Here is a 56380-nt window from a genome sequence, read left to right as displayed (position 1 = left end):
AGGAACCCCGGCAGCCACGTATCGAGCTCGTCGCGCATCCGGACCGTCGCCCCGAGCTGGCACAGCACTCCGATCGTGCTGAGCGTCACCCGGTGTATGAGGACATAGGACGGCGGGAGGTTCAGCTGCCTGCCGAGCTGGTGGGCGGGGGAGCGCGGATCCGCTATCCGGGCCGCCTGGTCACGGATCCACCCACGGGTGAAGGTGAACTCCTCCACCTGCGTCGGCTCGATGATCGGAAGCAGATAGTCGAGGACCTCGTCCGGGTCCAGGTCGATCGACTCCTTCACGAAATTCTCTTCGCGCAGCAGTCCGTACACCCCCGCCGCGTCGCCCTCCAGCGCCATCCTCAAGGAGTCGCCGACGGGCCGCGGCAGCCCGCCCGGAAGCCGGTCGACCGTGCCGAAGTCCAGCACCCCCAGCCGCCACGCAAGGACCGGGCCACCGTCCTCCTCCGGATGCTCCGCGTCCTGGACCGGGGGCAGCAGCCGGAAGTTGCCCGGATGCGGGTCGGCATGCAGCAGGCCGGTGCGCGCCGGACCGGAGAAGAGGAAGCGGGCCAGCAACTGACCCGCACGGTCCCGCTGCTCCGCCGTACCCTCCACGATGACCTCGGACAACGGGACCCCGTCGATCCACTCCGTCACCAGCACCTGATCGGCCTGGTGCACCACCTGAGGGATCACCACATCCGGGTCGTCGGCGAACTCGTCCGCGTGCTCCCGCTGCGCCTGCGCCTCCAGCTCGTAGTCCAGCTCCTCCGACACCCGGTCGCGCAGCTCCTTGATCAACGGCTTGATGTCCATCCCCGGGACCAGCGGACCGAGCAGCCGGGCGAAACGGCTGAGCTGGGCGAGGTCGGAGAGCAACGCCTCGCCCGCCCCGGGATACTGCACCTTCACCGCGACCTGGCGGCCGTCGTGCCACACCGCCCGGTGCACCTGCCCGATCGAGGCGGCGGCCGCCGGCGTGTCCTCGAACTCCAGGAAATACTCCTGCCAGTCCTCGCCGATCCGTTCCTCGAGCACGCTGTGCACCGTGCGCGCGGGCAGCGGCGGCGCGGCCTCCTGAAGCTTGGTCAGCGCGGCCCGGTAGGGGCCGGCGATCTCCTCGGGGAGCGCCGACTCGAAGACCGAGAGGGCCTGGCCCAGCTTCATGGCCCCGCCCTTCAGCTCACCCAGGGTCTTGAACAACTGGTCCGCCGTGCGCTGTTGCACCTCACGGGCGACCAGCTCGGCCGACTTTCCGCCGATCCGCTTGCCCAGACCCCAGGTGGCACGGCCGGCGAAGCCGAGCGGAAGCGCGGCCAGCTTGGCCGTACGCGTAACCGCCTTCCGGGGAAGATCAGACATGTGCCCCTCCAGTTCCCAGACTGCCGTGCCGCTCGGGCCACCGGTGTCACTCCGGCGACGGCGGTCACCCCGCCATTGTGTCCTGCGCCGTAACGCCACCGGAGACCCGTTCCCCTCCAGCGCCCCCGGCGGCCCCGCAGGAGCAGTCCGCATGCGGGCCGATCTGCTCGGAACGCCAGTCCAGCAGCGGTAGAGCGGCCTCCCAGCGGGTTCCCGTACAGGCGGGGAGATCCCCGTCCAGGAACGCCAGGGCGTGGGCCGCGGCCAGACCGGCGACCGCCGCCGCGAGCCCCAGATCGCAGGCGGGCACCGCTCCCCGCCGCCCGGAACGCCACTGCGCCAGCATCCGGGGCCACTGCGGATCCCGGTCCGCACGGTGCAGCTCCAGACAGCCCGCGCAACCGGTGCCCCCGGGCAGGACGAGCGGCCCGACCACCCCGGTGGCCTCGATCACGCCCGCATAGAGATGGGGAGTGCCGGACGCGATCCAGGGACCCGCGGTGTCCGCGAACGGTGCGTACACCGCGAGGCCGTCCCGGGGAGCGACGACGATCAGGGACAGGCCGGGCTCTTCGCCGCTCTCCGCCCGGCCGGGCCCGGGCGAGACACGGCGGACGAGCCGACGGGCCGCCACATCGCGCCGTTCCCCCACGGACGCCGGAGGCAGGCCCCCGGGCGCCACGTCCCAGGGCTCGGCCCGGCCCCCGTCGAGCACCTCCACCCGCCCCACCCCCGCACCGGACAGCACGGAGGCGATGGACGCCCCGACCCGGCCCGCACCCCGCACCTGGACCCGCATCGCCCGCCGTGCCCCGATCCGGCGGAGCCCGCCGCCCGGCTCGGGGCGGACGACCGACAGCGAAGCCACGTCGGGGCGCTGGCGGTCCATCACTTCAGCACGGCGGCGCAGCACATCGGCCGGTGGACCGGCCGACCTCGGGTCGTCGAGGAGTCCGGCCTCCGTCAACCGGGCCAGCAGGACGTCCACGTGATGTTCCGACAGGTCCAGGGCGCGCGCTTCCTCGTACAGCAGTGGCAGCCCACGCGTGCCGTCGAGCAGTTCCAGAAAGCTCCCCGTGGCGATGTCCACCGGGCCGAGCGTCACGGCGTGCGCGGGTGTCACACCGAACTGCACGGTGTTCCGTCCGCGCCAGGCGCGACGCAGTGCGGGCTTCAGCATCGGATACATGACTTCTCTCCCCCGAGTAGTGCCACGGGCACGGGTGCGCCCGCGGACCTGCTGATCCACGGAACTTCCGGATCTTTCCCTTCCTCCTGTCCCTTCAGATCCTTCCGCCATTCCGCAGGACCACCGCCAGAATGCGGGCCCGCCGCGAACCCTGCGCGGAGTTGTCCACAGGGTCGGAATGTTCATCGGACAATCCACGGATCGTGGTCGAACCGATCCCGGGGCGGGACATCTTTCCCGGACAGCGGGTAACGTCGTGGCGTGCCCGCTGACCCCTCGTCCGGCCCCGCCGGGAAGACCCCGAAGACGCCCGCGCGCAGCGCCGGAAGCCATCAGCGCGGCGCGGCGGCTCTCCCGGCCCGCGCCGTGGCGACGAGCGCGGTCGAGGTCCGCAGGAGCACCCGGCGCAGAAAGTCGGTCACCGCCTACCGCGAGGGCGACCGCACGATCGTGCTCATCCCCGCCCGGATGTCGCAGGCGGAGGAGCGCCGCTGGGTGGGCTTGATGCTGGACAAGCTCGCCGCCCAGGAGAGCAAGCGCCACCTGGGCGACACCGAGCTCGAGGAGCGAGCCGCCCGGCTCTCCGCCCAGTACTTCGACGGGCGAGCCAGGCCCGCCTCGGTGCGCTGGGTGACCAACCAGAACACCCGCTGGGGCTCGTGCACCCCCGCCGAGGGCAGTATCAGGCTCTCGCACCGACTGCAGGGCATGCCGGAGTTCGTCGTCGACTATGTGCTCCTCCACGAGCTGGCGCATCTGCTCGTCCCCGGACACGGTCCGGACTTCTGGCAGCTGCTGGAGGCGTATCCGCGCACCGAGCGCGCCCGGGGGTTCCTGGAGGGCGTGGTGGCGGCCGAGGGGCTGCCCCGGCTGCCCGCCGCCCGCGAGGAGTGACCGGGGTCATTCGCGTTCGCCGATTCTGTACCGGGTGTGTACCGGCTTGGCCCGATGTCGTTGTTTGCGGTTAGCCTGACGCGACGCATTTACCTTCGGGATGGGGGACGGTCGTTACGCATGGCCAGGGAATTCCAACGCGGCCACAAGGCCAAGATCAGTGACCTCACGGCAGGGACGGATCTGTACGTAGGTGTGCAGATCGCCGCGCCGGGGCTGACTTTCGACATCAGCTGCTTCGGTCTCGACGCCAACGAGCAGCTCTCCGACGACCGGTACTTCATCTTCTTCAATCAGCCGAAATCGCCCGAGGAGTCCATCCAGCTCCTGGGCGCGCAGTCCGGTGACACCGAGTCCTTCCGCGTCACGCTCGACCGCATCCCGGCAGCCATCCAGAAGCTCTCCTTCACCGCGACGCTCGACGGCGCGGGCCAGATGTCCCAGATCGGTCCGGGGTACATCCGGATCGTCGCGGGCGGCGAGGAAGTGGTGCGGTACTCCTTCACCGGATCGGAGTTCACCACCGAGCGCGCGGTGATGCTCGGCGACTTCTATCTGAAGGACGTCTGGCGTTTCGCCGCCGTCGGCCAGGGCTTCGACGGCGGTCTCGAAGCGCTTCTGAAGAACTTCGGCGGCGAGGTCGCCGAGGAAGAGGCGCCGCCCGCCCCGGCGGCAGCCGCCCCGGGCTTCGCCCCGCCGGCCCAGGCCGCCGCGCCCCCGGCCTTCGGCGCACCTCCGGCTCCGGCCGCCCCCCAGGCCCCGCAGCCCGCACCGTCCTTCGGCGGCCCGTCCGCGCCCACGCCGCCGCCCGCGCCACAGCAGCCGGTGCACACGGCGCCGACGATCGCCGCCCCGCTGGCACCCCAGGCGCCGCAGGCCCCCGTGGCTCCGCAGGCGCCCCAGGCCCCGTCCCCGTACGGCCAGCCGCAGCAGCCCCAGCAGCCGCAGTTCGGCCAGGTCCCCGGCCAGGCCGCGCCGCCAGCCGCTCCCTTCGGCCAGCAGGCCCCCGCCCCCTACGGTCAGCCCGCGCCGGCCCCGTACGGTCAGCAGCCCCCCGGCTCCATGCCCCCGGGCGCCCCGCAGGGTGTGCCCCAGGGCGTGCCGGCCACGGGCGCGGGTCTTCAGGCGGCCCTCCAGCCGTACAAGGAGACCGCGACCGGGCAGCGCTGGACCCCGCAGAACCAGCAGCTCATGCGGGTCGACCTGACCATGGGCGGTGCCGGGGTCCTGGCCCGCCAGGGCAGCATGGTGATGTATCAGGGCAAGGTGGACTTCGGCTACAAGAGCGCCGGATTCGTCGGCCGCGCCGTGGGCAACGCCACCGGCCAGGAGATGCAGCTGATGCGCTGTACCGGCCGCGGCCAGGTCTTCCTCGCCGAGGAGGGCGCGCACCTGCACCCGATCGAGCTCCAGGGCGACGGCATCTGCGTCTCCGCCGAGAACGTCCTGGCCTTCGACGAGTCCCTCCAGTACGAGGTGCGCAGGGTCGAGGGACACGGCATCCCCGGCGGCGCGCTGTTCACCATGCTGTTCCAGGGCACCGGCACCGTGGTCGTGAAGACCCACGGCACCCCGGTCGTCCTGCCGGTCACGCCCACCACGTTCGCCGACTGCAACGCGGTCGTCGCCTGGTCGGCCGCCTCCCAGGTCATCGTCTCCAGCCAGGTCCGCCTGCGCCGCAACGCGTACCCCGGACACAGCGGCGAGACCGTGAACCTCCAGTTCCGGGGAGCCCCCGGCAACTTCATCGTCGTCCAGCCCTACGAGGTCTGAGGGAGCCCGTCATGAACCAGCAACTCGCGGGCTTCGCCCCGACCCCCGTCACGGCCCGGATGGAGAACCACGGCAGGACCATGCTCAAGGTCGCCATGGCCTCCGGGCAGGACCTCTTCGCCCGCACCGGCTCGATGGTCGCGTACGAGGGCTTCATCCAGTACGAGCCCAACCCGCCCGCCGCCCGGCAGATCGCCTCCCAGTGGATCACCGGCGAGGGCGCCCCCGTCATGAAGTGCTCCGGCGACGGGCTGCTCTACCTCGCCGACTACGGCGCCGACGTGGTCGTCATCAACCTCAACAACGACTCCATCTCCGTCAACGGCACCAACCTCCTCGCCTTCGACGCCCACCTCACGTGGGGCGTCGAGAAGGTCAAGGGGCTCGCCAAGTTCGCCGGACAAGGCTTGTGGAACGTCGTCGTCCAGGGCACCGGATGGGTCGCCATCACCTCCCGCGGCACCCCGATCGTCGTCGACTGCGGGCGTGGCGAGGACGAGACGTACGTCGACCCGGACGCGCTCGTCGCCTGGTCCCCGAACCTCAAGGTGAAGGGCAAGCGCAGCTTCAAGGCGGGCTCGCTGATCGGACGCGGCAGCGGCGAGGCGTACCAGATGGCCTTCTCCGGCCAGGGCATCGTCGTCGTCCAGCCGAGCGAGGACAGCACGGACCGCCTGCGGGTCCGGAACTGACGGGGAGGGAGAACACATCATGCAGAGTCCGCTTTTCAGCTACACCGAGCAGCAGACCCAGGACCGGTACGCGATCCAGAACCCGCAGCTCCTGCGGGTCGCGCTGACCGGCCACGACGACATCCTCGCCCGCAAGGGCGCGATGGTCGCCTACCAGGGCCTGATGGACTTCGACGGGGAGTACCAGTCGCGGAGCCAGCGCAACGCCCGCGCCCGCACCGGCGAGGGCCTCGACCTGATGCGCGTGTCCGGCCAGGGCACCGTCTACCTCGCCAACCTCGCGCAGTACATCCACGTCGTGGACGTCGACCGTGAGGGGATGACCGTGGACAGCTCCTACGTCCTCGCGCTCGACTCCTCGCTGCACACCGAGGTCATCGCGGTCGACAGCCAGTACGGCATCTCCGGCAGCGGCAAGTACCAGCTCAACATCTCCGGCTCGGGCAAGGTCGCCCTCATGACCTCGGGCCAGCCGCTGATGATGCAGGTCACGCCCGAGAAGTACGTCAACGTCGACGCGGACGCGATCGTCGCCTGGTCCAGCTCCCTGCGGGTGCAGATGCAGGCCCAGACGCACTCCTCCGGCGTCTTCAGGCGTCGTGGCAACACCGGCGAGGGCTGGGAGCTGAGCTTCCTCGGCCAGGGCTTCGCCCTCGTCCAGCCCAGCGAGGTCATGCCTCCGCAGAACGCCCAGATCGGCCAGGGCGCCCGCGCCCAGTTCGGCATGGGCCAGCAGGGCTCCCACGGCCAGAACCAGAACAACGCCTGGAACTGACCGGCACCGGGTCGTGTGCCCGGCGGAACACAGCGGTAAGGGGCGGCCTCCCGGAGGCCGCCCCTTACGCACATCGCCTGCGGTCCGCCGCTACAGCCGGGACCGCGTCGCCTCCAGCAACCGGACGACCGAGGTGTCGGCCACCCCGGGCACGTCCTCGTAGCCGAACCAGCGCAGCTCCAGGGACTCCTCGCTGATCCGCTCCGCCGCCCCGGCCGGGGCCAGCGCGGCGTACTGCACATCGAGGTGCCAGTTGCAGGGGGACGGAATCGGGTGCCGGTCCAGCCGGACCGGTCCGCCGGACAGCAGGGTGAGCCCCGCGATGCCGGACTCCTCCGTCGCCTCCCGGAGCGCCGCCGCCTCCAGGGTGGCGTCCTGCTCCTCGCAGTGGCCGCCCATCTGGAGCCACATCCGCAGCTTCCGGTGCAGGGTCAGCAGAACCTTGCCCCGCTCCGGATCGATCACCAGGGCGCTGGCCGTCAGATGCCCGGCCCCGCACGCCTTCCACATGCCGTCGTCGTGGCGTTCCAGGTGGTCGAGGTAGGCCTGACGCAGCTCCGCCTGGTCACCGTGCGTGCTTTCGAGGTCCTCGGAGGGGCCCTCGGGGGCGTACCCCTTCAGTACGAGAACGGCGTCTTCGTGCAGGCTCACTGCTCGGGGCCGCCCTTGCCGTCTTCCGTGCCCTCATCGCTCTCGGAGGGCTTCTGCGGGCCCTTCGCGGCCTCGCCGAGCATCTTGTCCAGCTCGGAGAAGTCGGCCTGCTCGTGGTGGACGAAGCCGTCCGGGTCGTCCAGGTCGTGGGCGGTCGGCAGCATGTCCGGGTGGGCCCAGAGCGCGTCCCGGCCCTCCAGACCCCGGGCATCCGTGAGCGAGGCCCACAGGCGCGAGGCGTCCCGCAGCCGGCGCGGGCGCAGCTGGAGACCGATGAGCGTGGCGAACGTCTGCTCGGCCGGTCCACCGGAGGCCCGCCGCCTGCGCATCGTCTCGCGCAGCGCGTCGGACGAGGTCAGCCGGGACTTCGCGGCCTCGTGGACCACCGCGTCCACCCAGCCCTCCACCAGCGCGAGAGCCGTCTCCAGCCGGGCCAGGGACGCCTTCTGCTCGGGCGTGTCCTCGGGCTGGAACATGCCCTGCTGAAGGGCGTCCTGCAACTGCTCCGGCTGCGAGGGGTCGAACTGGCCGACGACGTCCTCCAGCTTGCTGGTGTCGACCTTGATGCCGCGCGCATACGCCTCGACGGCACCGAACAGATGCGACCGCAGCCACGGCACATGGGCGAAGAGCCGCTGGTGAGCGGCCTCGCGCAGGGCCAGATACAGCCGGACCTCGTCCTGCGGGACGCTGAGGTCCTTGCCGAACCGCTCCACGTTCAGCGGGAGGAGCGCGGTCTTGCCCGCGGGACCGAGCGGCAGCCCGATGTCGGTGGAACCGACCACCTCACCGGCCAGCGTGCCCACGGCCTGCCCGATCTGCTGGCCGAACATGGCGCCGCCCATCGACCGCATCATGCCGATCAGCGGGCCCGCCATGGCCTGCATCTCCTCGGGCAGCACATCGCCCATCGCCAGGCCCACCCGCTCGGCCACCGGGTCGACGAGCTGCTGCCAGGCCGGCAGCGTGGCCTCGACCCACTCGGCGCGGCTCCACGCCACGGTGGAGACCGAACCGGACGGCATCGACGTCACGCCGTCCAGCCAGAGGTCCGCCAGCCGCAGCGCCTCGTCGACCGACGTGCGCTCGGACGGGCCGACGCTGGCGTCCTTCGTGCCGTCCGGGGTGCCCTGCGACACCGTCTGCCGGGCGATCTGCTTGGCCATGTCCCAGTTCACGGGACCGCCCTCGTAGCTCAGCATCTGGCCGAGCTGCTGGAAGGCCGCACCGAGATCGTTCGGATTCATCGAGCCGAACATTGCGGCGAACGGGTTGTCCGCGCCCGCCCCCGGCCCGAAACCGAACGGGTTTCCCATCCCGCCCGCGCTCTGCCCACCTTCGGTGGGGTCCTTCTTCTTGCCCTCGTCGCCGTTCTCCGGCTCCTCCGGCGGAAGGCCGAATCCGAATGGGGTGTCACTCACGGGTTTCCTCGGCTCGTAGGGCCGCCGGCTCGAACCGACGGCGACTGCCCGACATCACCATCCAGCGTAGACACCACGCCCGCTTCGGGCCTCAGTGCTCCGCCGACTCCCGGCCTGCGGCAGGATGGACGCCACCTGGTACGTACGCGTCATTCGGGTACGTACTGAAGACAACCGCTGGAGACGCCCGGTGAGTTCCCCAGATCCGCAGGTTCGCGCAGCGCGAAACCTGACCGACCCCGCGCCCGAGAGCACACCCGAAGAGAAACGCCCCAGGTCCCCCAGAGGCCGGGGCCCCGTCGTCGCGGTCACCGGCGCCGCCACCGGCATCGGCGAACTGCTGACCGCCCACCTCGCCGCATCCGACGCGATCAAGCAGGTCATCGCGATCGACGAGCGGCGCGGCGAGGTCACCGAGGCGACCTGGCACATCCTGGACGTACGGGACCCGGCGATCGCCGAGAAGCTGCGCGGCGCGGACGTCGTCGTGCACCTGGCCCTCGACCTCGACCTGGAGACCGACCCCGCCGCGCGCACCGCGTACAACGTACGCGGCACCCAGACCGTGCTCACCGCCGCGGCCGCCGTCGGGGTCCACCGGGTCGTGCTGTGCACCTCGGCGATGGTCTACGGGGCACTCGCCGACAACGACGTGCCGCTCTCCGAGGACGCGGAGCTGCGCGCCACCGCCGAGGCCACCGGTGTCGGCGACCTCCTGGAGATCGAACGGCTCGGCCGCCGGGCCCCGCGCGCCCACCCCGGGCTCAACGTCACCGTCGTGCGCCCCACCGTCCTGGTCGGCGGCACCGACACCGCCCTGACCCGCTACTTCGAGTCCCCGCGCCTCCTGGTCGTCGCCGGATCGCGCCCCACCTGGCAGTTCTGCCATGTCGAGGACCTGGTGACGGCGCTGGAGTACGCCGCCCTGGAGAAGATCGACGGCGAGTTCGCGGTCGGCTGCGACGGCTGGCTGGAGCAGGAGGAGGTCGAGGAGCTCAGCGGCGTACGCCGGATGGAGCTGCCCTCCGCCGTCGCGCTCGGGGCCGCCGCCCGGCTCCACCGGATCGGCCTCACCCCGTCCCCGGCGGGCGACCTGGCGTACACGATGCACCCCTGGGTGGTCAGCGTCAGCCGGCTGCACGATGCGGGATGGCGGCCGAAGTGGACGAACGAGGAGGTGCTCGGCGCCCTCCTCGAAGAGGTCGAGGGCCGCCACACGCTCGCCGGACGCCGCCTCGGCCGCAAGGACGCCACCGCCGCCGGAGCCGCCGGAGCCACGGTCGCCCTGCTCGGCGCCGCCGCCGTGGTCCGCCGCGCCCGCAAGGCCCGCCGCCGCATCTGACCGCCCACCGCGCCCGCGGGCCCCTGTAGGAGGCTCCAAACCGGACGGCCGGCCGCCGGTAGAAGAGGCAATTCCGGGATGTCGGAGCCGTACGGCACGATGGGAGCATGGCACCCACCCACGACCACCCCGGCGAGTACGCGGCGGCCGACCCCGTCCGGCTGCTGGCGATCCGGGACACCCCGCTCTCCGTCGACGAGGTCTTCCGCGCCGTCGGCGACGACGCGGCGGGCGGCATCGCGCTCTTCGTCGGCACCGTGCGCAACCACGACGCGGGACAGGACGTCGGCGCGCTCGGCTATTCCTGCCATCCCTCGGCCGAGGACGAGCTGCGCCGAGTGGCGGAGAAGGTCGTCGCCGACTTCCCGGTCCGTGCCCTGGCGGCGGTCCACCGAGTGGGTGAACTGGACGTGGGTGACCTCGCCGTCGTCGTCGCGGTCGCCTGCCCGCACCGCGCCGAGGCCTTCGAGGCCTGCCGCAAGCTCATCGACGACCTCAAGCACGAGGTTCCGATCTGGAAACACCAGCGCTTCTCGGACGGCACGGAGGAGTGGGTCGGAGCCTGCTGAGCGCAAACCGTACCGGGGCGCATCAGCCCCGATTTGCGTAACCGCACCCCCGCCACGAGCGTTGGTCTTCCGGATCGTTAATCTGCTGATCGGGCATCCGGTCGCTCATGGGGTAGGGAGGTCGTGATGGCGGCACTCGCTTGGCTGTTGATTCCACTTATCGCTGCTGTCGGTGGTGCGATATGGGCGAGTTGGGCAGCCCGCAATCGCACGACCGGCGATGTCACCGAACTCGCCGGCTACGCCAGGTTCCGTGACGCGATGGAGAAATCGCACTCCGGTTCCGAGGCTCTCTGAGACCGACGCACGCCGCGTGATCACCTTCCGCCGCGTTCCGGTCGCCTCGTACGGACCGGCCCCGGCGGTGCACTGACAGGCCCTTCCCGTACTGTCGTTCCATGCCACGCCGCACCGCGACGATGCTCGCCTCCGCTCTCGTCCTCATCGCGCTGCTCTGCGCAGGTGTGCTGATCAAAGTGCCGTATTCGGAGATGTCTCCCGGACCGACGGTCAACACGCTCGGCGAGGCGCGCGGCGAGCCCGTCCTGCAGATCTCCGGTCGCAAGACGTACCCGGCGTCCGGCCATCTCAACATGACGACCGTCCGCGTCACCGGCGCGGACTACCGCATGAACATCTTCGAGGCCGTCTACGGCTGGCTGGCCCACGACAGCGTCGTGGTGCCCCACGACACGCTCTACCCGGACGGCAAGACCGAGGAGGAGTCCACCCAGGAGAACGCCGAGGAGTTCAGCCAGTCCCAGGAGAGCGCCAAGGTGGCCGCTCTGAAGGAACTGGACATCCCGGTCTCCACACAGGTCGTGGTCTCCACGGTGGTCAAGGGCAGCCCCTCCGAGGGCAAGCTGCACGCGGGCGACGTGATCAAGGCCGTCGACGGTACGGCGGTCAAGGAGCCCGACGACGTCGCGAAGCTCGTCACCGAACACCGGCCCGGTGAGAACGTGACCTTCACGATCGTCCCGGCGAAGGAGGCCGCGGCGGCCGAGAAGGCGGGCCGCGACCCCGAGGGCGGCGAGAAGGTCACGATCAGGACCGTGAAGGCTCCCCCCGCCGAGGGCGACGGCGAGGAGCAAGGCAAGGACCGGGCGATCGTCGGGATCAGGGCCGGGACGGACCACACGTTCCCGTTCGAGATCGACATCAAGCTCGCGGACGTCGGCGGGCCGAGCGCCGGGCTGATGTTCTCCCTCGGGATCATCGACAAGCTCACCCCGGGCGATCTGACCGGCGGCAAGTTCGTCGCGGGCACCGGCACCATCGACGACGCGGGCACCGTCGGACCGATCGGCGGCATCACGATGAAGCTGGTCGGCGCGCGCAACGCCGGCGCCCGCTACTTCCTCACGCCTAACGACAACTGCGCCTCGGCCGCCGCCGACACACCGGACGGGCTCACCCTCGTACGGGTCAAGACCATCGAGGACGCCGCGAAGTCGCTGGAGCGGATCAAGGCGGGGAAGACCGCCGGCCTGCCGAGCTGCTCGACGGGCTGACCGCCGCACCGCGGGTCCGGCGGACGGGTCCGCGCCGACGACCGTGTCGCCCGGGACCCGTACCGACGGCCCCGGGCGACGGCCGGATCAGGACTCGAACGTCGCCGCGAGCGCCTCGGCGAGGCCGGGCACCAGGCCGGCGCCGGTCAGCACCTCGGTCGGGGAGTCCTTCTCCCGCAGCCGTACGGCGGACTCGCGCGCCCCGTCCCGCAGGACGGCGACGGTCATCCGCACCTCCTGCCGGTCGGGGTGCTTGGCCACCCACGCGCTCAGCTGCTTGTCGCTGAGCTTCTCCGGTACGGACGCCTCGGCGGACGGCGGCAGCATCAGCCGCTCCACCGTCATGGCGCAGCCGACCACGGCGTCGGGCCAGGCGATCGTGGCGAGGAAGTCGTCGAGCGCGGTGCCCGGCGGCAGCTCGTCCTGCTCGATCGGGGTGAGCGCGGCGACCGAGGAATTGGGGTCCTCCAGGCCCAGCTGCGCGGCGAGGCCGGGCTCCTGGGTCCGCAGCCGGTCGGTGTCGACCAGGGCGAACAGCCGGGCGGGCTGGTCCCAGCCGAGGTTGGAGGCGTAGGCGTCGATTTCGAGGACGGCGACGGTCAGCGGACTCGCGGCCATCGGGGGTCCTGCGGGGGAAACGTTGGGCATGGGCAATATCCTGCCTCCTTCCGCCCCGGGAACGGGAACTAGGTAAAGCTTCCGTAAGTTGCATAGGTGGGCTCTAGGATCGCTGGGCCTGTTTCACACGACCGCGAACTTCGAGGTGCGCACGTTGGCTTTCCAGATGCCGGACCGCGGCGGAGGCCCGACCGGGCCACGGATCAGAGTCGGCCGCCCGTCCCGGCGCGCCCGTACCCTGCTCATGACTTTGGGTGTCCTGGCGGTTCTCGCCATGGCCTTCGTCATGTTCGCGGGGTTCTGGACGGACTGGCTCTGGTACAGGTCGGTCGCGTATTCATCCGTCTTCACCACCACCCTGTGGACCAAGATCGGGCTGTTCCTCGTCTTCGGACTGCTGATGGCGATCGCCATCGGCGTGAACGTCTGGCTCGCGCACCGGCTCCGGCCGCCGCTGAGCGCGATGTCGCTGGAGCAGCAGAGCCTGGACCGCTACCGCATGAGCATCGCCCCCTACAAGAAGTGGGTGCTGCTCGCCGTCACGGCGCTCGTCGGACTGATCGCCGGAGCCTCCGCCTCCGGCCAGTGGCGTACGTGGCTGATGTACGTCAACGGCACGTCGTTCGGGCAGAAGGACCCCCAGTTCCAGCTGGACGTCTCCTTCTACGCCTTCGACCTGCCGTGGTACCGCTTCATGCTGGGCTTCGGCTTCGCGGCGACCGTGCTCTCGCTGATCGCCGCCGCGCTGACCCACTATCTGTACGGCGGGCTGCGCATCACCAGCCCCGGCGCCCGGGCCACCGGGGCGGCCACCGGCCACCTCTCGGTCCTGCTCGGCATCTTCGTCTCCCTGAAGGCCGTGGCGTACTGGCTCGACCGGTACGGGCTGGCCGTGAAGTCCAGTGACTTCAAGGCCACCGACAACTGGACGGGTCTGAGGTACGTCGACGCCAACGCCTATCTCCCGGCGAAGACCATCCTGTTCTGCATCGCCGCGATCTGCGCCGTGCTGTTCTTCGCGACGCTGTGGCGCCGCACCTGGCAGCTCCCGGTCATCGGCTTCGGCCTGATGGTGCTCTCGGCGATCCTGATCGGCGGGCTCTACCCGGCGATCGTGCAGAAGTTCCAGGTCCAGCCGAACGAGCAGGCCAAGGAAGCGCCGTTCATCCAGAAGAACATCGATGCCACACGCGACGCGTACGGCATCGATGACGCCAAGGTGGACGACTACGAGGGCCAGGCGGCCACGGAGGACGACGGCAAGCTGCGGGCCGCGGCCAACACCGCCGCCAGCTACCGCATCATGGACCCCAACGTCGTCTCTCCGGCCTTCCAGCAGCTCCAGCAGCGGAGGAACTACTACCAGTTCCCGAAGACGCTCGACGTCGACCGCTACAAGGACGAGGAGGGCAAGGAGCAGGACACGATCATCGGTCTGCGTGAGCTGAACATCCAGGGCCTCCCCAAGCGGAACTGGATCAACGACCACTTCACGTACACCCACGGCTACGGCGCCATCGCTGCCAGCGGCACCACCACCGGCACCAATCCGACGGGGTCCCCGGACTTCACCGAGTCGGGTCTGCCCTCCACCGGTGAGTTCGGGAAGTACGAACAGCGGATCTACTACGGCGAGAAGACCGAGCAGTACTCCATCGTCGGCGGGCCCCAGAAGGAGCTCGACTACGAGGAGGACGGCGAGAAGACCACCAGCTACAAGGGCGACAGCGGGGTCAGTCTCTCCAACTCCTTCAACCGTGCCGCGTACGCGGTCGCTTTCAGCGAGCCGCAGATCATGTACTCGGGAGCCATCGGTGACGGCTCGCGGATCCTGTACAACCGCACGCCCAAGGAGCGGGTCGAGGCGGTCGCCCCGTGGCTGACCATCGACGGCGACGCCTATCCGGCGGTCGTCGACGGCCGGATCAAGTGGATCGTCGACGCCTACACCACGACCAACGGCTACCCGTACGCGTCGCGGACGACGCTCGGCGACACCACGGCCGACTCGCTGACCACCAACCAGCGCGCGGTCGTCGCCCAGCAGAACCAGGTCAACTACATCCGCAACTCGGTGAAGGCCACCGTCGACGCGTACGACGGCAAGGTCAAGCTCTACGAGTGGGACACCGAGGACCCGGTCCTCAAGACCTGGCGCAAGGCGTTCCCGGGCACGGTCGAGCCGCGCGGTGACATCCCGCAGGAGCTCATGGACCACCTGCGGTATCCGCAGGACCTCTTCAAGGTCCAGCGCGAGCTGCTGACCCGCTACCACGTCGAGGACCCCGCGCAGTTCTACAGCGGCTCCGACGCGTGGCAGGTGCCGGACGACCCGACGAACAAGGAGCCGGGCTCCGTCCCGCCGTACTACCTGAGCATGAAGATGCCGGGCCAGGACGCGCAGCAGTTCTCGCTGACCACCACGTTCACACCGAGAGGGCGGCCCAACCTGGGGGCCTTCATGGCGGTGAACGCGGACGCGGCCAGCAAGGACTACGGCACGATGCGGCTGCTCCGGGTCACCTCCACGGTGAAGGGCCCGGGCCAGGTACAGAGTGAGCTCAACGGCAACGACGACGTCGCCGAGTTCGTGAGGAACCTCAAGGGCACCGACTCGGACATCGAGTACGGAAACCTGCTGACGGTTCCGCTGGAGGGCGGTTTCCTGTACATCGAGCCGGTCTACACGCGCGGTGGCAACCAGAACTACCCGTTGCTGCGCAAGGTGGCCGCCTCGTACGGTTCGAAGATCGTCTTCGAGAACAACCTCAAGGACGCGCTCAACGCGGTCTTCGGGGTCGAGGACGACGGGTCCACGCCGCCGCCGGACTCCGAGGACCCGCCCCCGGGCGAGACCGACGAACCCCCGGCCACCGGCAGTGCCGCTCTCAAGAAGGCCATCGCGGACGCCCAGAAGGCGTACTCCGACGGCGAGAAGGCGCTCCAGGAGCAGGACTGGCCGGCCTACGGCAAGGCCCAGGAGGCTCTCCAGGACGCCCTGGAACGTGCCGCCGCCGCGCAGCCCAAGGCGGGCAGCGAGGGGGACAAGGCCGACGGAGCCGAGAAGCCGGAGGGCGACGCCAAGCCGGACAGTTCGGCCGAGCAGGCCTCCGACCAGGGCAGCTGAGTAGGGTCCACCCCGCGTCGTGGTAAAGTTTCACCACAACGACGCGGGGTGGAGCAGCTCGGTAGCTCGCTGGGCTCATAACCCAGAGGTCGCAGGTTCAAATCCTGTCCCCGCTACTGAAGACGAAGGCCCGGATCTCATCGAGATCCGGGCCTTCGTCGTGTCCGTTGTGTGTGCGGGCCGTGTCGGTCCCGGTCCGGGGGCGTGAAGTGCGGTTCGCTGGGCACCAGTTGCCTCCAGGCGTGTTTGACTTGTCTCCCTGTGGGCATGTCGACAAAACGCTGTAGTGACCTCACTGGCCGCGATATACCAGGTGTACGCGGGTTACAGGTGGTGCGACGATGGTATTTATGGGGGACAGGGCAACTCTGTTGGAGACAGGGCGGTTTGTGCAGCAGCGCGGCCAAGATGCGGAAAGCGCGGTAGACGCGGCTTTCGCCGCTGCCATCGCCGGGGCGGGCGCACCGGTCCAGCGGACCGGCGCCGCCGACACGAGCGTTGCCGCAGCCCCGTCCGACGAGGACACCACGGACGCGGTCGACGCCGCGGACAGCGCCGAGAGCGAGGCGCGCCACCGCCGTGCCGCCGACGAGGGCGACACCGCGTCCATGAGCGTTCTGGGCGCGCTGCTGCTGCGCCGTGGCGAGCTGGACGGCGCGGAGCGGTATCTGCGCGCCGCCACCGCCGACGGGGACCGGGCCGCCGCGAACAACCTGGGCGTCCTGCTGCACCAGCGCGGCTACCCGGAAGAGGCCGCCGGCTGGTGGCGCATCGCCGCCGTGGCCGGTTCTGCCGCGGCAGCCCACGCGCTCGGCCGGCACTTCCGCGAGCGCGGCGACGAGCCCGGTGCGGAGTACTGGCTGCGCCAGTCCGCCGAGCAGGGGCACGCCCTGGGCGCGTACGCGCTGGCCGACCTTCTGGAGCACCGCAGCGACGTCGGCGCCGAGCGCTGGCTGCGCGCCGCCGCCGAGCAGGGGCATCGCGAGGCCGCCTACCGGCTGGCCCGTGCCCTGGAGCGGAAGGCCGTGGAGGATCCGCACGAGGCCTTCGGCCTGGGCCGGAGCGCCGCTTCCGGCGGAACCGGAACGGGCCTCGGCCTCCCCGGCGCGACGCCCGCGTCCGCACAGAACGCCCCGGCGGCGCCCCCCGCAGGGGCGAAGGGCCCGGCCGAGGGCGACAGTCCCGTGGCGGGCCCGGCCGCCGGCCGGGTCGGCGAGGCCGAGCAGTGGTACCGCCAGGCCGCGGCCCGGGGCCACCGGCGCGCCGCCCTGCACCTCGGCGCGATCCTGGAGCAGCGCGGGGAGCTCAAGGAGGCCGGCCGCTGGTACCTCACCTCCGCCAAGGACGGTGAGCCCCGCGCCGCCTGCGCCCTGGGCTTCCTGCTGCGCGACGCGGGCGACGAGGAGAGCGCCGCCGTGTGGTGGCTGCGCGCTGCCCAGGACGGTGACGGCAACGCCGCCAACGCGCTCGGCGCGCTGCACGCCGCACGCGGTGAGCAGCAGACCGCCGAGCGCTGGTACCGGGCCGCCATGGACGCCGGTGACGTCAACGGGGCGTACAACCTCGGGCTGCTCTGCGCCGCCCAGGACCGCATCCCGCAGGCCGAGCAGTGGTACCGCCGCGCCGCGTACGCCGGACACCGGGAGGCGGCCAACGCGCTCGCCGTGCTCCTCCTCCAGGCGGGCGACCACGCCGGGGCCGAGCCCTGGTTCTCCAAGGCGGCCGAGGCGGGCAGCGTCGACGCGGCCTTCAACCTCGGCATCCTGCACGCCGGGCGCGACGAGGACCGTACGGCGCTGGGCTGGTACGAGCGCGCCGCGGCGGCCGGACACACCGACGCGGCGCTCCAGGTCGCCATGGCCCTGCTGCGCGACGGTGACGACCAGGAGGCCGAGCGGCACCTGCGCTGCGCCGCGGGCGGTGGCAGTGCCGAGGCCGCGTTCCGGCTGGCCGGGGTGCTGGACGCGCGCCAGCCGCCGCCGGGCCCGCCCGCGCTGGGCGAGCCGATGCCGGAGAAGACCGAGTGCGAGGAGTGGTACGAGCGGGCCGCCCAGCAGGGCCACCGCCGCGCCCAGGTCCGGGTCGGCATGCTCGCCGCAGCCCGCGGGGACGTGGAGAGCGCCGCCCACTGGTACCGGGAGGCCGCCGAGGCGGGCAGCCGCAACGGGGCCTTCAACCTCGGGCTGCTGCTGGCCCGCGAGGGCAGCGAGCGCGAGGCCGCCCTGTGGTGGACCCGTGCGGCCGGCGCCGGACACGGCCGCGCCGCGCTGCGCCTGGCGCTCCTCGCCGCCCGCCGGGGCGAACTCACCGAGGGGCAGCGCTGGTGCGCGCGGGCGATGGAGCTGGGCCCGGCCGAGGTGGCCGAGCGGGCCGCACGGCTGCGCGAGGCACTGCACCAGGAGCTCACCGCGTGACGAGCCGGACCGACCGGCGCCCGTCGGTCCGGCCTTTCGGCCGTGTGATGCCGGGTATGCCTGGCGCCGGGGCCCGGTCTCCCGAGGGCCGCGTGAATGAATTTGCCCTGTCCGACCCGCTGACGTAATGTTGCATTCACCGACGCGGGGTGGAGCAGCTCGGTAGCTCGCTGGGCTCATAACCCAGAGGTCGCAGGTTCAAATCCTGTCCCCGCTACTGAAGACGAAGGCCCGGATCTCATCGAGATCCGGGCCTTCGTCATGTGTCCGGACGCGCAAAGCCCGGGCCCGCCGGTCGAAGAGGCGGGCCCGGAAGCGGTCGGCTCAGGCGGTGGCGGCGCAGGTCGGGCAGATGCCGCGGTACGTCACCTCGACGTCGGAGACCGTGAAGCCGTAGCGCTCGTCCGCCGGCAGGTCCGCCAGCGGGTTGCCCGCCGGGTGCACGTCCCGGATCGCGCCGCACCGCGCGCACACCAGGTGGTGGTGGGGGCGGTGCGCGTTCGGGTCGTAGCGCTTGGCCCGGCGGTCGGTGGAGACCTCCAGGACCTCGCCGAGGGACACCATCTCGCCGAGGGTGTTGTAGACGGTGGCGCGCGAGATCTCGGGCAGCCGGGAAACGGCCCTCGCGTGGACCTCGTCCGCCGTCAGGTGTACGTGGTCCCCGTCGAGGACCTCGGCCACGACACGCCGCTGCGCCGTCATGCGCCAGCCGCGTCCACGAAGTCGTTCCAGCAGGTCGCTCATGCAGCCCAGCCTAACAGTGGAGGGACTGAGTCCCGATCGGGTGTGACTTTGGATGCTCGCTTGACTTAGACATTGTCCATTGTAGGATCGGAAACGGCATTGGCCAAGGGACAGGGCTGTACAGAATTTGACCGCTGTGCAGGGATACGACGCAGGAGGCGCACGTGACGCAGGGACCGCTGACGACGGAGGCCGGCGCGCCGGTTGCCGACAACCAGAACAGTGAGACCGCGGGCCCCGGTGGTCCCGTCCTCGTCCAGGACCAGGCGCTCCTGGAGAAGCTCGCCCACTTCAACCGGGAGCGCGTCCCGGAGCGTGTCGTGCACGCCCGCGGCGCCGGCGCGTACGGCACCTTCACGCTGACCCGCGACGTCTCGCAGTGGACCCGGGCGAAGTTCCTCTCCGAGGTCGGCAAGCAGACCGAGACCTTCCTGCGCTTCTCGACCGTCGCGGGCAACCTCGGCTCCGCCGACGCCGTGCGCGACCCGCGCGGTTTCGCGCTGAAGTTCTACACCGAGGAGGGCAACTACGACCTCGTCGGCAACAACACCCCGGTGTTCTTCATCAAGGACGCCATCAAGTTCCCCGACTTCATCCACACCCAGAAGCGCGACCCGTACACCGGCTCGCAGGAGGCGGACAACGTCTGGGACTTCTGGGGTCTGTCTCCCGAGTCGACGCACCAGGTGACCTGGCTCTTCGGCGACCGCGGCATCCCGGCCACGCTGCGCCACATGAACGGGTACGGCTCGCACACCTATCAGTGGAACAACGAGGCCGGCGAGGTCTTCTGGGTCAAGTACCACTTCAAGACCGACCAGGGCATCAAGAACCTCACCCAGGCCGAGGCCAACAGGCTCGCCGGTGAGGACCCCGACAGCCACCAGCGCGATCTGCGCGAGGCGATCGAGCGCGGCGACTTCCCGTCCTGGACGGTGCAGGTCCAGATCATGCCCGCGGCGGACGCGGCGACGTACCGCTTCAACCCGTTCGACCTCACCAAGGTGTGGCCGCACGCGGACTACCCGCCGATCGAGATCGGCAAGCTGGAGCTGAACCGCAATCCGGAGAACGTCTTCGCCGAGGTCGAGCAGTCGATCTTCAGCCCCGCGCACTTCGTGCCGGGCATCGGCCCGTCCCCGGACAAGATGCTCCAGGGCCGCCTCTTCGCGTACGGCGACGCCCACCGCTACCGCGTCGGCATCAACGCCGACCACCTGCCGGTGAACCGCCCGCACGCCACCGAGGCACGGACCAACAGCCGGGACGGCTTCCTCTACGACGGCCGTCACAAGGGCGCCAAGAACTACGAGCCCAACAGCTTCGGCGGCCCCGCCCAGACCGACCGGCCGCTGTGGCAGCCGCTCCCGGTCACCGGCGCCACCGGCAACACCGAGGCGCCCGGCCACGCCGAGGACAACGACTTCGTCCAGGCGGGCGACCTCTACCGGCTCTTCTCCGAGGACGAGAAGGTCCGGCTGGTCGAGAACCTCGCCGGGTTCATCGCCAAGGTCTCGCGCGACGACATCGCCGAGCGCGCGATCGACAACTTCCGCCAGGCGGACGCCGACTTCGGCAAGCGGCTGGAAGCCGCGGTCCAGGCCCTTCGCGGCTGACCGGACGCTTGTCGTCGGCGGGGGGGCGGATCCCCTCGCGGGGATCCGGCCCACCGGTCGTTCCGGCCCCGGCGGGGTCAGCCGGCCGCCGCGGCAGGCTGGCGGCGGCGGGCGGGCGCCCAGCAGCGGATGATGTCGCGGACCGACACGATGCCCACCGGGCCGTCGCCGTCCAGCACGATCAGGTGCCGGAACCCTCCGTGCGTCATGGCTTCCGCGGCCTCCTCCAGCGTCCAGGCCGGGGCGGCGAACACCACGTCGGTGGTGGTGTGGGCGGACGCGGTCTCCCGGTCGGGGTCCATCCCCGATCCGACCGCGTCGAGGATGTCGCGCTCGGTGATGATGCCGAGCCCGCAGGTGTCCGGGTCGTGGACGACAGCTGCCCCGATGCGGCGGGCCGACATCAGCCGGGCCGCCTGGCGGAGCGTGTGGGTGGGGCCGATGGTGAGGACCACCGTGCTCATGGCGTCACGGACGAGCATGAATCGAGCCACCTCCTCGGTGAGCCGACTCTGTGAGTCGATTCACAAGTTCACAAGTAGGGGGACTCTCAGAGTTGCACCCTTGGGGCGGGTCGACAAGGGGTGGGCGGGCGCGCGCCGGGGGAGTGCGCGAGCACGCGCACGACGGCCGGCGCCGCCGGGGCGGCACGGTTCGGCGCCGCTGACCGAGCACGGCTCAGCGGCGCCGGTCCGGCCCGGTTTCAGTAGCGCTGGTTGAGGTAGCCCAGCAGCTCGTCGTGGAGAAGGCCGTTCGAGGCCGCCGCGTTTCCGCCGTCCGGACCGTCCACCCCGTCCAGCGAGGTGTAACGGCCGCCCGCCTCCTGGACGACGATCGCGGGCGCCGCCATGTCCCACAGCGACAGCTCCGGCTCCGCGCAGATGTCCACGGAACCCTCGGCGACCATCATGTACGGCCAGAAGTCCCCGTACCCCCGCGTCCGCCAGCAGGCCCGGGTGAGGTCCAGGAGACCGTCGAGGCGGCTCTGCGCCTCCCAGCCCGCCAGTGAGGAGAACGCGAACGAGGCGTCCGCGATCCGCCCCACCTTCGACACGTGCATCCGGGTCGCGGAGGTGAGGCTGCGGCCGGTGAACGCGCCGGCGCCCTTCGCCGCCCACCAGCGCCGGTTCAGCGCGGGCGCGGAGACCACGCCCACCACCGGCCGGAAGCCCTCCTCGCCCGCCTCCATCAGCGCGATCAGCGTCGCCCACACCGGCACACCGCGCACATAGTTCTTGGTGCCGTCGATCGGGTCGATCACCCAGCGCCGCGGACCGGAGCCCTCGACCCCGTACTCCTCGCCCAGGATCGCGTCCCGTGGGCGGGCCCGATGCAGATGGCCCCGGATCAGCTCCTCGGCGGCCTTGTCGGCCTCGCTCACCGGCGTCATGTCCGGCTTGGTCTCCACCTTCAGGTCGAGAGCCTTGAACCGGTCCATCGTCGCGGCGTCGGCGGCGTCCGCCAGTACGTGGGCGAGGCGCAGATCATCGTGGTAGTCGGGCATGCCGCCACAGTATCCAGCGCCGCCGGACGCGGGCTACAGCGCCCCTGCCGCCCGGAACCCTTGACAGTCCCCGGGAGCGCCTCAACTCTGAACGGGAGGAACCCGGGGCGGGGGAGGCGATGATGCCGACAGCGCGAGAGGTCCTGCTCGACGCCGCCCGCCGGGCCCTGGCCGACCGGCCCTGGCACGCCGTGCGCATGGTCGACGTCGCGGCCCTGGCCGATGTCTCGCGCCAGACGCTCTACAACGAGTTCGGCACCAGGGGCGGACTGGCCGAGGCCCTTCTGCGACGCGCCGCCGACGGCTATCTCGCCGGGGTCGACCGTGCCCTGACCGCCCCCGTGCCCGACCGTCCGGCCGCCGTCGCGCTCTGGACCCTCCGGGCCGCCCGCCAGGACGCGCTGGTCAGGGCGCTGCTCACGGGGCACTGGGCGGAGGGCCTGCCCCGGCCGGACCGGCGGCCGGGCTCCCGGGGGCGTCCGGGCGGGAGGCCGTCGCCGCGCCCCGAGGAACTGCTCGCGCTGGTACGGGACCGGATGGCGGCGGCGTCGCCCGGGGTCGCCGCCGGGCGCTGCGAGATCGTCCTGCGCCTCGCGCTGTCCTGTGTGATCGCACCGGTGCCGGGCGACGACGCCGCGGACAGCCGCGCGCTCCGCCTCGTCCGGGAGGCGGTGCGGCCGGTGATGCGGGAGAGGGTGTAGCGGGGATCAGTGGGCCGAGCCGGACAGCTGGAGGCCGATCACGCCGATGATCACGAGGGAGATCGACACCAGCTTCAGGGTGGAGACCACGTCGCCGAGGAAGATCATGCCGTAGATCGCGGTCCCGGCGGCCCCGATCCCGGTCCACACCGCGTAGGCCGGGCCGACGTCCAGCTTCTTCAGCGCCAGGGTCAGCAGACCGAAACTGCCGAGAGCGAACGCGGCGAACGCGATCGTCGGCCAGAGCCGGGTGAACCCGTGGGAGAGCTTCAGACACACGGCGAAGCCGGTCTCCAGCAGTCCTGCGACCACGACCAGCAGCCACGCCATCGTCAGTTGCCTCCCGCGTAGGTGACCGGCTTCGGTTCGCGAACGTACCGGGTGGGCGGCGTGATGCACCGCTCACTCGGTGCGATTATGCCTTTACCGGTCGTTGAAGCTCGCAAACATGCCCACGCCGCCCCGACCGATTGCGGCCGGATGAGGCGTCAGTCGCCCTCGCGCCTCTCGCGGGTGGCGAGGAGCCGGCGCAGGGAGTCCAGGCGCGCCGGGTCGGCGTGTCCCTCGGCCACCCAGGCGTCCAGCGCGCACTCGGGCTGGTTCCCGTCGTGGGTGCAGCCGCGCGGGCACTCCTCGGTGCCCGGCTCGAGGTCCGGGAAGGCGTGGATGACGCGCGACGGGTCGACGTGGTGCAGCCCGAAGGAGCGCACGCCCGGGGTGTCGACCACCCAGCCCCGGTCGCCGGGCAGCGGCAGCGCGAGGGCCGAGGTGGTGGTGTGCCGGCCCCGGCCGGTGACCGCGTTGACGTTGCCCGTGGTCCGCCGCCGGTCCTCCGGCACCAGGGCGTTGACCAGGGTCGTCTTGCCGACCCCGGAGTGCCCGACGAAGGCGGTGACCTTGCCCTCCAACAGCTCGCGCACCCGCTCCGCCGCGTCCCCGTTCTCCAGTTCCTCGCGGCTGGTCACGATGTACGGGACGCCGAGCGGGGTGTACGCCTCCAGCAGCTTGTCCGGCGACGCCAGGTCGGACTTGGTCAGCACGAGGAGCGGGGTGAGCCCGCCGTCGTACGCCGCCACGAGACAGCGGTCGATCATGCGCGGCCGGGGCTCCGGGTCGGCCAGCGCCGTGACGATCGCCAGCTGGTCGGCGTTGGCGACGACCACGCGCTCGTACGGATCGTCGTCGTCGGCCGTGCGGCGCAGCACCGTACGGCGCGGGGCGATCCGCACGATCCGGGCCAGGGTGTCCTTCTCGCCGGAGAGGTCACCGACGATGGAGACGGTGTCGCCCACCACGGCGGCCTTGCGTCCCAGCTCACGGGCCTTCATCGCGACCACGGTCCGGCCGTCGACGAGACAGGTGAGCCGGCCCCGGTCGACGGTGAGGACCATGCCGTCCTCGGCGTCCTCGTGCTTGGGCCGGATGTGCGTACGCGGCCGGTTGCCCTTGCGGTTGGGGCGGACGCGGATGTCGTCCTCGTCGGGGTTCTTCCCGTAGCGGCGCATGATCTAGATCCCGAGCATCCCGGTCCACATGTCCGGGAAGTCCGGCAGGGTCTTGGCGGTCGTGCCCACGTTCTCGATCTCCACGCCCTTCACCGCCAGGCCGATGATCGCCCCGGCGGTGGCCATGCGGTGGTCGTCGTACGTGTGGAAGACGCCGCCGTGCAGCGGGCGCGGGCGGATGTGCAGCCCGTCGGCGGTCTCGGTGACATCACCGCCCAGCTCGTTGATCTCCTTCGTCAGCGCGGCCAGCCGGTCCGTCTCGTGCAGCCGCAGATGGGCCACCCCGCTCAGCGTGGAGGGGGAGTCGGCCAGGGCGGCGACCGCCGCGATGCCCGGGGTCAGCTCGCCGACCTCGCCGAGGTCCACGTCGATGCCGTGGATCCGGCCCGTACCCGTGAAGGTCAGTCCACGCTCGGTCAGCTCGCAGGAGCCGCCCATCGCCGTGAAGATCTCGCGCAGCGCGTCGCCCGGCTGGGTGGTGCGCTCGGGCCAGTCCGGGATCGTGACCCGGCCGCCGGTCACCAGGGCCGCGGCCAGGAACGGCTGGGCGTTGGACAGGTCCGGCTCGATCGTCAGGTCGCGGCCGAGCAGGGCCGAGGGGGAGACCCGCCAGACGTTGGGCTCGCCGCCCGTCTCCGGCTCGTCCACCTGGGCGCCGACGGCCCGCAGCATGTCGACGGTCATCCGGATGTGCGGCATCGAGGGGAGCACGGCCCCGGTGTGCCGGACCTCCACCCCCTGGTTGAACCGCGGCCCCGACAGCAGCAGCGCCGAGACGAACTGCGAGGACGACGAGGCGTCGATCGAGACCGGGCCGCCCTCCAGCGCCCCGCCGCCGTGCACGGTCAGCGGCAGCGCGCCGCGCCCGTCGTCGTCGATCCGCGCGCCGAGCGCCCGCAGCCCCTCGATCACGCCGGTCAGCGGGCGCTCGTAGGAGCGGGGATCGCCGTCGAAGCGGATCGGGCCGTCGGCGAGCGTGGCGACGGGCGGCAGGAAGCGCATGACCGTGCCCGCGTTGCCGACGTCGACCGTGGCCGGGCCGTGCAGCCCCGCCGGGATGACCCGCCAGGCCTCGCCCGAGCTGTCCGGGGAGGCGGCGGCGGACGGGCTGCTCGCGGACGAGGAGGAGACGGTCTCCTCGATGCCGACGCCCATGGCCCGCAGCGCCTCGGCCATGAGCAGGGTGTCGCGGGAGCGCAGCGGGCGGCGCAGCCAGCCCGGCTCGGCGGCCAGCGAGGCCAGCACGAGCGCGCGGTTGGTGACCGATTTCGATCCGGGCACGGTGACGGTGGCGTCGACGGCCCCGCTCGCATGGGGGGCGGGCCAGAGGGCGGGCTGCACGGAACTCTCGGTCATGGCCATCACTTTAGTGGCTTTACGCCGACCCGGATCCTGGCCAAAGGGGCGGAAACCATCCCGTAATCAGCGAGTGGTACGGACCGGAGCGGCCGGCCCGGATCCCAGGAGTGGCGCGGACGGAGCGGTCGCCCCGTATCACCAGCCCAGCAGCCACCGTCCGCCGCCGATCAGCGAGCACAGCGACACCGCGTGGAAGAGGAACAGCCACAGCACCGCCGGGGCGTGCGTCAGCCGGGCCAGCTGGTCCGCGTCGGAGTCCGGGGCGCCGCCGTACCGCCGCTTGGACTGGAGCTCGAACGGCGGCCGCACCCCGCCCAGCAGCAGGAACCACACCACCACGTACGCGAACGCCGACTGCACGTCGGAGGAGGCCAGCCAGGACACCAGGAGGAACGTGGTGCCGGTCAGGATGACGGTGAGGGCCCCGTACACATTGCGGATCATCACCAGCATCACTGCGAGCAGGGCCGTCGCCACCCACAGCAGGAGGGTGATCCTGCCGTTCGTCAGCAGCCAGGCGCCGCCCAGGCCCAGCAGGGACGGAGCCGTGTAGCCCGCCGCCGCCGTGAGGATCATGCCGATCCCCGTCGGCTTGCCGCGGCTCACGGTCAGCCCGCTGGTGTCCGAGTGCAGCCGGATGCCGGAGAGCTGTCGCCCGGTGAGCAGGGCCACCAGCCCGTGGCCGCCCTCGTGCGCGATGGTGATCGTGTTGCGGGCGAGCCGCCATATCGGATTCGGTACGACCGCGATGAGCGCGAGCGTCGCCGTCACCACCACCAGCCACTGCTCGGGGGCGGGCTGGGTTCCGGTCACGCGATCCCACAGATCGCCCAATTCGGTGCTGTTCATCGGCCGGGCGACTCCTTGCGGTCGGGGCGGGCGGTCGTGGCAGTCTGGCACTTATGTGCGGACGGTATGCAGCGAGTCGGAAGCCCGAGGACCTGACCGGACTCTTCGGTGTCGAGAAGTGGGAGCCCACCGAGACCCTGGAGCCGGACTGGAACGTGGCGCCGACCAAAGAGGTCTACGCGGTTCTGGAGCGTCCTGTTAAAGACGCGGACGACCGGCGTCCGGTTCGCCAGCTGCGCGCCCTGAAATGGGGACTCGTACCGTCCTGGTCCAAGACCCCCGACGGCGCCGCCCGGATGATCAACGCCCGCGCGGAGACCGTGCACGAGAAGCCCTCCTTCCGCCGCGCCTTCGTCCAGCGCCGCTGCATCCTGCCCGCCGACGGGTACTACGAGTGGGTCACCGGCGCGGAGGAACGGCAGCTGGAGGAGAAGAAGGGCAAGAAACGCCCCCGCAAGCAGCCGTACTTCGTCACCCCCGCCGACGGCTCCGTCTTCGCGATGGCCGGACTGTACGAGTTCTGGCGCGACACGACCCTGCCCGGCGACCACGAGAACGCCTGGTGGGTGACGTGCTCGGTGATCACCACCGAGGCGGAGACCACACCGCTGGCCGTCGCCCCCGCCGAGGGGCCCGGTGCGCTCGCCGACATCCACCCCCGGATGCCGCTCATGCTCACCCCGGACCGCTGGGACGCCTGGCTGGACCCCTCGCGCACCGGCGAGGACGAACTGCGGGCCCTGCTGGAGCCGCCGCCCGGCGGGCTGATGCGTGCCTATCCGGTCGCCACCACCGTCAGCAACGTCCGCAACAACGGGCCCGAACTGCTGGAGGAACTGGCCGCGCCGGAGGAATCCACGCTCTTCTGAGGCGTACGCGGAGGAGTCCACGCCGTTCTGAGGCGCGCGGGGGAGTCCACGCCGTTCTGAAGCGTGCGCGGGAGAGGATGGCGCGGTGAGCCGTCAACCACGTACGCAGAACGTCACCACCGACGCCGGTGAGGCCCGGATCACCTGGGTCCCCGCCGCCGCACCCCGCCGCGTCCTCGCCGTGAGCCACGGGGCCGGCGGTGGGATCGAGGCCCGCGACCTGAAGGCGCTCGCCGCCGCCCTGCCCGGACACGGTGTCACCGTCGCCCTGGTGGAGCAGCCCTGGCGGGTGGCCGGCAAGAAGGTGGCGCCCGCCCCGAAGACCCTGGACACCGGCTGGCGCGGACTGTGGCCCGCCCTCACCGCCCCCGGGCTCCCCGTCGTCGCCGGAGGCCGCAGCGCCGGGGCCCGCGTCGCCTGCCGGACCGCCACCGAACTGGGCGCGGCCGCCGTCCTCGCGCTCAGCTTCCCGCTGCACCCCCCGGGCAAGCCCGAGAAGTCCCGCGCCGGCGAACTGCTCGGCACCGGCGTGCCCACGCTCGTGGTGCAGGGCGGCAACGACCCGTTCGGCAAGCCCGGCGAATTCCCGCCCGGCTCGTACACGCTGGCCGAAGTGCCCCACGGCGACCACGGGTTCGCGGTGCCGAAGCGGTCCGGGCTCACCGAGGAACAGGCGATGGGCGTCCTCACCGAAGCGGTCACCGGGTGGCTCACGTCACTCGGATGACCCCGGGCCCACCGGCCGGCACCGTCGTCGCACGCGTGCCGCCGGCCCCGGGAATGCTCCGCGCCGGGGCGCTGTTGTTCGGGACGTCGGTACAACAACGTCGTACGTGGAGAGGGAGTCCGTCGCATGGGTTCGACCATCTGCCCCAGCCGCTCGAACGCCGCTGACCTGGAGTGGACCGTGCTGCCCGCGGCGAGGACCACCTCCGAGCGGCCCCTGGGCGGGGGTAATCGACAGGCCGCCACCGAGCAAGGTCGACTATTCTCCGAGACGAGCGGGTCCGGTTTCGGCTCCGCCACATCGTTGGAGGAGGTGGGTCCGGTCACTGGGACCGACACAGGGACCGACGACGGCCGCGCACCCGAGACGCCCGCCGAGCGCAACGCGCGCTTCGAGCGGGACGCCCTCGGCTTTCTCGACCAGATGTACTCGGCCGCGCTGCGCATGACGCGCAACCCCGCCGACGCCGAGGACCTGGTCCAGGAGACCTACGCCAAGGCGTACGGCTCCTTCCACCAGTTCCGTGAGGGCACCAACCTCAAGGCGTGGATGTACCGCATCCTCACCAACACCTTCATCAACTCGTACCGCAAGAAGCAGCGGGAGCCCCAGCGCAGCGCCGCCGAGGAGATCGAGGACTGGCAGCTGGCCCGGGCCGAGTCGCACATGTCGACCGGTCTGCGCTCGGCGGAGTCCCAGGCCCTCGACCATCTCCCGGACTCCGACGTGAAGTCGGCGCTCCAGGCGATCCCCGAGGAGTTCCGCATCGCCGTGTATCTCGCCGATGTCGAGGGCTTTGCCTACAAGGAGATCGCGGACATCATGGGGACTCCCATCGGTACGGTGATGTCCCGGCTGCACCGCGGCCGTCGCCAGCTGCGCGGCATGCTGGAGGACTACGCCCGTGAGCGCGGGCTCGTCGCGGCCGGTGCCGGTGACTCGGACGATCGGAAGGGCTCGGCCTCATGAGCTGCGGAGAGCCGCACGAGACGGATTGCTCGGAGGTCCTCGACCATCTCTACGAGTTTCTCGACCGGGAGATGCCCGAGGGCGACTGCACGAAGTTCGAGACGCACTTCGAGGAGTGCTCCCCGTGCCTGGAGAAGTACGGCCTTGAACAGGCCGTGAAGAAGCTGGTCAAGCGCTGCTGCGGACAGGACGACGTCCCGACCGACCTGCGCTCCAAGGTGATGGGCCGGATCGACCTGATCCGGTCCGGCGAGACCGTGCCCGATCAGGACGTGACCGTGCAGGGCACGGACCGGTCGGCGACCGCCGCCGAATAGTCACCCGAATGTGCTAATCGGATCCGTAGCGGCTCGGTGAGCCGCGCAACTCGCTAGCGTGGCGCGTCCATCGACCATGCTGGGGGGCGAGTGCGGGCCGTGAGCGGCACACCGGCGGCGGCGCGTGTCTGCGTCCTGGCCGCCGTCCTCGGCGCGATCTGGTGCTCGCTTCCCGCGTACGTCCCCGGCGCGCCGGTCCCCTGGGGCACGACGGCCCTGCTGGCCGCCCTCGGGCTCGCCTGCGGGGCGGCCGGCCGGCGCTCGCCGCCCGGAGGCCCCGGACCGCTCGCCGCCGGAGCGTTCCTCCCGATCCTCCTCGCGGCCGCCTTCCTGCTGCCGCCCGCGGCCGCCGCGCTGGTGGCGGCGAGCGGTTCCCCGGCCGGGCGGGTGGAGCAGCCGCCGTACGCGGCCCGCCGTATCTGGCGGGCCGCGCAACTCGCCCTCACCTGTGCCGCCGCCTCCTGGACGTACGCGGCCTTCGGCGGCCCGGCGACCCTCGGCGGCGGGGGGAGCGGCCCCGGACTTCCCCCGCGCCCTGCTGCCCGCCTGCGCCGCGGCGGTCGCGTTCAGCCTGGTGCTGACCGCGCTCGACGGCCTCGTCCTCGCGGCGGCGGAACGCAGGCCCGTGCACCGCAGCGTGTACAAACTCCTGCCGCTCGCGCTCGGTCCGCATCTGGTGCACGCGCTCGCCGGGCTGATGACGGCCGTCCTGTGGCGGAGCCCGTACGGCCCGCTCTCCGCGCTCCTCGTGCTGCTCCCGGTGTACCTCTCCTGCCGGGTGTTCGCGCGGTACCACCGCGAACAGGCCGCCCACCGCGCCACCATCCGCGCCCTGGTGCACGCCGTCGACATCAAGGACACCTACACCCGGGGCCACAGCGAACGCGTCGGCCGCGCCTCCGTTCTGATCGCCCGTGAACTCGGCATGGACGACCGCCGGGTGGAGGGGCTCCGGTTCGCCGGGATCCTGCACGACATCGGCAAGCTCGGCGTCCCCACCCGGGTGCTGCGCAAGGACGGGCCGCTCACCCCCGAGGAGCGGCGGATCATGGAGCTGCACCCGGAGTACGGGCACGAGATCGTCCGGGGCATCGGCTTCCTGGACGAGGCCCGCGACGCGATCCTGCACCACCACGAACGGCTCGACGGCAGCGGCTATCCGTACGGGCTCAGCGGCTCGCGCATCCCCGAGTTCGCCCGGGTCGTGGCCGTCGCCGACGCCTTCGACGCGATGACCTCCACCCGCTCCTACCGCCGTGCCCGCCCGGTCCCCGCCGCGCTCGCCGAGCTGAAGCGGTGCGCGGGCAGCCAGTTCGACCCCCGGATGGTGGGGGCGCTGGACCGTGCCCTGCGCCGGCACGGCTGGAGCGAGGCCGACACCGCCGTCACGGCCGACGAACCGGGCGAGCCGTACGTATCGCGTGAGCCGCAGGGCCCGCGTGAGCCGCAGCAGGGGTCCCACGGCCCTCGCGAGCCGTACGGTGCGGTGGCCGGGGCCCGCCGGGACGCGCCCACGGTGCCGCGCGCCCGGAGCGCCGCTCCCCTGTCCGGGCCGTCCCGGGACCGTCGCCGGTGAGGGCCCCGTACGGGAGCCGCCCGCTCGCCCCGGCCGTCCTCGCGGTGCGCGGGGCCGCCCTGCTCCTCGCCCTCGTCGCGCTCGCCCACACCCTGGTGCACGGACTCGCCGAGCCGGGCCTCGCCCTGGTCTTCGGGCTTCTGGTCGCCGCCGGGGAGCTGATCCGGCGGGACGCCGCCGGGGAGCGGGAGCCCGCGCCGCTCGCAGCCGCCGGGGCACTCGCGTACGCCCTGCTCGGGGACAGCGCCGGGCGGCCGACCGCGCACGGGGCGCTCCAGGTGATCGCCGTGGTGGTCGTCGCGCAGGCGCTCGCCGCCGTACCGCGCGCGGCGTGCGGCCGTCGCACGGTCGCCGACCGGGCCGCCCGCCGGACCCTGACCGTGGGCTTCGCGGCGGTCTGCTTCCAGCCGCTGTACGCCTCCGGGCAGGCCGAGCGCTGGTTCGGCGACGGTCCGTGGTTCCCGCTGTTCCCGCTCACGGTCCTGGCCCTGACAGCCCTCTGCGACACCGTGCTCGCCGCCCTCCTGGCGCGTTCGGCGGCCCGTGCCGAGGGGCCCGGCGCCCTGCCCCCGTACGGATCGCTCCTGGCCGACGAGGTGCGCGCGCTCGCCGGGACCGGGGCCGCGATCGGGGTGACCGGGGTCGTGACGGCGCTGGGTGTCGCGGTCGCCGGTCCGTGGGCGCCGGCCGTGCGTGCGGACCGCTGCTGCTCACCCAGGTCTCCGCCCGCCGGTACGCCGCCGTCCGCACGACCTGCCGGCAGACGATGGCCTCGCTCGCCCGCGCCACCGAGATCGCCGGGTACACCCCGCCCGGCCACGCCCGCCGGGTCGCCGCGCTCGCCACGGCCGTGGGGCGGGAGCTGGGGCTGACCGGGCCGCGGCTGACCGTGCTGGAGCACGCCGCCCTGATGCACGACATCGGCCAGCTCTCCCTCGTCGACCCGGTCGCCGGGGGCGCGACCGCCCTGCTGCCCGCCGCCGAACAGCGCCGGATCGCCCTGCTCGGCGGGGCGGTGGTCCGCCGCACGGGGGCCGGTCCGGCGGTCGCGGCGGTGGTGGAGCGGCAGGCCGATCCTTACCGGGAGCAACCGCTCGCCGCCAGGATCGTCAGGACGGTCAACGCATACGACGACCTGTGCGGGGAAGGCGTCGGCGGGCCGCTCGGCGCGCTGGAGCAGCTCAGGCTCGGCACCGGGCACGACCACCAGCCACAGGTGGTGGAGGCGCTGGGACGCGTCCTCGCGCGGGGCGGTCTGACCCCGGCCGGAGCTGGGTAACCCATGGGTAATGAGCGGGCGTCCGGCCGGGCATGGTTGGATGCGAAAGCAGAGTGGATGACGAGGGTGCCCAGTCGGGACAGGCGGGAATCGTGAGGATCTTCGGGAAGGTACGGCATCGGCCGTCCGCCTCTTGGCGGCAGGCCACGGACCGCGCGTTCACGCTGATCGGCGACGGCCGGTACGAGGACGCGGGGGCGCTGCTGACACGTGCGGCTGACCTGGAGCCCTGGCTCTCGGAGTCCTGGTTCAATCTGGCGCTGCTGCACAAGTTCCGGCACGACTGGGAGCAGGCGCGCGCGGCGGGCCTGCGGGCCGTCGCGCTGCTGGACCGCGAGTCGGGCGCCCCGGACTGGTGGAACGTGGGGATCGCGGCCACCGCGCTCCAGGACTGGCCGCTGGCGCGGCGGGCCTGGCAGGCGTACGGGCTGAAGGTCCCCGGCGGCGGCCAGCACAGCGCGGCCACCACCGAGCCGACCGGCATGGAGCTGGGCAGTGCCGCCGTGCGGCTCTCGCCGGAGGGCGAGGCCGAGGTGGTCTGGGGCCGTCGGCTCGACCCGGCCCGTATCGAGGTGCTCTCGATCCCGCTGCCGTCCTCCGGGCGGCGCTGGGGCGAGGTCGTCCTGCACGACGGGGTGCCCAACGGCGAGCGGGTCACCGCGGCCGGGCCCGCGTATCCGGTGTTCGACGAGATCGAGCTGTGGGCGCCGTCCCCGGTGCCGACCTGGGTGGTGCTGCTGGAGGCGGCGACCGAGGAGGACCGGGACGCGCTGGAGAAGCTGGCGTCGGACGCCGGGTTCGCCGCCGAGGACTGGTCCTCGTCCGTGCGTCTGCTGTGCCGGGCGTGCTCGGAGAGCCGGATGGAGAGCGACGAGGGCGACGGGGAGCACCTGGACCCGCACGACCACAGCGAACCGGGCCACCCGGGCCCGCTCGGCCACCGCACCGCCGGGGGCGGCGACCTCTGGGTGCCCGAGCGCGAGTGCGGTCTCGCCGCTCCCGCCGGACTGGTGCGCGGGCTGCTGGACGGCTGGGTCGCCGACAGCCCGGACAGTCGCGAGTGGCGGGATCTCGAAGAAGTCTGCTGACCGCTGCCCGTAGGCTGTAGGCGCACCGGTCACGGTGCGGTTCCCCCCAGGTTGCAGGAAGGCGTACGGCGGACATGTCGCAGCAGGAGACGGACGGGCGGATCGACGTGGACGACGAGGGGTTCGTCGTCGACACCGAGGACTGCGAGGAGCGTGAGGCGGCCTACCGCGCGCGCGGCACCTCGCGTCCGATCACGGTCGTGGGCAACCCGGTGCTGCACAAGGAGTGCAGGGACGTCACCGCGTTCGACGACGAGCTGGCCCAGCTGATCGACGACATGTTCGCCAGTCAGAAGACGGCCGAGGGCGTCGGCCTCGCGGCCAACCAGATCGGCGTGGACCTGAAGGTCTTCGTCTACGACTGCCCGGACGACGACGGCAAGCGCCACACCGGGGTCGTCTGCAACCCGGTCCTGGAGGAGCTGGCCCCCGAGATGCGGGTGCTCGACGACTCCAACGAGGGCTGTCTCTCGGTCCCGACCGCGTACGCCTCGCTCGCCCGCCCCGACTACGCGGTGGTGCGCGGCCAGGACGCCAAGGGCAACCCGATCCGGGTCAAGGGCACCGGGTACTTCGCGCGCTGCCTCCAGCACGAGACGGACCACCTGTACGGCTACCTGTACATCGACCGGCTCTCCAAGCGGGAGCGCAAGGACGCGCTGCGGCAGATGGAAGAGGGCACGCCGCGCTACGAGACCGTCCCGAACAGCTGATCACGCCGTGGCAGGGGCCCGGCGCCGGTTCACCGGCGCCGGGCCCCTGCCACGTTCCATGGGGTCCCCTTGTCAGTTAACTGCATTTTCCCCAGGGGGAGTTGACGCGCGTAGCTGACTGGGACAGGCTCGCATGGAAATCGACCGCGACGTTCAGAAGGAGGCCCCCGTGCTGAGACGCACCGCACGCGTTCTGCTCGGACTTGTCATGACCATTTCGTTCGCCTTGGGTGGTGTGGTGCTGACCGCCGGCACCGCTCAGGCCGACGGCTGCTACACCTGGACCCGCACCCTGAAGTCCGGCGCCACCGGCAACGACGTCACCCAGCTCCAGATCCGGGTGGCCGGATACCCGGGCTACAACGCGGTGCTCGCCATCGACGGCTCGTACGGCCCTGCCACCACCGCCGCCGTCAAGCGGTTCCAGGCGGCCTACGGACTGGCCGCCGACGGGGTCGCCGGACCTGCGACCCAGGCCAAGCTCTACGCGCTCCAGGACAACGACTGCACGCCGATCCACTTCACGTACCCCGAGCTCAACAAGTGCAACAGCACCTGGGCCGGCGGGAAGGTCGCGGCGGGCACGGCCAAGGCAAACGCGCTGAGCAGCATGTGGAAGCTGGAGGCGCTGCGCCACGCGCTCGGCGACAAGTCGATCCGGGTCACCAGCGGCTTCCGCTCCGCCTCCTGCAACGCCGCCGTCGGCGGGGCCTCCAACAGCCGCCACATGTACGGCGACGCGGTCGACCTCGGGGCCTCCCCGCACTCGCTGTGCACGCTGGCCAAGCAGGCCCGCTACCACGGCTTCCGCGGGATCCTCGGCCCGGGTTACTCCGGCCACAACGACCACGTGCACGTCAACCAGGGCCCCAGCCGCTTCTGGTCGGCGCCCAGCTGCGGCGTCTGACCCTTCCGCGCCGCTCTCAGGCGACGTCGGGCACGGCCGTGGCCGCCGGGCCCCGGAACGTACGGCGGTAGGCGTTCGGCGTGGTGCCCAGTGACCGCACGAACTGGTGTCGCAGCGTCGCCGCCGTACCGAAGCCCGTCTGCCCCGCGATCGTGTCGATCGTGCGGTCGGAGGTCTCCAGCAGGTGCTGGGCCAGCAGCACCCGCTGCCGCAGAAGCCAGCGGTACGGGGTGGTCCCGGTCTCCTGCTGGAACCGCCGGGCGAAGGTGCGCGGCGACATGTGCGCCTGCGCGGCCAACTGCTCCACCGTCATCTCCTGGTCGAGGTGCTGCTCCATCCACGCCAGCGTCGAGCCGACCGTGTCGCAGGCGTTCCGGGGCAGCGGGCGGCTGATGTACTGCGCCTGCCCGCCGTCCCGGTGCGGCGGGACCACCATCCGCCGGGCGATGGTGTTGGCCGCGTCCTGCCCGTACTCCTGGCGGACCAGATGCAGGCAGGCGTCGATCCCGGCGGCGGTCCCGGCGGAGGTGATGACCTGGCCCTCGTCGACGTACAGCACGTCCGGCTCCACGATCGCCGTCGGGTAGCGGCGGGCCAGATCCGCGGCGTGCCGCCAGTGCGTCGTGCAGCGGCGGCCGTCCAGCAGGCCGGCCGCGCCGAGGACGTACGCCCCCGAACAGACGCTCAGCACCCGCGCACCGCGCTCCACGGCCCGGCGCAGCGCCGACAGGGCCGCCTCCGGATGCGTCCTGGTCATGACGCTGCCGCTCGCGGGGACGGCGATGAGGTCGGCCTCCTCCAGCCGCTCCAGGCCGTGCGGCGTGGTGATGGTGAAGCCCGCGTGGGTGCGCAGGTGGGGCCCTTCGGCGGAGACCACCGCGAAATCGTGCACCGGCAGGCCCTCGTCGCTGCGGTCGAGGCCGAACACCTCGCAGAGCACGCCGAGTTCGAAAGGGTGGACCTCGTCGAGGAGGAGGACGGCGACATTGGTCAGCATGGAGCAAGTGTGGCAGTTATTTGATGTCCTGTGGCAGTCCTGCCACTGCTGATTCTCGTTCCGGCGGGCCAGAGTAGAGGCATGAACGCATTCCTGAACTACCTGGTCATCATCGCACTTTTCGCCCTCGTTCTCGCGCCCGTGGCCTTCGGTGTCGCCCGCGAACGCCGTATCGACCGCCAGCTGCGGGAGGCGGAACGGCGCCGCACACGCGGTCCCGCTCAGTGCCCGCTGCTCTCGTAGTGCCGGGACTGCCGTTCCCAGAAGCGGTACGCGGCGTACATGAGCGCGACGCCGATGGCCGGAGCGCCCCAGGCGAGCCATTCCGGCACGGCGAGCTCCTCCTCCCGGTCCATCAGCACGGTCGCCGGCAGATAGGCGACGAAGGCCAGCGGGAAGACGAAGGTCAGCCCGAAGCCGGCCACCGGGCCGAAGATCTTCAACGGGTAGTTGCCGAAGTCGCTGAAGATCATGTCGATGGCGAACTTGATGGGGGAGACTCTCTTCATCCTGAAGACCAGGGCGGAGGCGGCCAGTTGCAGGGAGCCCTCCACCAGCGCACCGCCCGCCACGGCGAGCAGGAGGAAGCAGACGGCTCCCGGTGACCAGTCGACCGGTGCGGAGGCCGAGGCGATGGACAGGAGAACCACCCCGCCGGCCAGGTCGCCGAGCGAACTCAGCCGCACCCTGCGGGTGAGGAGCTGGACCAGCGGCGGTACCGGACGGACGAGATAGCGGTCGTACTCGCCCTCGATGACGACCTCGTCGACGTGGATCAGCTGGTGACCAGGGAGCAGCCACAGGCCATGGGCGGTGAGCCTGATCCCGTAGAGGAAGGCGATCTCGCCCAGCCCCCAGCCGCCGACCTGCCCGAAGCGGTCCAGCACCGCCCAGATGAAGGCCAGCCCGACGCCCTGGTAGAACAGGCCGCCGATGATGTTGATGAACAGGTTCCCCCGGTACTGGAACTCGGCCCGGAACGCCGCACCGGCCAGCAGCAGATAGACCCGTGGACCTCGCATCGCCCCTCATCCCCCCTGCGACATGACGCGGCGCCTGGCGCGCCGCCAGACGAACGCGGCCAGTGCGCCGAGCGCGCCGATCCACGCGAGCTGGACCCCGAGGGCGGCCACGATGCCCAGGCCCTCGATCCGGCCCAGGTAGACGGCCGCCGGGGTGTACGCGGTGGCCTGGAAGGGCAGCCATTCCGCGGCCGCCCTGACCGGGCCGGGCATGAACCACAACGGGACCAGGGCCCCGGAGAAGAACTGTGCGACGAAGCGGTAGGCCATGAGGGCGCCGCTCACCTCCAGGGTCCAGAAGGAGACCATGCCGAGCAGCAGCCCGAGCAGCTGGTTCACGAGCAGCGCGCCCAGCAGGGCCACCGGGTAGGCGAACCCCGCCGCCGTGGAAGCGGGCGCCCGGCCCGCGCCGATCAGCAGCGCGAACGGCAGCGCCACCAGCAGGACCGGGACCGCGGCCGATGCCCACCCGAGCTGGCCGGCGAGCATCTGCCCGGGGAATCCGACGGGCCGCAGCAGGTCCACGGCGACCTTGCCCTCCCGTACCCGCTGGTCGATGGGGGAGGACCGCCACGGGCTGACGAGCTGGTACTGGAGCGTCGTCAGCGTCGCGTACGCCGTCATGGTGGTGAGGCCGAGCCCGTCCACCTCCGCGCGGCCGTCGTAGAGCGCCTTCCAGACCACCGTCAGCAGCCAGATCTGCAGGAGCATCATCGCGAAGGACGACAGATAGGCCGTGCGATAGGTGAGGGCGGCGCGGAACTCCATCCGGGCACAGGCGAGATAGGCCCGCAGCGGTGTTCCGGCCGGCTGCTTCGCGGACGTGGGGGCCGCCGTCGGGGCGGAGGCCGTCGGGGCGGTCATCCGCGGTCCGCGTAGATCCGGTGGATGACGCTCTCCAGCTCGGGTTCGACGATCGAGAGGTCGGTCACCCGGTGCCGCTCCAGCACCGCCGCCACCAGTTCGGCGGGAGGCGTGCGGACGGGATCGAAGCGCAGCCACACCTTGCCGTCCTCGCGGCGGACGACCTCCGCGCCTTCGACGCTCTCCAGCCGGTCGGTCTGCACCACGAGTTCGCGGTGCGGCGCGTAGCGGGTCTTCAGCTCGTCCACCGCGCCGTCGTAGGCGACCCTGCCGTGGTCGATGAGGATGATCCGGTCGCAGAGTTCCTCGACGTCGTCGAGGTCGTGGGTGGTGAGGACGACCGTCGTACCCGATTCCCGGTTCAGCTCCCCGACGAAGGTGCGTATCCGCTCCTTGGCGATGACATCGAGCCCGACGGTCGGCTCGTCCAGATAGAGGATGTCGGGGTCGTAGAGCATCGCGGCGGCCAGGTCGCCGCGCATCCGCTGGCCCAGGGAGAGCTGCCGGACAGGAGTGTCGAGGAACGGACCGAGGCCGAGCACCTCACTGAACTGCCGCTGCCTCTCGCGGAACCTGGCCTCCGGAACGTCGTAGAGGCGGCTGATCAGCCAGAGCGAGTCGCGCAGCGGCAGGTCCCACCAGAGCTGGCTGCGCTGGCCGAAGACCACGCCGATCCGGCGGGCGTTGCGGGACCGGTCCCGCCAGGGCGTGGCACCGGCGACCGTGACCGTGCCGGAGGTCGGGACGAGGATGCCGGTGAGCATCTTGATGGTGGTGGACTTCCCCGCACCGTTGGGGCCGAGATAGCCGACCATCTCGCCCTGCTGGACCGTGAAGTTCACGCCGTCGACGGCACGCTTGACGGTCTGCTCACGCGTCAGCAGCGTACGGAGGCCCGCGAAGCGGCCCTCCTGTCGTTTGGGTCGGCTGAACTCCTTGACGAGGTCTGCCACTTCTATGACGGGCATGTCCGCCTCTCTGGAGCGATCCGGGCCCGGTCGGGCGTGATCGATCTGAGAGTCTGCACGCCGAGGCTTGGTCTAGTCCAAGCGTTTTCTCCGTTCGGCCGGCTCTCGTCATGCCGTCAGGGGACGCGGAAGGCCCCACCGTGCTCAGCGGCACGGTGGGGCCTTTCAGGTTCCGGAGCGGGTCTAGAAGTCGTCGTCGAACCCGACCGAGCCCTCGACCGCCACCTGGTAGGCGGACGGGCGGCGCTCGAAGAAGTTCGTCAGCTCCTGGACGCCCTGGAGCTCCATGAAGGAGAACGGGTTCTCCGAGCCGTACACCGTCGGGAAGCCGAGGCGGGCCAGCCGCTGGTCGGCGACGCACTGCAGGTACTCGCGCATCGACTCGGTGTTCATGCCCGGCAGACCGTCGCCGCACAGGTCGCGGCCGAACTGGAGCTCCGCGTCGACGGCCTCCTTCAGCATGTCGGTGACCTGCTGCTGGAGCTCGTCGTCGAAGAGGTCCGGCTCCTCCTTGCGGACGGTGTCCACGACCTCGAACGCGAAGTTCATGTGCATCGTCTCGTCACGGAACACCCAGTTGGTGCCCGTGGCGAGACCGTGCAGCAGACCCCGCGAGCGGAACCAGTACACGTAGGCGAACGCCCCGTAGAAGAACAGCCCCTCGATGCAGGCCGCGAAGCAGATCAGGTTCAGCAGGAAGCGGCGGCGGTCCGCCTTCGTCTCCAGCCGCTCGATCTTCTCGACCGAGTCCATCCACTTGAAGCAGAACTGCGCCTTCTCGCGGATCGACGGGATCTCCTCGACCGCGTCGAACGCCGCCGCCCGGTCGTCCGGGTCGGGCAGATAGGTGTCCAGCAGCGTCAGATAGAACTGGACGTGCACGGCCTCCTCGAAGAGCTGCCGCGACAGGTAGAGCCGCGCCTCGGGGGAGTTGATGTGCTTGTACAGCGTCAGGACCAGGTTGTTCGAGACGATCGAGTCACCGGTCGCGAAGAACGCCACCAGCCGGCCGATCATGTGCTGCTCACCCGGCGACAGCTTCGCGAGGTCGGCGACGTCCGAGTGGAGGTCGACCTCCTCCACGGTCCAGGTGTTCTTGATCGCGTCCCGGTAGCGCTCGTAGAAGTCCGGGTAGCGCATGGGACGCAGGGTCAGCTCGAATCCCGGGTCGAGCAGGTTCTTGTCTTCGGTGGAGCTCATTACTGGCAGGCCTCGCAGGACTCGGGGTTCTCAAGAGAGCAGGCGATGGCGTCCGCGTCGGGCGCCGAAGCCTGCTGTACGGGAATGGGGGCGGCGGCCGACGCCTGGCCGGACGCGGCACGGGCGATCCGGGTCGCCGGGCGCGAACGCAGGTAGTACGTCGTCTTCAGCCCCTGCTTCCAGGCGTACGCGTACATCGAGGAGAGCTTGCCGATCGTCGGCGTCTCCAGGAACAGGTTGAGCGACTGGCTCTGGTCGAGGAACGGCGTACGGGCCGCCGCCATGTCGATCAGGCCGCGCTGCGGGATCTCCCACGCCGTGCGGTACAGCGCCCGCACGTCCTCGGGGATCCAGGCGAAGCCCTGCACGGATCCGCTGGCCTCGCGCAGCGCCTCACGGGTGCGGGCGTCCCACACGCCGAGCTTCTTCAGCTCGTCCACCAGGTAGGCGTTGACCTGGAGGAACTCACCGCTGAGCGTCTCGCGCTTGAACAGGTTGGAGACCTGCGGCTCGATGCACTCGTACACACCGGCGATCGACGCGATCGTCGCGGTCGGCGCGATGGCGAGCAGCAGCGAGTTGCGCATCCCGGTCTTCGCGACCCGGGCGCGCAGGGCGTCCCAGCGCTCCGGCCAGTTCAGCTCGGTGTCGTAGTGGTCGGGGTGCAGCACGCCGCGCGCGGCACGCGTCTCGGACCACGCGGGCAGCGGGCCCCGGGGGGTCCCCCCTGAACCGGAGCCTGTCGGAGGCTCTTGGGGGCGCTCGGCGAGGTCGCAGGACGCCTCGTACGCGGCGAGCATGATCCGCTCGGAGATCTTCGTGGAGAGCGCGCGCGCCTCGGGCGAGTCGAACGGCAGCCGCAGCTGGAAGAAGACGTCCTGGAGGCCCATCGCGCCCAGGCCCACCGGCCGCCAGCGGGAGTTGGAGTTCCCGGCCTGCTCGGTCGGGTAGAAGTTGATGTCGACGACCCGGTCCAGGAAGGTGACGGCCGTACGGACGGTGGAGTCCAGGCGGTCCCAGTCGATCGAGCCGTTCGCCACGAAGGCGCCCAGGTTGACCGAGCCCAGGTTGCAGACGGCCGTCTCGCCGTCGTTGGTGACCTCCAGGATCTCCGTGCACAGGTTCGACGAGTGCACGACCCGGCCCGGCTCGGCGGTCTGGTTGGCGGTCCGGTTGGAGGCGTCCTTGAACGTCATCCAGCCCTGGCCGGTCTGCGCGAGGGTCCGCATCATCCGGCCGTACAGCTCACGCGCCGGCATCGTCTTGCGGGCCAGCCCCTTGGCCTCGGCCGCCCGGTAGGCCGCGTCGAACTCGTCGCCCCACAGGTCGACCAGCTCGGGCACGTCCGCCGGGGAGAACAGCGACCACTCGGTGTCCGCGTCGACCCGGCGCATGAACTCGTCCGGGATCCAGTGCGCCAGGTTCAGGTTGTGCGTACGCCGCTGGTCCTCACCGGTGTTGTCGCGGAGCTCCAGGAACTCCTCGATGTCGGCGTGCCAGGTCTCCAGGTAGACCGCCGCCGCGCCCTTGCGCCGGCCGCCCTGGTTCACCGCCGCGACGGAGGCGTCCAGCGTCTTGAGGAACGGCACGATGCCGTTGGAGTGCCCGTTCGTGCCCCGGATCAGCGAACCCCGGGCGCGGATGCGGGAGTACGACAGACCGATGCCGCCCGCGTGCTTGGAGAGCCGCGCCACCTGGTGGTAGCGGTCGTAGATCGAGTCCAGCTCGTCCTTCGGCGAGTCCAGCAGATAGCACGAGGACATCTGCGGGTGCCGGGTGCCGGAGTTGAAGAGGGTGGGGGAGGAGGGGAGGTAGTCCAGCTTGCTCATCAGCCCGTAGAGCGCGGCGACCTCGTCCAGCGCCCGCACCGACTCGTCCTCGGCCAGGCCCGCGGCCACGCGCAGCATGAAGTGCTGCGGGGTCTCGATGACCTGCCGGGTGATCGGGTGGCGCAGCAGGTAACGGCTGTGCAGCGTACGGAGACCGAAGTAGCCGAAGCGGTCGTCCGCGCCCTCGGCCAGCGTCCGCTCGACCAGCTCGTCCAGCGCCTTCGCGTGCAGCTCGACGAAGGCGGCGGTGCGGTCGGCGATCAGGCCCTCGCGGTGGCCCACGGCGACCGAGGCGGAGAAGGACGTCGCGCCCTGGCCGGCCGCCTCGTCGGCGATCGAGAGGGTCAGCAGCCGGGCGGCCAGCCGGGAGTACGCCGGGTCCTCGGAGATCAGCCCGGCCGCCGCCTCGGTGGCCAGCGAGCGCAGCTCGGCCTCGTCGGAACGGGCGTTGCGCCCGCGCAGGGCCGCGGCGGCGACCCGCCCGGGGTCGGTGTCGGGAAGATCGACGGTGAGGTCGGTCAGGGTCCGCAGCAGGGCGGTCCCGGGTCCGTCGTTCGGGGCGTTCCCGGCCGGGGTCGACTCGGCGGATTCGGTGGCTGAAACCGGATCGGCGGGCGCGATGGTCACTGGGCTTTCCCTCGCTCGGCAGGGGGCCTCTGGAAGGCGGGGAAGCCGGGCAGCGCGAAACCCGGGGCAGGGCGGCACTGCTGACGGCGTCCACCGGCCTATCCGCGAGGCCCGGACGTCTGGCATCCGGTTCGGTCGAGCCGGACGCACTGTCGACAGGTCTTCGGACTTGCAGGTGCGCAAAAGCACACTGATCACACCGTTGCGGGACAGTTCCGGATTCGCACCGGATTCCCCTGCGGCGACAGCGAGGTCGAGCATACATGTGGGGGCCGCCAGATGATGAGGCCCCCACATGTTGTGTCGCGTCGATTTCATATGCCCCTCAGGGCATCGCCTCCAGCGGCAGCCGAAAGGTCATGAGCCGTAGGCCCGGCACCGGCTCCCAGTCCCGTTCCGGGGTCCGCAGAAAGCCGAGCCGACGGTAGATCCTATGGGCTGAGAGCATGGCCGGCTGCGTCGACAGCACCAGCGCCCGGACACCTGCCGTCGACCGGGCCCGGTCGACGCACGCCCGTACGAGAGCCTCTCCCACGCCCCGTCCGCGCCCCGCGCGGGCCACGGCCAGCATCCGGAATTCGGCCTCGTCCGGACCGGCGATGTCACGCCACGGAGTACCGGGACCGGCATACGTCACACCGCCGAGCACGGCCCCGTCCGCGTCGAGCGCGACCAGCACCTCCGCCTCGGCCGCCCGCTGCTCCACCGCTTGTAGTTTGAGCAGATACGGGTCCTGCGGGCCGTCCAGGAGATCATCGCCGAGATACGCCTCGGCGATGATCCCGCCGAGCACGGCGTACTCGGCCGGCTCCGCCGCCCTGATCGTCAGGTCCATCAGCCACTCGCCCCCACATCGTTGTTCGGCGCGCCGTCGCCGACCGGCGGCAGATCGCCGCGCTCCACCGGCTGCCGCCCCGCGGTCTCCCCGGCGGGCGGCAGAACCTGATCCAGTTCGTAGTCGTCGGCGCGGTGGGCGGCGAGGGCGGCCGACCGCAGCGTCGCCCGGTCCACCTCCTGGCGTGTTCCGCTCAACGTCACCACCAGGTCGCCCTGTTCCCTGGCGTACGCGTGCCCCGACTCCGTGGCCCGGTACCACTGTTCGCCGTCCCGCTCACACGTCACCAGGGGCTCCTGCTCGCTGCCCGAGGCGGGTCCGTCCGTGCAGTCGGCGTCGGCGTGCGGGAGGCGTTCCACCGACAGCTTGATCTGCCCGCCCTCCGGCTCGGTGTAGACGCTGCCGAATCCGTCGTCGCCGAGCACCCCGACCGACTGGCGGGCCAGGGCGTAGCCGGCGGCCTCGGTCACCCAGACATGCTCCGCGACGAGCTGGGCGGCGCTCGCCCGTGCCTCCAGCTCGGCCCGGTCGGGTGCCGGATCGGCCGAACCGCTCGGGCCCGACGCCCGGGTGCCGGGCGCCGGTTCGGTGCCGCAGCCCGTCGCCGCCAGGGCCAGGGCCAGCGTCGTGGTCAGTGTCGCGGTCAGGAGGAGGGGCCGGAGCCGGGGTGATCGGGAGCGCGATGTCATGGGCACATCTTTTCGTACGGTGAAGGAGTGGTGCACCGGGGAGACGTGCGGGCCGGACAGCGGACCGGGCCGCCGCCCGCTCCCCGGAGGGAGAGGCGACGGCCCGGGTCCACGGCTGCTGACCGGCCGGCGGTGCTCAGCAGCAGCGGAAGCCCTCGCGGGGATCCGCCTCGCGGGCGTCGGTGCGGCTGCGTTCGAAGGCGCGGCGGGTCATCACCTGTGCCTCCGGATCGTGTGCCTTCGTGTGCGCCACATAGCGGTCGTACGTGGACTCGCCGGTCAGCTCACGGACGTACCAGCGGATCCGTCCGGCCACCCGTCGTACGTCCGCCACCGTCATGACCGGCTCCCCGTCCCCGCCGGCTCCTTGCGGATGCCGCCCTCGGGGCCGAGGCCGGCGGCGGCCAGTTCGGCCTTCTCCTCCTTGGTGGCGAAGAGCGAGGCCGGGGCGACGAGCTTGGACTCGACGTACGGTGCCTCGTGCAGCTTGACGCTCTCCGGGTCGCGGATGGCCTTGTAGCAGACCCGGCCCGCGTCCACGAGCACCACGATGATGAGGAGCGCGAAGAGCGCGCTGAGCACCCCGTCGACCGTGGAGTTGGTGACGACGGTCCGCATGTCGTCCATGGACTTCGCGGGGGCCAGTACCTCGCCCGCGTCGATGCCCGCCTGGTACTTGTCGCGCTGGGCGAAGAAGCCGATCTTCACGTCGTCGGAGAAGATCTTCTGCCAGCTCGCGGTGAGCGTGACCGCCACGTCCCAGGCGAGCGGGACCGCGGTGACCCACGCCCACTTCAGCCGGCCGGACTTGACGAGCAGGGTGGTGCAGACGGCCAGCGCGACGGCGGCCAGCAACTGGTTGGCGATGCCGAAGAGCGGGAAGAGCTGGTTGATGCCGCCCAGCGGGTCGTGCACGCCGACCCAGAGGAAGTAGCCCCAGCCGCCGACGACGACGGCACTGGCGAACCAGACGCCCGGCTTCCAGCTGACCTCGCGGAACGGCTTGTAGGCGTTGCCCAGCATGTCCTGGAGCATGAAGCGCCCGACCCGGGTCCCGGCGTCCACGGTCGTCAGGATGAAGAGCGCCTCGAACATGATGGCGAAGTGGTACCAGAACGCCTTCATCGCGGTCCCGCCGACCACCGCGGAGAAGATCTCCGCCATGCCGAGCGCGAACGTGGGCGCGCCACCGGTCCGGGAGAGCAGGCTCGCCTCCTCGACGTCCGCGGCGGCCTGGGCCAGGGCGTCCGGGGTGATGGTGAAGCCGAAGTTGGCCACGGCCTGGGACGCGGACTGGACGCTGTCGCCGATCACACCGACGGGCGCGTTGATGGCGAAGTAGAGGCCGGGGTCGATGATGCAGGCGGCGATCATCGCCATGATCGCCACGAACGACTCGACCAGCATGGAGCCGTAGCCGATCATCCGGATCTGCGTCTCCTTCTGGACCATCTTCGGCGTGGTGCCGGAGGAGACCAGGGAGTGGAAGCCGGACAGCGCGCCGCAGGCGATGGTGATGAAGACGAACGGGAACATCGAACCGGCGAAGACCGGGCCCTCGCCGCTGGAGGCGAAGTCGGTGACCGCGGGCATCTTCAGGGTCGGCAGCGCGACGACCACGCCGAGGGCCAGCAGCCCGATCGTGCCGACCTTCATGAAGGTGGAGAGGTAGTCACGCGGGGCCAGCAGCAGCCACACGGGAAGCACGGAGGCGAGGAACCCGTACACGATCATCCAGATGACCAGGGTGCCCGGTTCCAGCGTGAAGAAGTCCGCCCACGACGACTCGGCGACCCAGCCGCCCGAGACGATCGCGAGCAGCAGCAGCGCGACGCCTATGAAGGAGACCTCGCTGACCTTGCCGGGCCGCAGGACGCGCAGATAGACACCCATGAAGAGGGCGATCGGGATCGTCATGCCGATGGAGAAGACACCCCACGGCGAGTGCGCGAGCGCGTTCACGATGACCAGCGCGAGGACCGCGAGCAGGATGATCATGATGATGAAGACCGCGACCAGGGCGGCGATCCCGCCGACCGGCCCTATCTCGTCGCGCGCCATCTGACCGAGCGAACGGCCGTTGCGGCGGGTCGAGAAGAAGAGCGTCACCATGTCCTGGACGGCACCGGCGAAGATGACGCCGACGACGAGCCAGATCGTGCCGGGCAGATATCCCATCTGCGCGGCGAGCACCGGACCGACCAGCGGGCCCGCGCCCGCGATGGCGGCGAAGTGGTGGCCGAACAGCACCCGGCGGTCGGTGGGATGGAAGTCGACACCGTTGTCCAGCCGTTCGGCCGGGGTCGCGCGGTTCTTGTCGGCCTTCAGGACCCGGTTGGCGATGAACCGGGAGTAGAAGCGGTACGCGATCGCGTACGAACCGAGGGCCGCCGCCAGCATCCAGGCGGCCGAGACCTCCTCACCTCGCGAGAGCGCGAGCGTGGCCCAGCCGATGGCGCCGGCCAGGGCGACCAGGCTCCAGACGGCAATGGACTTCGGGGTCGGCCCTCGCCGCCCCGCCGCTGGTGAGGCAGGTGGTGCTGGTGTGGGCGATTCCGCCATGTGGTGCTCCGTCCCCTCGCTGATCACCGGTGCGATGGGCAGGAAATCTATGGGACGCGTCCGGCCAGCGTCACCCCCTGTCCGCATTGCGGTCCGGCAACGGTGATGTGTCGCAACAGGACACGGGCGGCACGCCGACCCGGTTCACTCGGTGCGGGCCGCTCAGACCCAGCCCCGCCGGGCCGCCTCCGCACCCGCCTGGAACCTGCTGCGGACCTGCATCCGGGCCGTCAGCTCCGCGTTCATCCGGCGCACGGTGCGCAGCGACACCCCCAGGCGGCGGGCCGCGGTCGCGTCCGTGTGCCCCTTCGCCAGCAGCGACAGCAACTCGTCCTCCTGCGGGGTCAGCCCGTTGCCGTCACGGGCGGGAGCGGAGCCGAGCGGGGTGGCGTTCACCCACAGCTGCTCGAACAGCATCCGGGCCACCGCGACCGCCCCCGTGCTGCGCAACTCCAGGGCGCCCGCCCGCCCGTCGTCGGGGTCCAGCGGCACCAGCGCGACCTCGCCGTCGACCACCACCATGACCAGCGGCAGCGTCGGCAGCGTCCGGCTCTCCGCACCGAGCGACCCCAGCCGGTTCACGTAGCGCAGGGTCGGCGGGTCGTTGCGGAAGCTGTCCTGGTAGATGCTGCGCAGCCGCACCCCTCGCTCCAGCGCCCGCCGGTCGAGAGGCCAGCTCGCCTCCAGCGTGTCCGGGGACTGCGCGCCGCCGGGCAGCAGCGAGAGGCACTCCGCCCTGGCCAGCTCGGCCAGTTCGGTCAGCCGCTCGCGTACCGCGTCGAGTCCCTCCAGCCGCTTGACGACGTCGAATCCGCCACCGGCCCGCCGCCCCCTGTCCGTGGTGAGGACCGACATCGCGTCCCGGGCGACTTCGAGCCCCCGCTGCTGCCGGGCCAGTTCGGCCTCCCGGCGGGAGAGGAGGAACGGCAGGCTGGCCGCCGGGTCCAGGGCCCGGAAGACCGGCGGGCCCTGCTCCGCACCGTGGGGGCCGTCGTCCAGCAGACACAGCTCGGCCAACTGGTCCAGGGCCCGGCGCACATCGTCCTCGCTCCGCCCCAGCCGCGCCACGATCTCGTCGAGCCGCAGTTCCGGTTCCTCCAGGACGAGCCGGTAGACCAGCTCCGTCCGCGCGTCCAGCCCCAGTACCTCTAACATCCCTGGCTCCCCCGCAGATGTCACGCCGTCCCCGCACGCCGGTGCGGGACGCCCCTTCAGCACCGGGCGCGAGTGTAGGGGCGGTGTGTTGTGAAGGTATAGACCAGGTCCACGGGATGGATGGGCGCAGCGGGGCGTGCATGGCCGGAACCGGCGTGCCCCGGCAAAGGCAGCACGGTGCCCCGAGGCCGACGGCGGATGGCCGCAAGGTGCCTGGCAGTTTGCTGCCGCCACCCCATCGTCCCAGGCAGCGGGCCCCGTGAGGCCATTCCTGCGGCTGGCACTCTGCTGCCCCGCAGCTTTCGGCCACCCGGTAACCGTGGCCCCCGGCGTGGCGATGGCGACAGGATCTAGCCGTCACAAGTCATTCACACACCGCTACGTTCCGAGGAGTCCTCCCATGCGTGCGTTCCCCGTCCCCGCCCCCCGCCACGCGCCGGCCGCCGGCTCTCCCGCCCTCGGCGCGGCCCTGTGCGGCGCCTCGGCCCGGGACGGCTTCTCCTGGGGGTGACCCGGGGGAACGGGACGCCTCCGTGTTCCTGGTGACCGCGCTCCTCGTGCGCAACGGGCCTCCGCGCACCGACCGGTGGACAGCCCGCGACCTGGCCCGGTGGCTGCGCTCCCGGCACGTCCGGGCCGGCCCGCACACGCCCGGACCGGTTCATCTGTACGTCGTCGAGGGCCCGGACGGCACGGTCCGCGCCGCGCTGTACATGGAGAGCCCCGACCCCCTCCAGGCCGAACTGGCCGCGCTGGAACACCTCCTGGCCGCCCTGAGCGCCGCCCGGCCCTCCTCCCTCGACTGGCGGCCGGCCGCACTCGGCGGCGTGTCCGCCCGCCCGGGCCCGCACCGATCCCCCGAACCGAAAGGACCGGACCCGCCATGCCACGGGAGCGCCCCTCCGTGTCAGTGATCATCCCCAACCACAACTACGAGAAGACCCTGCGGGCCTGCCTGGAGTCCGTCTACGCCCAGACCCTGCGCCCGCTGGACGTGGTCGTCGTGGACGACGCCAGCACCGACGGCTCACGCGACATCGCCCGCACCTTCCCGTGCGTCCTGGTGGCCCGCCCGGAGAACGGCGGGGTCTCCGCCGCCCGCAACCTGGGCGTCGCCGCCTCCTCCGGGCAGGTGCTGTTCTTCCTCGACTCCGACATCGCCCTGGCCCCCGACGCGATCGAGAACGCCGTCGACCTGCTCATGGACGATCCGGAGACCGGCTGCGTCCACGGCGTCCTCGACCCCGAACCGCTCTTCGACGACGGTCCGGTGGAGGTCTACCACTGCCTGCACGCGCACTTCTGGCGACGCCGCAGCGCCGGAGTCGTCGGCACCGCCTTCTTCGCACTGGCAGCGATCGAGCGCTCCGTCTTCGAGGCCACCGGACCCTTCGACGAGAACCTCCGCGACTCCGAGGACGTCGAGTACAGCGACCGCCTCTCCGCCACCCACCGCATCCGGCTCAGCGAACGGGTGACCGGCCGCCACGACGACGTGGACCGGCTGCTGCCGATGCTCGCCGAGCAGTACCGCCGCTCCCAGCTCCTGATCCCCGTCGCCGCCGTGGAACGCCGGCGCGGCGGCGGACTGCGGGCCAACCGTACGGGCGGCGTGCTCGCCGCAGGACTGGTCCCGCTCACGCTCCCGCTCGCCCTGCTCACCCCCTGGCTCCTCGCGGTGCCGCTCGCCTGCGCCGTGGCCTTCGCCCTGGCGGACGTGGGCCTGTCCCGCTTCGTGGCGCGCCGTGAGGGGCGGCTCTTCCTGCTCCGCTTCACCGCGCTGCACTTCGCGGTGCACCTGGCCCTCGTGCTCGGCGCGGTGGCGGGCGGCGTGCGCTGGCTGGTGGACCCGCGCTTCGGCCCCTCGGTGCGGGGCCGCCGCGCCCGCAGCGACGATCCGGCCCCGGCGGCGGCACCGTGAGCGCCGGAGTGAACCAGGAGCCGGAAGCCGCACGGCCGAGGAGCGCGCTGCGCAAGGCCGTACGGTCCGGGGCCGCGTCGCCGGAAGCCGAGGCCGAAGTCGTACGGTCGGGGGCCGTGTCGCCGGAAGCCGAGGCCGAAGCCGTACGGTCCGGGGCCGTGTCGCCGGAAGCCGAGGCCGAAGTCGTACGGTCCGGGGGCCTGCCGCCGGAAGACGGACTCCTGGGCGGGGCGGCGCCGAAGGCCGCGCCCCGTCCCTCCCGATGGGCCCGGCTGCTGCGTCCCGCCGCCGCGCTCGTCCTCGTCGCGGCCACCGCCTTCGCCGTCGGCGGTTCGCTCCGCGCGGCCGGAACGGAGCTGGCCGACGCCGCCGGCCGGCCCGGGGGAGTGCTCCTGCTGAGCGCGGCCCTGGTCGCCAACGCCGCCGGACTCGTCCTGTCCATGCTCTCCTGGCGGGTCCTCGTCGTCGACGGCGGTTCCCCCGCCCGTACCAGCGACACCGCCCGCATCTTCTTCATCGGCGTCATCAGCAAATTCGTCCCCGGACGCATCTGGGGCGTCCTCGCCCACGTCCAACTCGGCAAGGCCGTCGGCATCGCCCCCGAGCGGATGATCGCCGCCTTCGGACTCGGCCTCGTCATCGGGATGACCACCGGGGCCGCCGCCGGACTCCTCGTCGCCCCGGCCGTGTTCGGCACGGGAGCCTGGGTCTTCGCCCCGCTCGTGCTGGTCGCGGCGGCGGCCGTGGCCCGGCCCGGCTGGGTGGGCCGGCTCGTCGCGTGGACGATGCGGCTGGCCCGTCGCCCCGCCGGGGCCGCCGACAGCTCGCCCCGCGCCCTGCGGCTCTCCATCGGCTGGGCGTGCGCCTCCTGGGCGGTCTCCGGGCTCCACCTGTGGGTCATCGCCGTCCTGCTCGGCGCACCGCCGCTGCTCTCCCTGCCCGTCTGCGTCGGCGGCTTCGCCCTGGCCACCGTCGCCGGCAGCCTCGCTTTTGTTCTGCCCGACGGCTGGGGAGCGCGCGAGCTCGTCCTCCTCGCCCCCCTCGGTGCGGTCATGCCGCTCTCCGCGGCCACCGCCGCCGTCATCGCCAGCCGGCTCGTCTGCGTGCTCAGCGAGGTCGCCGCCACCGGCGCCGCTCTCGCCTGGGCCCGCGCCGCCGGACCCCTGCCCGCCCCCCGACCCGCGCTCCGGGAAGGAGCCGCATGACCCCCGACGCAACCCCCCTGCTCACCGTGGACGACTGCGAACGACTGTCGACGAGCCAGGTGCACGAGCTGTACCGGTCCCACGTCAACAAGAGCCAGGTCTCCCTGATGACCTCCTTCGGCTTCGGCCGCGAACTCGTCGACCACGCCGAAGGGTCCTGGATCCACACCCGGGACGGCCGCCGGATCCTCGACTTCACCGGCGGCGTCGGCGTCCTCAACCACGGCCACAACCACCCGCGGATCCTCGGCGCCCGCCGCCGCTTCCAGGAACAGCGCCGGATGGAGGTCCACAAGACCTACTTCTCGCCCTACATCGCCGCCCTCGGCCACAACCTCGCCCGGCTCCTGCCCGGTGACCTCAACCTCTCCTTCTTCCCCAACTCCGGGGCGGAGGCCGTCGAGGGCGCGGTGAAACTCGCGTACAAGTACCACGGCGGCCGCCGCCGGCAGATCCTGCACGCCGACATCAGCTTCCACGGCAAGCTGCTCGGCTCCGGCAGCCTCACCGGCAGCGCCCAGAACGCCTTCGCCTTCCCCGGCATCCCCGGTGTCTCCGCATTCCGGTACGGCGACCTCGACTCCGTACGGCAGGCCGTCGCCGGGGCCCGCGACGCCAAGGGGCGCTGCGACGTCTACGCGATCCTCATCGAGCCCTTCTCCGCCTCCACGATGACGGAGTGCTCCGAGGAATTCCTGCGCGGGCTGCGGGAGTTGTGCACCGCCGAGAAGATCGTGCTGATCTTCGACGAGATCTACACCGGGTGGGGCAAGACGGGCAGCCTCTTCCACTTCATGCGCTACCCGGACCTGGTCCCGGACGTCGTGACCACCTCGAAGTCCTTCGGCGGCGGCAAGTCCTCCATCTCCGCCTTCGTCGCCCGCGAGCCGGTCTTCCGTACGGCCTACGACAGCCTCGGCGACGCCATGCTCCAGTCCACCAGCACCACCTACTACGGGTTCGGCGAGGAGACCGCCACCGCGCTGGAAGCCGTCAACATCGCGGTCGAGGACGACTACCCGGCCCGCGCCCGCGCCATCGAACGCGTTCTGAAGCCGGGCCTGGAGAGGCTGCGCAAGCAGTACCCCGACCTCATCGCCGACGTCCGGGGCGCCGGTGCCCTGTACGGGGTCTTCCTCGACGGTGGCCCCCGCCTGCTGGACCTCGCCGCGAAGATCGCCCCCGGCGGCCTCGCCCGCGACCCGCTGCTGCGCACCAAGGTCATCACCTGCGCGGTCGTCAACGCGATGTACCACGACCACAACGTGTACATGTACTACACGCTCAACGGCCGCAGCCCCCTGGTGGCCGCCCCCTCCCTGGTCGCGGGCCCCGACGAGGTGGAGATCTTCCTCGACGCCTTCGACCGGACCCTGGCCAAGGGCATGAACCGGCTTCTCACCGCCTTCTTCAAGGACAAGGCGGTGTCCCGATGGGCGGCCTGACCATCGCCGTGACCGGCGCCGCCGGCATGCTCGGTTCCCACCTCGTCGCCCGGCTCGCCGCCGACGGCCACGACGTCGTCGGCATCGACCTGCGCGAGGACCCCCACCCGCCCGCCGGCGCCCGTCACATCGTCGCCGACATCCGTGACGGGGCCGCGCTCGCCCGCGCCTTCGACGGAGCCCACGCGCTGGTGCACTGCGCCGCCGCCCTGCCCTCCTACCCCGTCGACCAGATCCGCTCGATCACCGTCGACGGCACCCGGGCCGTCCTGACCGCCGCGCGGCGGGCCCGCGTCGAACGGGTCGTGCACATCTCCTCCACCGCCGTCTACGGGCTTCCGAAGCGGGTCCCCACCCCGGAGGACCACCCCCGCGAGCCCGTCGACCCCTACAGCAGCGCCAAGGCCGAGGCCGAGGAGGTCTGCGAGGAGTTCCGGGGGCGCGGGATGTGCCTGCCGGTCCTGCGGCCCAAGACCTTCCTCGGACCCGGCCGGATGGGCCTCTTCTCGATGCTCTTCGAATGGGCCGAGGAACGGCGCAACTTCCCCGTCCTGGGCCGGGGCGACGTCCGCATCCAGATGTTCGGCATGGCCGACCTGGTCGACGCCGTGGTGCTCGCCCTGCACGCCCCGCCCGAGGTCGCGAACGACGTCTACAACCTGGGCGCCGCCGAGTTCGGCACCCTGCGCGAGGACTTCCAGGCCGTGCTGGACGCGGCCGGGCACGGCAAGCGCGTGGTCCCGCTGCCGGCAGCACCGGCACTCGCGGTCCTGCGCGCTCTGGAGCGCACCAAGCTCTCCCCGGTCTACGGGCGGCTGCTGTTCAAGCTCCTCGACGACAGCTACGTGGACATCGCCCGGGCCACCGAACGGCTCGGTTTCCGTCCCGCGCTCTCCAACCAGGACGCGATCCTCTCCACCTACGCGTGGTGGCGCACCCAGCGGCGGGGCGGCGCCCCCGCTCCCGGAGCCGGCCGGACCAGCCGGGACCCGTGGCGCCAAGGGGCGCTCGGCCTGGCCAAGGTCTTCTTCTGATCCCCTGGAGCCCTGCCGTGGACATCACCCGGTCGTCCCCCGCGCCCCTGCGCGTGGTGGCAGTCCCGCCCGAACCCGAACCCGCCGACCTGACGGCTCTGTCCAAGCCCGCCGAACTCGCCGCTCTGTCCCAGCCCGCCCACGACCGGCCGGTGACGGCCGCCGCCCCCACCGCCGTACCGGAGGAACACCGCCGCAGCCGTCCCCGTGACCTGCTCGCGCTGGTGCGCCCCGGCCAGTGGGTGAAGAACCTGGCCGTCGTCCCGCTCGCACTCCTCGACACCCACCCCTGGGGGGCCGCCGACCTCCTGCGTACCGGCTGGGCGATCCTCGGCTTCACCCTCGCCTCCGCCGTCGTCTACGTCGTCAACGACCTCGCCGACCGGGAGCGGGACCGCCTGCACCCGGTCAAACGCCACCGCCCGATCGCCTCCGGCCGCGTCTCCCCGGCCTCCGCCACCGTCCTGACCGGGCTCCTCGCCCTGTCGCTGACCGGCTGGGCGGTGGCCGGTCCCGCCTGGCAGTGGTGGCCCACCGCCCTCTACCTGGCGCTGAGCCTCGCGTACTCCCAGGGGCTCAAGCACGTACCCCTGGTGGACGCCTTCATCGTGGCGACCGGTTTCGTCCTGCGGCTCCTCCAGGGGGCGCTGCTCATCGGAGGCCGGCTCTCCGAATGGCTGGCGCTCTGCGTCTTCTCGCTCTGCCTGATGCTGTCCCTCGGCAAACGGCGCCACGAGATGACGGCGGCGGGCCGCGCCCACCGCCCCGCCCTGCGCGGCTACACGCTCGCCTTCCTCGACCACCTGGTCGTCCTGGTCGCCGTGCTGACCGCCGTCAGCTACGTCCTCTACCTCCGCGACGACGCGGCCCTCGCCACCGGGGCCTCCTTCGTCATCCTGCTCTCCGCCCCCTGCGCCGTCTTCGGCCTCGCCCGCTACCTCCAGCTCCTGCTGGTCGAGGAGGGCGGCGGCAACCCCGTACACGTCCTCTTCCGGGACCGCGCGACCCTCGTCAACGCAGGCCTGTGGGCGGTCCTCGTCGCCCTCGCCCTCCTCACGCACCCCTCCGGCTGACCGTCTCCGTCCGGCCCGCCCGGCCGTGCGCCTCATCAGTCCGTCCGCCCCGCCCGTCCGCCCCGCCCGTCCGGCCCGCCCGTCCACCCCTCCGACCGCCCGAAGGCGACCCATGAACCGGAAGCATCCCCTCGTCTCCGTCGTCATCCCCAACTACAACTACGGCCGCGCCCTGGAACTCTGCCTGCGCGCCGCCCTCGCCCAGACCTACGAGCCCCTGGAGGTGCTGCTCGTCGACGACTGCTCCACCGACGACTCCGTCGCCGTCGCCGAGGCCTGCGGGGTCCGGGTGATCAGCACCGGCGTCAACAGCGGCGTCGCCACCACCCGCAACACCGGGGCGGCCCACGCCCGGGGCGAGATCGTCGTGTTCGTCGACTCCGACGTGGCGATGGAACCGGACGCGATCGCCAACGCCGTCGCCCTGCTCGACTCCGACCCCCGCATCGGCGCGGTCTGCGGAACCTACGACGCCGAACCCCTCATCCGCGACAGCCTGATCGAGGAGTACCGCTGCCTGCACCAGTTCTACTGGCTGGCCGAGACCGAGGGCCGCATCGGCACCCTGCACACCGCGATCTGCGCCATGCCCGCCCGGGTCTTCGCCGAGATCGGCCCCTTCAACCCCCGGCTGCGCCACACCGAGGACGGCGACTACGCCGCCCGCATCTGCCGGAGTTACGAGGTCCACAGCTCCACCGCCGTCCGGGGCCGGCACGACCACGACGACACCTGGCGGGTCGTGCTGCGCAAGGTCTTCCACCGCACCCGGCTGCACATACCGCTGTACGTGCGCCGGGGCGACCTGCCCGGCGGCATCGCCACCGGGCCCCGGGCCGGGGCCAGCATCGCGGCCCTGCTCGCCCTGCTCACCCTGCCGCTCGGCCTGATCGCCGCGCCCTGGCTGCTCGTCCCGGCCGCTCTGCTCGCCCTCACCCTGCTCGCGGACACCGCTCTGTACCGTTTCGTGCTGCGCCGCCGGGGCCCCCTGTTCGCCGCCTACTTCGCCTTCGCGCACACCGTCGTCAACGCGGTCATCGCGGCGGGCGCGGGCGTCGGCGCCCTCCAGTGGCTGGCCTCGCGCCGCTTCCGGCGCCTGTACGAGCCGGGCGCGCACCTCGCCGCGGTACGGGCCACGCCGTGACGGGGACCCTGGCGGCGGACAGCGCCGCCCCCGCGGACCCGGACGCGGCCGACCCGGGCACACCGGCCGAACGGGAGGAGCGAGTTCGCCGTTGGCCGGGCAGGCTGCTGCTCGCCGTCGCCGTGCTCTGGGCCCTGTTCGTCGCCGCCCGCGCGCTCCTCAGCGGCCGGTGGTGGGCCTGGAACGGGCTCGGTCTCGCCCCGCCCGTCCTCCATCTCCTCTTCCCGCTCGTCCTGTTGATCCCGGCCGCGCTGATCCGCCACCGGCGGCGGGCGGCCGTGGGCGTCGTCCTGGTCTCGCTCCTGCTGGGCTCCTGGCAGACCGGGCTGCACCCCGGGGCGCTGCTGCGCGGACAGCCGGCCGTACCCCCGGATGCCCTGAAAGTGGTCAACTGGAACACCTTCTTCTGGGACCAGGACAGCGACACCGACGCCTTCTACGCCTATCTGAAGTCCCACTCCGCCGACGTCTACCTCCTCCAGGAGTACCAGAACGCCCGGGGCGACGAACCCGCCCCGATCGATGATCTGGCCCGGATCCGCAGGGAGTTCCCCGGCTTCCACATCGCCGCCGAGGGGGAGTTCCTCACCCTGTCCCGCTTCCCGATCACCTCGGTGCGGGCGCTGCGGCCCGACGGACTCGCCCCGCCCGACACCTCCTGGGCCGACTACTGGAACATCCGCGTCCTGCGCACCGACATCGACGTGGACGGCGAGACCCTGTCCCTCTACAACACGCACCTGCCCGACCTGCTGA

At 71.7% G+C, this 56380-nt stretch carries 51 protein-coding genes, 2 tRNA genes, 2 pseudogenes and 1 riboswitch (2 of these 56 only partly in view); of the genes and pseudogenes, 32 read left to right on the top strand and 23 right to left on the bottom strand.

Annotation, left to right across the window (positions count from 1 at the left end; translation table 11 throughout):
* A protein-coding gene (locus IE140_RS01745) for an ABC1 kinase family protein (RefSeq protein ID WP_150198482.1) crosses the window boundary here: on the bottom strand, window positions 1-1352 show its 5' portion. Its footprint begins 103 nt before the window's first position; 1352 of the gene's 1455 nt are visible here — the first part of the coding sequence; the start codon lies at window positions 1350-1352; its stop codon lies off the left edge, out of view.
* A 64-nt stretch (window positions 1353-1416) separates the two neighbouring features.
* Window positions 1417-2541 carry a ThiF family adenylyltransferase gene (locus IE140_RS01740; RefSeq protein ID WP_189459999.1) on the bottom strand — a complete coding sequence of 375 codons (1125 nt, stop codon included), beginning with the start codon at window positions 2539-2541 and terminating at the stop codon, window positions 1417-1419.
* Window positions 2542-2802: 261 nt separating this feature from the next.
* Between IE140_RS01740 and IE140_RS01735 the strand changes: the two genes are divergently transcribed.
* The 4 genes from IE140_RS01735 (at window position 2803) to IE140_RS01720 (ending at window position 6675) form a co-directional block, all read left to right on the top strand.
* Complete coding sequence (locus IE140_RS01735; RefSeq protein WP_150198764.1) at window positions 2803-3435, top strand: M48 metallopeptidase family protein; 633 nt, start codon at window positions 2803-2805, stop codon at window positions 3433-3435.
* Between the two features lie 120 nt (window positions 3436-3555).
* A complete protein-coding gene (locus tag IE140_RS01730; protein ID WP_189459997.1) occupies window positions 3556-5208 on the top strand; it encodes a TerD family protein in 1653 nt (550 codons plus the stop codon).
* A gap of 11 nt (window positions 5209-5219) precedes the next feature.
* Window positions 5220-5900, top strand: a complete 681-nt coding sequence (locus IE140_RS01725; RefSeq protein WP_150196782.1) for an AIM24 family protein — start codon at window positions 5220-5222, stop codon at window positions 5898-5900.
* 19 nt (window positions 5901-5919) lie between these two features.
* Window positions 5920-6675 carry an AIM24 family protein gene (locus IE140_RS01720; RefSeq protein WP_006127432.1) on the top strand — a complete coding sequence of 252 codons (756 nt, stop codon included), beginning with the start codon at window positions 5920-5922 and terminating at the stop codon, window positions 6673-6675.
* 90 nt (window positions 6676-6765) lie between these two features.
* Here IE140_RS01720 and IE140_RS01715 read toward each other — a convergent pair whose 3' ends face one another.
* Both IE140_RS01715 and IE140_RS01710 read right to left on the bottom strand, forming a co-directional pair.
* On the bottom strand, window positions 6766-7326 hold the full coding sequence (locus IE140_RS01715) for an NUDIX hydrolase (RefSeq protein ID WP_150196783.1): 561 nt from the start codon (window positions 7324-7326) through the stop codon (window positions 6766-6768).
* Window positions 7323-8747, bottom strand: coding sequence for a zinc-dependent metalloprotease (locus tag IE140_RS01710; RefSeq protein ID WP_150196784.1), 1425 nt, complete (start codon window positions 8745-8747; stop codon window positions 7323-7325). The genes IE140_RS01715 and IE140_RS01710 overlap by 4 nt, the downstream gene beginning before the upstream one ends.
* 190 nt (window positions 8748-8937) lie before the next feature.
* Here IE140_RS01710 and IE140_RS01705 point away from each other — a divergent pair, with 190 nt between their 5' ends.
* The 4 genes from IE140_RS01705 (at window position 8938) to IE140_RS01690 (ending at window position 12172) form a co-directional block, all read left to right on the top strand.
* On the top strand, window positions 8938-10089 hold the full coding sequence (locus IE140_RS01705) for an SDR family oxidoreductase (RefSeq protein WP_032763290.1): 1152 nt from the start codon (window positions 8938-8940) through the stop codon (window positions 10087-10089).
* 107 nt (window positions 10090-10196) lie between these two features.
* Window positions 10197-10658, top strand: a complete 462-nt coding sequence (locus IE140_RS01700) for a molybdenum cofactor biosynthesis protein MoaE (protein ID WP_006127436.1) — start codon at window positions 10197-10199, stop codon at window positions 10656-10658.
* A 126-nt stretch (window positions 10659-10784) separates the two neighbouring features.
* Entirely contained in the window at window positions 10785-10955 is a 171-nt protein-coding gene (locus IE140_RS01695; protein WP_006127438.1) for a hypothetical protein, read from the top strand.
* A 101-nt stretch (window positions 10956-11056) separates the two neighbouring features.
* Complete coding sequence (locus IE140_RS01690; RefSeq protein WP_150196785.1) at window positions 11057-12172, top strand: YlbL family protein; 1116 nt, start codon at window positions 11057-11059, stop codon at window positions 12170-12172.
* 87 nt (window positions 12173-12259) lie between these two features.
* Here the strand turns inward: IE140_RS01690 and IE140_RS01685 are convergent, their stop codons facing one another.
* The gene (locus tag IE140_RS01685; RefSeq protein WP_234019498.1) at window positions 12260-12820 is read right to left on the bottom strand and encodes a PPA1309 family protein; all 561 of its coding nucleotides are present in this window, start codon (window positions 12818-12820) and stop codon (window positions 12260-12262) included.
* A gap of 136 nt (window positions 12821-12956) precedes the next feature.
* On the opposite strand from IE140_RS01685, the gene IE140_RS01680 reads away from it, so the two are divergent.
* The 4 genes from IE140_RS01680 (at window position 12957) to IE140_RS01665 (ending at window position 18548) form a co-directional block, all read left to right on the top strand.
* Window positions 12957-15917: a UPF0182 family membrane protein gene (locus IE140_RS01680; RefSeq protein WP_150196787.1), complete on the top strand. Its 2961-nt coding sequence runs from the start codon at window positions 12957-12959 to the stop codon at window positions 15915-15917.
* A 42-nt stretch (window positions 15918-15959) separates the two neighbouring features.
* A tRNA-Met gene (locus IE140_RS01675) sits at window positions 15960-16033 on the top strand.
* Window positions 16034-16258: 225 nt separating this feature from the next.
* Window positions 16259-18331: a tetratricopeptide repeat protein gene (locus IE140_RS01670; RefSeq protein ID WP_093443006.1), complete on the top strand. Its 2073-nt coding sequence runs from the start codon at window positions 16259-16261 to the stop codon at window positions 18329-18331.
* Between the two features lie 143 nt (window positions 18332-18474).
* Window positions 18475-18548 (top strand) — tRNA-Met (locus IE140_RS01665).
* Between the two features lie 107 nt (window positions 18549-18655).
* Here IE140_RS01665 and IE140_RS01660 read toward each other — a convergent pair.
* Complete coding sequence (locus tag IE140_RS01660) at window positions 18656-19075, bottom strand: Fur family transcriptional regulator (RefSeq protein WP_006127442.1); 420 nt, start codon at window positions 19073-19075, stop codon at window positions 18656-18658.
* Window positions 19076-19239: 164 nt separating this feature from the next.
* Here IE140_RS01660 and IE140_RS01655 point away from each other — a divergent pair, with 164 nt between their 5' ends.
* Window positions 19240-20691 (top strand): catalase, encoded by a 1452-nt coding sequence (locus tag IE140_RS01655; protein WP_150196786.1) that lies wholly within the window; start codon window positions 19240-19242, stop codon window positions 20689-20691.
* Between the two features lie 77 nt (window positions 20692-20768).
* Here the strand turns inward: IE140_RS01655 and IE140_RS01650 are convergent, their stop codons facing one another.
* Both IE140_RS01650 and hisN read right to left on the bottom strand, forming a co-directional pair.
* Window positions 20769-21173 (bottom strand): CBS domain-containing protein, encoded by a 405-nt coding sequence (locus tag IE140_RS01650; RefSeq protein WP_093443002.1) that lies wholly within the window; start codon window positions 21171-21173, stop codon window positions 20769-20771.
* 221 nt (window positions 21174-21394) lie between these two features.
* Entirely contained in the window at window positions 21395-22195 is an 801-nt protein-coding gene (gene hisN, locus IE140_RS01645; RefSeq protein ID WP_032763282.1) for a histidinol-phosphatase, read from the bottom strand.
* Window positions 22196-22314: 119 nt separating this feature from the next.
* On the opposite strand from hisN, the gene IE140_RS01640 reads away from it, so the two are divergent.
* Window positions 22315-22896 carry a TetR/AcrR family transcriptional regulator gene (locus IE140_RS01640; protein WP_150195208.1) on the top strand — a complete coding sequence of 194 codons (582 nt, stop codon included), beginning with the start codon at window positions 22315-22317 and terminating at the stop codon, window positions 22894-22896.
* A gap of 6 nt (window positions 22897-22902) precedes the next feature.
* Here IE140_RS01640 and IE140_RS01635 read toward each other — a convergent pair whose 3' ends face one another.
* The 4 genes from IE140_RS01635 to IE140_RS01620 all read right to left on the bottom strand — a co-directional run bounded on the left by IE140_RS01635 (window position 22903) and on the right by IE140_RS01620 (window position 26609).
* Window positions 22903-23226 (bottom strand): DMT family transporter, encoded by a 324-nt coding sequence (locus tag IE140_RS01635; RefSeq protein WP_006127447.1) that lies wholly within the window; start codon window positions 23224-23226, stop codon window positions 22903-22905.
* 158 nt (window positions 23227-23384) lie between these two features.
* A complete protein-coding gene (gene rsgA / locus IE140_RS01630; protein WP_093443000.1) occupies window positions 23385-24401 on the bottom strand; it encodes a ribosome small subunit-dependent GTPase A in 1017 nt (338 codons plus the stop codon).
* Window positions 24402-24404: 3 nt separating this feature from the next.
* A complete protein-coding gene (aroA, locus tag IE140_RS01625; RefSeq protein ID WP_032779076.1) occupies window positions 24405-25757 on the bottom strand; it encodes a 3-phosphoshikimate 1-carboxyvinyltransferase in 1353 nt (450 codons plus the stop codon).
* Between the two features lie 138 nt (window positions 25758-25895).
* The gene (locus IE140_RS01620; protein ID WP_032763277.1) at window positions 25896-26609 is read right to left on the bottom strand and encodes a M50 family metallopeptidase; all 714 of its coding nucleotides are present in this window, start codon (window positions 26607-26609) and stop codon (window positions 25896-25898) included.
* A 53-nt stretch (window positions 26610-26662) separates the two neighbouring features.
* Between IE140_RS01620 and IE140_RS01615 the strand changes: the two genes are divergently transcribed.
* From IE140_RS01615 to IE140_RS01575, 9 genes and pseudogenes are all read left to right on the top strand, one after another.
* Window positions 26663-27478 carry an SOS response-associated peptidase gene (locus IE140_RS01615; RefSeq protein WP_100561433.1) on the top strand — a complete coding sequence of 272 codons (816 nt, stop codon included), beginning with the start codon at window positions 26663-26665 and terminating at the stop codon, window positions 27476-27478.
* An 85-nt stretch (window positions 27479-27563) separates the two neighbouring features.
* Window positions 27564-28205: an alpha/beta hydrolase family protein gene (locus tag IE140_RS01610; RefSeq protein WP_093442995.1), complete on the top strand. Its 642-nt coding sequence runs from the start codon at window positions 27564-27566 to the stop codon at window positions 28203-28205.
* 312 nt (window positions 28206-28517) lie between these two features.
* Window positions 28518-29174 carry a sigma-70 family RNA polymerase sigma factor gene (locus IE140_RS01605; RefSeq protein ID WP_010061546.1) on the top strand — a complete coding sequence of 219 codons (657 nt, stop codon included), beginning with the start codon at window positions 28518-28520 and terminating at the stop codon, window positions 29172-29174.
* The gene (gene rsrA, locus IE140_RS01600) at window positions 29171-29491 is read left to right on the top strand and encodes a mycothiol system anti-sigma-R factor (RefSeq protein ID WP_093442993.1); all 321 of its coding nucleotides are present in this window, start codon (window positions 29171-29173) and stop codon (window positions 29489-29491) included. The genes IE140_RS01605 and rsrA overlap by 4 nt, the downstream gene beginning before the upstream one ends.
* A gap of 99 nt (window positions 29492-29590) precedes the next feature.
* Window positions 29591-31067 (top strand): annotated as a pseudogene (locus IE140_RS01595) (HD-GYP domain-containing protein).
* Window positions 31064-32346 (top strand): annotated as a pseudogene (locus tag IE140_RS01590) (HD-GYP domain-containing protein). Before IE140_RS01595 ends, IE140_RS01590 begins: the two co-directional pseudogenes overlap by 4 nt.
* Window positions 32347-32438: 92 nt before the next feature.
* Window positions 32439-33434 carry a tetratricopeptide repeat protein gene (locus IE140_RS01585; protein ID WP_003966414.1) on the top strand — a complete coding sequence of 332 codons (996 nt, stop codon included), beginning with the start codon at window positions 32439-32441 and terminating at the stop codon, window positions 33432-33434.
* A gap of 74 nt (window positions 33435-33508) precedes the next feature.
* Window positions 33509-34147 carry a peptide deformylase gene (gene def / locus IE140_RS01580; protein WP_109180044.1) on the top strand — a complete coding sequence of 213 codons (639 nt, stop codon included), beginning with the start codon at window positions 33509-33511 and terminating at the stop codon, window positions 34145-34147.
* 169 nt (window positions 34148-34316) lie between these two features.
* On the top strand, window positions 34317-35054 hold the full coding sequence (locus IE140_RS01575) for a D-Ala-D-Ala carboxypeptidase family metallohydrolase (RefSeq protein ID WP_032778795.1): 738 nt from the start codon (window positions 34317-34319) through the stop codon (window positions 35052-35054).
* Window positions 35055-35070: 16 nt separating this feature from the next.
* Here IE140_RS01575 and IE140_RS01570 read toward each other — a convergent pair whose 3' ends face one another.
* Window positions 35071-36051: a helix-turn-helix domain-containing protein gene (locus tag IE140_RS01570; RefSeq protein ID WP_032763267.1), complete on the bottom strand. Its 981-nt coding sequence runs from the start codon at window positions 36049-36051 to the stop codon at window positions 35071-35073.
* A gap of 81 nt (window positions 36052-36132) precedes the next feature.
* Between IE140_RS01570 and IE140_RS01565 the strand changes: the two genes are divergently transcribed.
* Entirely contained in the window at window positions 36133-36294 is a 162-nt protein-coding gene (locus IE140_RS01565) for a hypothetical protein (protein WP_167533496.1), read from the top strand.
* Here IE140_RS01565 and IE140_RS01560 read toward each other — a convergent pair.
* The 10 genes from IE140_RS01560 to IE140_RS01515 form a co-directional block, all read right to left on the bottom strand.
* Window positions 36273-37073: an ABC transporter permease gene (locus IE140_RS01560; RefSeq protein WP_032778799.1), complete on the bottom strand. Its 801-nt coding sequence runs from the start codon at window positions 37071-37073 to the stop codon at window positions 36273-36275. The genes IE140_RS01565 and IE140_RS01560 overlap by 22 nt on opposite strands.
* A gap of 6 nt (window positions 37074-37079) precedes the next feature.
* Entirely contained in the window at window positions 37080-37937 is an 858-nt protein-coding gene (locus IE140_RS01555) for an ABC transporter permease (RefSeq protein WP_189459995.1), read from the bottom strand.
* Complete coding sequence (locus IE140_RS01550; protein WP_032763263.1) at window positions 37934-38905, bottom strand: ABC transporter ATP-binding protein; 972 nt, start codon at window positions 38903-38905, stop codon at window positions 37934-37936. Before IE140_RS01550 ends, IE140_RS01555 begins: the two co-directional genes overlap by 4 nt.
* 183 nt (window positions 38906-39088) lie before the next feature.
* Entirely contained in the window at window positions 39089-40105 is a 1017-nt protein-coding gene (locus tag IE140_RS01545) for a ribonucleotide-diphosphate reductase subunit beta (RefSeq protein ID WP_032763261.1), read from the bottom strand.
* Window positions 40105-42561: a ribonucleoside-diphosphate reductase subunit alpha gene (locus IE140_RS01540; RefSeq protein ID WP_150195206.1), complete on the bottom strand. Its 2457-nt coding sequence runs from the start codon at window positions 42559-42561 to the stop codon at window positions 40105-40107. The genes IE140_RS01545 and IE140_RS01540 overlap by 1 nt, the downstream gene beginning before the upstream one ends.
* Window positions 42562-42698: 137 nt before the next feature.
* Window positions 42699-42822, bottom strand: a riboswitch (cobalamin riboswitch).
* A 64-nt stretch (window positions 42823-42886) separates the two neighbouring features.
* Window positions 42887-43396, bottom strand: coding sequence for a GNAT family N-acetyltransferase (locus tag IE140_RS01535; protein WP_150195204.1), 510 nt, complete (start codon window positions 43394-43396; stop codon window positions 42887-42889).
* Entirely contained in the window at window positions 43396-44085 is a 690-nt protein-coding gene (locus tag IE140_RS01530) for a hypothetical protein (RefSeq protein ID WP_150195202.1), read from the bottom strand. The genes IE140_RS01535 and IE140_RS01530 overlap by 1 nt, the downstream gene beginning before the upstream one ends.
* Before the next feature lie 136 nt (window positions 44086-44221).
* Window positions 44222-44425 (bottom strand): YbdD/YjiX family protein, encoded by a 204-nt coding sequence (locus IE140_RS01525; RefSeq protein WP_032763256.1) that lies wholly within the window; start codon window positions 44423-44425, stop codon window positions 44222-44224.
* Entirely contained in the window at window positions 44422-46647 is a 2226-nt protein-coding gene (locus IE140_RS01520; protein WP_093442981.1) for a carbon starvation CstA family protein, read from the bottom strand. The genes IE140_RS01525 and IE140_RS01520 overlap by 4 nt, the downstream gene beginning before the upstream one ends.
* A gap of 162 nt (window positions 46648-46809) precedes the next feature.
* Complete coding sequence (locus tag IE140_RS01515; RefSeq protein ID WP_100561441.1) at window positions 46810-47802, bottom strand: helix-turn-helix transcriptional regulator; 993 nt, start codon at window positions 47800-47802, stop codon at window positions 46810-46812.
* A gap of 533 nt (window positions 47803-48335) precedes the next feature.
* Here IE140_RS01515 and IE140_RS01510 point away from each other — a divergent pair.
* From IE140_RS01510 to IE140_RS01475, 8 genes are all read left to right on the top strand, one after another.
* Entirely contained in the window at window positions 48336-48716 is a 381-nt protein-coding gene (locus IE140_RS01510; RefSeq protein WP_093442977.1) for a hypothetical protein, read from the top strand.
* The gene (locus IE140_RS01505) at window positions 48713-49723 is read left to right on the top strand and encodes a glycosyltransferase family 2 protein (protein ID WP_093442975.1); all 1011 of its coding nucleotides are present in this window, start codon (window positions 48713-48715) and stop codon (window positions 49721-49723) included. The genes IE140_RS01510 and IE140_RS01505 overlap by 4 nt, the downstream gene beginning before the upstream one ends.
* Window positions 49720-50928, top strand: a complete 1209-nt coding sequence (locus IE140_RS01500) for a lysylphosphatidylglycerol synthase domain-containing protein (RefSeq protein WP_229826663.1) — start codon at window positions 49720-49722, stop codon at window positions 50926-50928. The genes IE140_RS01505 and IE140_RS01500 overlap by 4 nt, the downstream gene beginning before the upstream one ends.
* Window positions 50925-52373: an aspartate aminotransferase family protein gene (locus tag IE140_RS01495; protein WP_150195200.1), complete on the top strand. Its 1449-nt coding sequence runs from the start codon at window positions 50925-50927 to the stop codon at window positions 52371-52373. Before IE140_RS01500 ends, IE140_RS01495 begins: the two co-directional genes overlap by 4 nt.
* Entirely contained in the window at window positions 52361-53407 is a 1047-nt protein-coding gene (locus IE140_RS01490; RefSeq protein WP_032778821.1) for an NAD-dependent epimerase/dehydratase family protein, read from the top strand. The genes IE140_RS01495 and IE140_RS01490 overlap by 13 nt, the downstream gene beginning before the upstream one ends.
* 17 nt (window positions 53408-53424) lie before the next feature.
* A complete protein-coding gene (locus IE140_RS01485) occupies window positions 53425-54480 on the top strand; it encodes a UbiA prenyltransferase family protein (protein ID WP_150195198.1) in 1056 nt (351 codons plus the stop codon).
* A 112-nt stretch (window positions 54481-54592) separates the two neighbouring features.
* On the top strand, window positions 54593-55624 hold the full coding sequence (locus tag IE140_RS01480) for a glycosyltransferase family 2 protein (RefSeq protein ID WP_032778825.1): 1032 nt from the start codon (window positions 54593-54595) through the stop codon (window positions 55622-55624).
* Window positions 55621-56380, top strand: partial view of an endonuclease/exonuclease/phosphatase family protein gene (locus IE140_RS01475; protein ID WP_150194832.1) — the 5' portion only. Its footprint extends 413 nt past the window's final position; 760 of the gene's 1173 nt are visible here — the first part of the coding sequence; its start codon is at window positions 55621-55623; the stop codon falls past the right edge of the window. The genes IE140_RS01480 and IE140_RS01475 overlap by 4 nt, the downstream gene beginning before the upstream one ends.

This window comes from Streptomyces parvus (assembly GCF_014648875.1).
GTDB lineage: Bacteria > Actinomycetota > Actinomycetes > Streptomycetales > Streptomycetaceae > Streptomyces > Streptomyces parvus.
Note: the sequence above shows the minus strand (reverse complement) of the source record. Positions and strands in the feature narration are given on the sequence as shown.

Bases quoted from the DNA above. Each gene is read 5' to 3' on its own strand.
- IE140_RS01740 (WP_189459999.1), bottom strand. From the start codon at position 2,541: ATGTATCCGATGCTGAAGCCCGCACTGCGTCGCGCCTGGCGCGGACGG.
- IE140_RS01730 (WP_189459997.1), top strand. From the start codon at position 3,556: ATGGCCAGGGAATTCCAACGCGGCCACAAGGCCAAGATCAGTGACCTC.
- IE140_RS01725 (WP_150196782.1), top strand. From the start codon at position 5,220: ATGAACCAGCAACTCGCGGGCTTCGCCCCGACCCCCGTCACGGCCCGG.
- IE140_RS01720 (WP_006127432.1), top strand. From the start codon at position 5,920: ATGCAGAGTCCGCTTTTCAGCTACACCGAGCAGCAGACCCAGGACCGG.
- IE140_RS01700 (WP_006127436.1), top strand. From the start codon at position 10,197: ATGGCACCCACCCACGACCACCCCGGCGAGTACGCGGCGGCCGACCCC.
- IE140_RS01695 (WP_006127438.1), top strand. From the start codon at position 10,785: ATGGCGGCACTCGCTTGGCTGTTGATTCCACTTATCGCTGCTGTCGGT.
- IE140_RS01690 (WP_150196785.1), top strand. From the start codon at position 11,057: ATGCCACGCCGCACCGCGACGATGCTCGCCTCCGCTCTCGTCCTCATC.
- IE140_RS01685 (WP_234019498.1), bottom strand. From the start codon at position 12,820: ATGCCCAACGTTTCCCCCGCAGGACCCCCGATGGCCGCGAGTCCGCTG.
- IE140_RS01680 (WP_150196787.1), top strand. From the start codon at position 12,957: ATGCCGGACCGCGGCGGAGGCCCGACCGGGCCACGGATCAGAGTCGGC.
- IE140_RS01670 (WP_093443006.1), top strand. From the start codon at position 16,259: ATGGTATTTATGGGGGACAGGGCAACTCTGTTGGAGACAGGGCGGTTT.
- IE140_RS01660 (WP_006127442.1), bottom strand. From the start codon at position 19,075: ATGAGCGACCTGCTGGAACGACTTCGTGGACGCGGCTGGCGCATGACG.
- IE140_RS01650 (WP_093443002.1), bottom strand. From the start codon at position 21,173: ATGCTCGTCCGTGACGCCATGAGCACGGTGGTCCTCACCATCGGCCCC.
- hisN (WP_032763282.1), bottom strand. From the start codon at position 22,195: ATGCCCGACTACCACGATGATCTGCGCCTCGCCCACGTACTGGCGGAC.
- IE140_RS01640 (WP_150195208.1), top strand. From the start codon at position 22,315: ATGATGCCGACAGCGCGAGAGGTCCTGCTCGACGCCGCCCGCCGGGCC.
- IE140_RS01635 (WP_006127447.1), bottom strand. From the start codon at position 23,226: ATGGCGTGGCTGCTGGTCGTGGTCGCAGGACTGCTGGAGACCGGCTTC.
- rsgA (WP_093443000.1), bottom strand. From the start codon at position 24,401: ATGCGCCGCTACGGGAAGAACCCCGACGAGGACGACATCCGCGTCCGC.
- aroA (WP_032779076.1), bottom strand. From the start codon at position 25,757: ATGACCGAGAGTTCCGTGCAGCCCGCCCTCTGGCCCGCCCCCCATGCG.
- IE140_RS01620 (WP_032763277.1), bottom strand. From the start codon at position 26,609: ATGAACAGCACCGAATTGGGCGATCTGTGGGATCGCGTGACCGGAACC.
- IE140_RS01615 (WP_100561433.1), top strand. From the start codon at position 26,663: ATGTGCGGACGGTATGCAGCGAGTCGGAAGCCCGAGGACCTGACCGGA.
- rsrA (WP_093442993.1), top strand. From the start codon at position 29,171: ATGAGCTGCGGAGAGCCGCACGAGACGGATTGCTCGGAGGTCCTCGAC.
- def (WP_109180044.1), top strand. From the start codon at position 33,509: ATGTCGCAGCAGGAGACGGACGGGCGGATCGACGTGGACGACGAGGGG.
- IE140_RS01570 (WP_032763267.1), bottom strand. From the start codon at position 36,051: ATGCTGACCAATGTCGCCGTCCTCCTCCTCGACGAGGTCCACCCTTTC.
- IE140_RS01565 (WP_167533496.1), top strand. From the start codon at position 36,133: ATGAACGCATTCCTGAACTACCTGGTCATCATCGCACTTTTCGCCCTC.
- IE140_RS01560 (WP_032778799.1), bottom strand. From the start codon at position 37,073: ATGCGAGGTCCACGGGTCTATCTGCTGCTGGCCGGTGCGGCGTTCCGG.
- IE140_RS01555 (WP_189459995.1), bottom strand. From the start codon at position 37,937: ATGACCGCCCCGACGGCCTCCGCCCCGACGGCGGCCCCCACGTCCGCG.
- IE140_RS01550 (WP_032763263.1), bottom strand. From the start codon at position 38,905: ATGCCCGTCATAGAAGTGGCAGACCTCGTCAAGGAGTTCAGCCGACCC.
- IE140_RS01545 (WP_032763261.1), bottom strand. From the start codon at position 40,105: ATGAGCTCCACCGAAGACAAGAACCTGCTCGACCCGGGATTCGAGCTG.
- IE140_RS01535 (WP_150195204.1), bottom strand. From the start codon at position 43,396: ATGGACCTGACGATCAGGGCGGCGGAGCCGGCCGAGTACGCCGTGCTC.
- IE140_RS01530 (WP_150195202.1), bottom strand. From the start codon at position 44,085: ATGACATCGCGCTCCCGATCACCCCGGCTCCGGCCCCTCCTCCTGACC.
- IE140_RS01525 (WP_032763256.1), bottom strand. From the start codon at position 44,425: ATGACGGTGGCGGACGTACGACGGGTGGCCGGACGGATCCGCTGGTAC.
- IE140_RS01520 (WP_093442981.1), bottom strand. From the start codon at position 46,647: ATGGCGGAATCGCCCACACCAGCACCACCTGCCTCACCAGCGGCGGGG.
- IE140_RS01515 (WP_100561441.1), bottom strand. From the start codon at position 47,802: ATGTTAGAGGTACTGGGGCTGGACGCGCGGACGGAGCTGGTCTACCGG.
- IE140_RS01495 (WP_150195200.1), top strand. From the start codon at position 50,925: ATGACCCCCGACGCAACCCCCCTGCTCACCGTGGACGACTGCGAACGA.
- IE140_RS01490 (WP_032778821.1), top strand. From the start codon at position 52,361: ATGGGCGGCCTGACCATCGCCGTGACCGGCGCCGCCGGCATGCTCGGT.
- IE140_RS01480 (WP_032778825.1), top strand. From the start codon at position 54,593: ATGAACCGGAAGCATCCCCTCGTCTCCGTCGTCATCCCCAACTACAAC.